The following is a 57671-nucleotide window of genomic DNA, read 5'->3' as shown; positions in this document are numbered from 1 at the left end:
TCCGGCAGGGGTCCGGCAGCAATGGTCGATCAACGCCGTGAGTTCGGCGACGTAGTCGTCGGCCAGGCGCTGGATCGTCGACACGCTGAACATGTCGCGGCTGAAGCCCCATTGCAACGACAGCTCGCCGCCATACACCTGGCCTTCCACGGTCAGCCAATTGGCCAGCGGAGCCTGGGGATCCTGGGCCTGCCCACTGCCCTCCTCAGAGGGTATAAACAAAGCGTTCTGATCGAACTGACGATCAAACTGGCCGAGGTAGTTAAAGGTGATGCGCGGCTGCGGCAGGGCCGCTAACGCAGCGCCGACCCCAGGCTCGGCAAGGTAGCGCAGCACGCCGTAGCCAATGCCTTTGTCCGGCACCGCACGCAGTTGCTCCTTGACCGCCTTGATCGTGGCCGGCAGGTTTTCGCCCGGGATCAGGTTGACCGGGAACAGGCTGGTGAACCAACCCAGGGTACGGGTCAGGTCCAGGCCTTCGAACAGGTCTTCGCGGCCGTGGCCTTCCAGCTGAACAAGGGTGCTGCCCTGCCCGCTCCAGCGGCACACCACTCGCGCCAATGCCGCCAGCAGCAGGTCGTTGACTTGGGTGCGATAGGCGGCGGGCGCCTGGGTCAGGAGCTGACGCGTCGTGTCGGCATCCAGGGTGCTACTGACTTTCTGCTCCAGGCAGTGATGCAGGGCGCCTTGAGGATTATCGCAAGGCAAGTCCCCCGACGGAGCGTGCCGAAGGCGCGCCTGCCAATCTTCAAGCTGTGGCAGGAAGCGCGGAACGGCGTCTTGCAGTCGAGCGGTCCAGGCTTGATAGGACGTGGTCTTGCCCGCCACAGCCGGCACGCTGCCGTCCCGCAAGGCGCGATACATTTGCTGCAAATCATCCAGCAACACACGCCAGGACACACCGTCCACCACCAGGTGATGGATCACCAGCAACAGGCGCTGGGTTTGATCGGGCATCTGTACCAGCAGCGCCCGCATCAACGGACCGCGGTGCAGATCGAGGCTGCGCTGGGCTTCGTCACACAGGCCGGCCAGGGCCTCATGACTGTCGGCCTGACGCTGCCATAACAGTGATGCGTCGTCAGGCCCGCTGTAATGCTGCAGCCATCCCTCGGTACCCGGCTGATACCGCAGACGCAGGCCATCATGGTGGTTGACCAATTGCTGCAACGCGGCGTCCAGGTGCGCCGCCGCTATCGGCTCGCGCGGCACCAGCAACAACGACTGGTTCCAGTGCTGACGCTGGGGGATGTCCTGGGCGAAAAACCACTGCTGCACCGGGCTGAGAAAAGCCGGACCGTGGGCAGCGCCCTGGTCGATGGCGGTGTGCGTGCGCAGGCTTGCGACTTGCGCCAGGCTACGCAGGGTCTGGTGCTGGAACACGTCCTTGGGGCTCAGGCTGATCTCGGCCTGGCGTGCCCGGCTGACCACTTGCATGGAGACGATGGAGTCGCCACCCAGTTCGAAGAAGTTGTCGTCCAGCCCCACGCGCTCAACCCCGAGCACCGTTTGCCAGATCGACGCGAGGTTTTTTTCCGTTTCGCTGCGGGGCTCGACGTGTTGCCGGGCCGGTTGTGAACTGTCGATGGCCGGCAGGGCCTTGCGGTCGAGTTTGCCGTTGGGGGTGAGTGGCAAGTGTTCCAGGAACAGCAAGTGGTTGGGCACCATGTAAGCCGGAAGCACCTGCTTGAGCGCAGCCTTGAGGGTTTCGCGCAAGGCTTCCTGAGCCTCGGCATCACCGGGCAAACGTGGGTCGGTGGGCACCAGATAAGCCGCCAGTTGCTGGCCGCTCGGGCTGTCCTGGGCCAGTACCGCCAACTCGCGTATTGCGGGCTGGCGCAACAGCTGCGCCTCGATTTCCCCCAGCTCGATACGGAAGCCGCGCACCTTGACCTGATGGTCGATGCGCCCCTGGTACTCCAGCACGCCGCCGTCCTGATAACGCACCAGGTCGCCGGTGCGGTAGAGACGTTCGCCATCGTTGGAGAACGGGTTGGGTACATAGCGCTCGGCCGTCAGCGCGGCGCGTCCGAGGTAGCCGCGGGTGATCCCCGCGCCCGCCAGGTAGAGTTCGGCGCAAACACCCTGGGGCACAGCCTGCAACTGGGCATCCAACAGGTAGCTGGCGGTATGGTTGATGGGCCGGCCAATACTCGGCTGGCGCCCGGCGGTACGCCGGGTGTAGGTGGAGTAAGTGGTGTCTTCAGAAGGCCCGTAAAGGTCGTAGACATGCTCGACGCCAGGCTGTTGATACAGCGCCTCCACCAAGGTCTGTTTCAGCGGCTCGCCGGCCAGGTTGATGATGCGCACAGAGGGAGGAATCTGCCCCGTGCGCTGGAGCGCGGCAATCGCCGATGGCACCGTGTTGATCAAGCGAACCCGGTCGCGGGCCGGCAGGTCGGGCAGCTCCAGGGCGTTGCGGGCGATGATCAGCGAGCCGCCGGCGGCCAGGGTCACAAACAGTTCCCACACCGACAGGTCGAAACATATCGACGTCGAGGCCAATACACCCTGCACATCCTCACGGCTGTAGACCCGCTGCGACCAGTCGATCAGCGCCAGCACATTACGATGGGCAATCGCCACGCCCTTGGGTTTACCCGTGGAGCCCGAGGTGTAGATCACGTAGGCCAGGTTGCCCGGGGACACTGCCGTCACCGGTTCGGTGACAGGCCACGGCGCCAACACCGACGCCAGATCGTCGAGCAAAATCACTTGGGTATCGGGGATGATCGGCAGGGTGGCCGCCACCGCCTGCTCGGTCAGCAGCAGCAAGGCGCGGCTGTCTTCGAGCATGTAGGCCACGCGCTCGGGCGGGTAGTCCGGGTCCAGCGGCACATACGCGCCACCGGCCTTGAGCACCGCCAGCAGCGCCACCAGCAACGCCTCGGAACGGACCATTGCCACGCCGACGCGCACCTCTGGCCCCACTCCGCGCTTGATCAGCAGATGGGCTAACTGATTGGATTGCTGATCAAGTTGCTCATAGGTCAGCTCACGGACGCCAAAGGTGACCGCCAGTGCCTGCGGAGTTTGCCGCGCCTGCTCGGCAATGCGCTGATGGATGCACAGCGCCTCGGGGAAGCTGTCGTGACGGGGATTCCAGTCATGCACGATGCGCTGGTATTCGTCTTCGTCCAGCAGCGGCAAATCGCCGACCGCTTGACGGGGATCGGCCACCATCCCCTGCAACAGTCGCAACCAATGGCGCGCCATGCGCTCGATGGTGGCCGGGTCGAACAGATCATCGGCGTAAGTCAGTGCGGCGTGCAGGGTGCCGGACTGCTCATAGGTGTCCAGTGTCAGGTCGAATTGCGTGGTACGGCCTTGCCCTTGCACCAGGCTCAGTTCCAGACCTGACGCGGTGCTGACCGTGGAAATATCCGCCACCTGTGGCTGGTGGTTGTACATCACCTGGAACAGCGGTGTGTGGCTCAAGCTGCGCTCGATATTCAGCGCCTCCACCAGCCGTTCGAAGGGCAGGTCCTGGTGGGCTTGGGCACCAAGGGCCGCCTCCTTGATGGCTGCCAGCAGTTCGTCGACAGGGGTTTGCCCGTTCAATTCAGTGCGCAGTACCTGGGTGTTGACGAAGAAACCGATCAGCCCTTCGATCTCGCTGCGGTTACGGTTGGCAATCGGCACGCCAACCCGAATATCGCCCTGACCGGTGTAGCGGTGCAGCAGCACGTTGAACGCGCCCAGTAGCAGCATGAACAGGGTCACTTGATGCTGCTGCGCACAGGCGCGCAATTGCTCTACCAGCCGGGCGTCGACTGCGAAGGCATGACGTGTACCGCGATAGCTGGGCATGGCTGGACGAGGGTGATCCGTGGGCAGTTCCAGCACCGGATGCTCATTACCCAGGCGCGCCTGCCAGTATTCCAACTGGCGGGCCTGCTCCCCCGCTTCCAGCCAGCGGCGCTGCCACAGGGCGTAGTCGCTGTACTGGATCGGCAGGGCCGGCAACCGCGGCTGCTCATTTCGCTCATGGGCGTCATAGCAGCGAATGAACTCGTCGATCAGCACGTTCATCGACCAGCCATCGGAAACGATGTGGTGCAAGGTCAGCAGCAGCACGTGTTCCTGCTCGGCCAGCTTGAGCAAGTGCACCCTCAGCAAAGGGCCGTTGGCCAAGTCGAAGGGCAGCAGCGACTGGCGGGTGGCGGCCTGTGTCACCGCCTGCTCGCGCTCGGCTGGCGCCAGGGCGCTGAGGTCTGATTGCTCGATGGCCAGCGGCGACTGTGCGGCCACTTGCAACAGACTATCATCCGCCTGGCGCTGGAACACCGTGCGCAAAGTCTCATGGCGGGCCACCAGGCTGGCGAACGCCTGCTCAATCGCCGGCAGGCTCAACGCCCCTTTCAGCCGCACCGCTCCCGGCAAGTTATAGGCGCCACTGGCAGGGTCCAGTTGCCACAGAAACCACATCCGCTGCTGCGCGTAGGACAGCGCCTGCCGGTCCTCGGCCTCCACTCCTGCAGGAATCGGAAACCGCGAGAACTCCACCCCTTCCCTCTGCAGCGCCTGGAGGAACATCTGGCGTTTTTCCAGGGGCAACCCGATAAACCGGCGAGCAAGTTTCAAGGAGTCTTCAGCGTTCATTTCTTGGGATCCGGGGCAATAGGCAGGAAGCACAAAGGCACGTCGTCCCTATAAAACGAATCTGGAGGGGAAAAATTAGCGGGGGATTTGGGGCGCAGGCAACGGTGTCATCAAGGGTTACATCAAACACCGAGCGGCTCGGCGAGGCTGTCCTATCATTGACTCAACCCATCAATTGCAACTACATTTAGTTACAGGCAAGGATCGCCGTGTCGAAAAATGAAAAGCTGCTGGCCAAACTGCTCAATGAACAATCGGCCTTTACCTGGCCCGAACGGGTAACGCTGCTGCGGCGACTGGGTTACACGCAAATCGAAGGGGCAGGTAGCCGGGTCAGGTTCGACATAGGCGACCCCAGTGCAATGATCACCCTGCACAAGCCTCACCCCGGCAACGAACTGAAACACTACATTCGGCGCCAAATCATCGAACAATTGAAATCAGGAGAACTGATTCAGTGAACAACCAGCTGAAACACAAAGGCTACATCGGCTCCATCGAAGCCAGCCTCGAAGACAACTGCCTGTTCGGAAAGCTGCTTTTCATCAAGGCACTGGTCAGCTACGAGGGCAAAACCGTCGCTGAACTGGACGCCGCCTTTTGCACCGCCGTGGACGACTACATCGAGACCTGCCAGGCCCTTGGGCAAACACCGGAAAAGCCCTGTAAGGGCTCGTTCAACGTCCGTGTCGGCCATGACCTCCATTTGGCCGCCGCCCTCGCGGCGACCCGGCAAAAAGTCACGTTGAACGATCTCACGCGGCAGGCGCTGAACGAATTCCTGCAACATCGTGGCGCACTGGTGACAGGGTAATCACCCCAACCGCCGATATCCCAACACCGCCGCCCCCAGCACCACCGCCCCCGCCGCCAGCGCCACCCAGAACCCGCTGGGGGCGCCGAAGTTGTCGATCATCCAGCCCGAGCTGGCGGCGCCAATGGCCACACCGATGCTCAGGCCGGTGATCAGCCAGGTCATGCCTTCAGTCAGGCGGCTCGGCGGGACGATTTGCTCCACCAACGCCATGGACACGATCAATGTCGGGGCGAAGAACAGCCCAGAGATGAAGATCGCCGCCGCCAACCCGGGAATGTTCGTCACCAGCAGCAACGGCAATGTGGTGATCGCCGTGGCCACGCCGCAGTACAGGAACTGGCGCGGCAAGGGCGCTTTCAACTTGAGTGCACCAAACGCCAGCCCGGCCAGGCACGAACCAATGGCGTACACCGACAGCACAATGCTCGCGGCGGCGGGCTGGCCTTGATGCTGGGCGAAGGCGACGCTGACCACATCCACCACCCCAACGATGACCCCCATGGCCATCAACAACACCATCAGGATCAACACCGAGGGCGAGGCGATCAGCCAACGCCCGTGTTCGGCGTGGTGTTCATGCACCGGTGGTTCGGTCTGGCGTTGCAACACAAAGGCGGTCACACCCACTGCCAAAAACAGCGCGGCAATCAACGGCCCGGCTTCGGGGAACAGCAGCACGCACAAGCCCACCGAGACCGGCGGGCCGATAATGAACACCACCTCGTCGAGCACCGACTCCAGGGCAAACGCGGTTTGCAGTTTGGGCTGGCCGCGATACAGCTCGGTCCAGCGCGCCCGCACCATGGCCGACATGTTGGGCATGCAACCGGCCAGGGCAGCGAAGATGAACAGCGTCCACGTCGGCGCCTGCAAGCGGGTGCAGAGCAACAGCAGCAACAGCGCGCCGCCGCCGATGGAAGCCGCCAACGGCAACACCCGGCCCTGGCCATAACGGTCCACCAATCGCGAGACCTGGGGCGCGCAAAACGCGGTGGCCAGGGCGAAGGTGGCGGTCACCGCCCCTGCCAATCCGTAACCGCCGTGCACTTGCGAGAGCATGGTGATCAAGCCGATCCCGGTCATGGAGATCGGCATGCGGGCGAGCATGCCCGCCAATACAAAAGCCCTGGAACCTGGCGCCTGGAACAGCTCGGCGTAGGGGTTTGCCATGTGTGTAACCTCTTCCTGAGCGCCCTGAAACTTGCTATTCGAGGTATTCGGGGCAAAATACATACGGTGCGTATGTGACAAATCATGCGTAACATACGCGCCGTATGTCAATCGCCTATTGTGAGCCTTACCCATGAGCCGAGCCCGTGCCGACATGATCGAAGACACCCGCGCCCGCCTGATCGCCAGCGCCCGCCACGCCTTCGCCACGCAAGGCTACGCCCAAACGTCGATGGATGATTTCACCGCCCGCGCCGGCCTGACCCGGGGAGCGTTGTACCATCATTTTGGCGACAAGAAGGGCTTGCTCGCGGCGGTGGTTGCGCAGCTGGACGGTGAAATGGACGCGAGCCTGCAGCGTATCTCGGAACAGGCCGATCACCCTTGGGAAGGGTTTTGCGAACGCTGCCGGGCCTATTTGCGCATGGCTCAGGATCCCGAGATCCAGCGCATCGTATTGCAAGATGCCCCGGCGGTGCTGGGCGCCACCGACCAGCAGCAATGCGTGGACTCGCTGCGCCAACTGCTCGATGACCTGATGCAAGCGGGCCTCATCGAGCATGCGGGCAGCCAGGCGTTGGCGAGGCTGATCAATGGCAGCCTGGTGAGCGCATCGCTGTGGATCGCCCAGGATGGAGACTCGGGCGAGCGACTGGAAGAGGCCTTGCAAGGGCTGGAGTTGTTGTTGCGCGGGTTAAAGCCCAATGCCGTTTGCTGAACGAGTGTGGTCGGGGTTTTCAGGATCAGATGGGGTACATATCCGTTATTCAGGTAACGGCCGCTTATGGTTTCGCTCTTACAGCGGGTCACTTTTGGCAAACGCCCGGAATGCCGGCCCAGCCAAAAGTAACCAAAAGGTCTTTGCCCCACCACTCGGTGCCTCGCCCAGGCTCGGCATGCCCGCACTCCGGCACGGCCATCGTGGTTCACGGGGCGCCTAGATCAAAATCAAAAGCAGATCAAAAGCACGCAGCCTCGCTGGCGCTCGACAGCTGCTACGGGTGGGGTGGCTCTGCTTTTCTGTGGGAGCTGGCTTGCCTGCGATGCAGACAACTCGGTACATCAGACACACCGAGGCGATGCCATCGCAGGCAAGCCAGCTCCCACATTGAACCATGCCCGCTTTTGATTTTGCTGTTGCTCTTCAACACTCAAGCCGGCCGGTAGTCCGCTGTGCTCTTGATCTGCTTTTGATCTTGATCTTGGGCGCCCCGTTATTGCGCTCACTTGAATCACCCACAGCACTGCCCCTAGATACGCCGCAACATCAACGCCGCCACCCCACACGCCGCCAACGCCACGCACGCCAGAAAGAACGCATCACTGTAAGCCATCAAAAACGCCTGATGACGAACACTCTGGTCCAGCAGGTTCAGCACCACCTGATGTTCCGGCAATTGATCCTGCAGCACTCCGCCACCGGGAAGCTGCTGTTGCAAGGCCGGGTCAAACAGCGTCACCGACTCGCCAATACGCGCCGAATGCACCCGCTCGCGCACCACCACCAATTGCGCCAGCAGCGCCGTGCCGACCGCGCCCCCCAGATTGCGCAACATCGAGAACACCGCCGACGCCGACCCCGCCTGCGCCTTGGCCAGGCCGTGCACCGCCAGCACCGACAACGCCACCATGATCAACGGCTGGCCCATGCCCCGCACCACGATCGACGGCACGATCACATTGCTGGCGCTGTCCGCCGACAGATGCGCGCCCATCCAGCAGCCCAAGGCCATGATCGCGAACCCCGAAGCCACCAGCATTTTTGCACTCACCCACTTCATCAACCGCGGCAGGAACGGCGCCATGATCAGTTGCACGAGCCCATACGCAATCAAGCTCACGCCAATTTCACTGGCGTTGTAGTGCTGCAATTGCGACAGGTAATTGGGCACCAGAAACACCAGTCCATAAGTGCTGGCGCCGAAGATAAACATCGCCACGCTGGCCACGCCAAAGTTGTAGTGCCCCAACAGCCGCAGGTTGATAAAGGCATGCTTGCCCCACAACTGACGGGCCACGAAACCGATCAACCCCACCACCGCCAACAGCGTCATCCACACGATAAAGGGCGAGCCGAACCAGTCCTTGCGCCCGCCCTCCTCCAGCACGATCTGCAACGCGCCCAGCCCCAACACCATGCAGCCGATGCCCAGCCAGTCGCCCTGGCGCAACAGGCCCAGCTTCATCGGCTGGCGGTCGATGGACCAGGCCACTGCCGCCAGCAACGCAATCCCCGGGAACAGTTGCAGGTAGAAGATCCAGCGCCAGGAATACGCGTCGGTCAACCAGCCGCCAATCGACGGCCCGGCCGCCTGGGCCACACTGTTGGCGAGGCTGAACAAGGCCATGCCCAGCGGGATCTTGCTGGCCGGCAGCTCGGTGATGATCAGCTGGAATGACAACGGAATCAGCACCGCCCCGGCCGCGCCCTGCACCACCCGGATCAGGATCATCACTTGCAGGTTGGGCGACAGCGAACACGCCACCGACGCCACCAGGAATATCCCCGAGCCCCACAACATCACCCGGCGCAGGGAAAACACCTGCACCAGCCACGCCGTGAGGGGAATCATGATGATTTCCGCCACCAGGTAGGCCGTGGAAATCCACGAGCCCTCCTCAAAGGTCGCGCCCAGTGCGCCTTCGATTTCCGGCAGCGCAGCGCTGGTGACGTGCACGTTCATCCCGGCCATGAAGCAGCCGAACAGCCCGCCGATCACCGCGACCCAGGCGCGAAACGGCACACGCCCTTCAGCCTCCATGGACAGGCTCCTGGCTCACGGCGGGACGGGTGTTGACCGTGGCGATCACCGACATGCCCGGCAGAACCCGCGACTCGCCGGGTTCCAGGCGGATCTTCACCGGGAACCGCTGGACGATCTTGGTGAAGTTGCCGGTGGCGTTGTCCGGTGGCAGCAAGGCGAACACGGCACCGGAGCCCGGGGCGATGCTTTCCACTTGGCCGTGCCAATGCGCACCGGCAAAACTGTCCACCGCGATCTCCACCGACTGCCCCGGCGCCATGCGCTGCAACTGGGTTTCCTTGTAGTTGGCAATCACATAGGCCTGTTCCACCGGCACCACCGCCAGCAGTGGCAGGCCAGGCACCACGTACTGCTGGCGACGGACCTTGCGCTGGCCCACCACGCCGTCGAAAGGCGCGCGAATCTCGGTGTCCTTCAACGCATTACCGGCCAGGGCGAGATTGGCCTGGGCCTCGCCGATGCGCGCCTGATGCTCGACAATTTGCGCCTGCGCCTGTTGCCGGCGCGCCTGCAACACCTGCAACTGCGCCTGCTGCCGCGCAACCTGGGCGCGGGCTTGTGCCAGGGCCGCCTGGGCCTTGGCCTGGCTGGCGCTGACAGTTTCCAGGTGCTGGGCGCTGGCCACCTGTTGTGCGACCAACTCACGATAACGCTGATAATCGAGTCCCGCGCGTCGGGCCTCGGCCTCACCACTGCTCAACGCCGCCTTTGCCTGGGCAATGCGTTGCTGCTGCTCACCCATTTGCGCATCGAGGGTTTGCAGCGAGGCCTGTTGCGCCGTCGCTGCCGCCTGTACTTGCTGCAACTGCGCCTGGGCGCTGTTCAGGCGCTCGGTGAAATCCCGGTCGTCGATACGTACCAGCACATCGCCGGCCTTGACCGGCTGGTTGTCTTCCACCAGCACCTGGGCCACATACCCGGCGATCCGTGGGCTGATGGCGACCCAATCAGCGCGTACATAGGCATCATCGGTTTCTTCCAGAAAACGCCCCCACTGCCACCAATACCCGGCAAAGGCTGCCAGCCCCAGCAACGTAGCGAGAGAAGCCGTGGTCACCAGGGCGCGACGATGGCGTTGCATAACGGTCAGGCGAATGGGTTCAACAGCCTGGTTCATGGTGTGGCTCCATTGACAGCGACAGATAAGGGGTCGGTTTGATCGTCACGCTGCCAGCCGCCACCGAGGGCCTGGAACAGGTCGATCTGGCGATTGATCAGGCGCAGGTCGGACTCGGCCACGCGGGCCTCAAGGCCCACCAGGCTGCGCTCGCTGTCCAGCAGTTGCAGGGCGTCCAGCGCGCCGGCGTGGTAGCCACGGGAGGCCAGGTCGAAGGCGCGGCGGTTGTTGTCCAGCGCGGCGGCCAGGGCTTGGCGACGCTGCTGTTCGCCCTGGTACAAGGCCATGGCCTGCTCGACCTGCTTCAACGCGTTGAGCACCGTGCCGTCAAACTGCGCCAGGGCCTGGCGTGCTTCGGCCTGGCTCTGCTTGACCCGCGCCTGGGCGATCTGCCGGTTGGGAAAGCGCCAGGACACCAGCGGCCCGACGGAATACACCGTCGCGTAGTTGTCCCCGAGTTTGCCCAGGCTGCTGGCGGATGAACCGAGCATCGCGCCGAAGGTAATCCTCGGGTAAAGCTCGGCCCGGGACAGGCCCACCGTCGAGGTGGCGGAGTGCAGTTGCCCCTCGGCACGGCGGATATCCGGCCGCCGCTGCACCAGCGCCCACCCCTCGCCCACCGGCAACGGCGCCTGCAACTGCGGGCTCTGGGCGCAGCTGCGTGGGGCAGCCTGCTCCGGCGGCAACCCGCTGAGCACCGCCAACTCATACAACGCACTGCTGCGCCGGGCCTTGAACATCGGCAACGGTGCACGGGTTTCTTCCAGCAGGCCTTGCAAGCGAGTCAGGTCCAGGTCCGTCGCCGCGCCGGCCTTTTGCAGTTTTTGCGTGACCGCGACGCTCTGCTCCAGCAACTGCACCGAATGGGCCTGCACCTGCTCCTGCAATCCATAAACACAGGCCTGGGCATACGCGCGGGCCGTCTGCGCGGCCACTGTCACCCGTAACTCGTCTTCCAGCGCCCGCGCCACCTGGGCATCCGCCCGTGCGGCGGCAATGCGATAACGCACCTCGCCCCACAAGTCGAGGGTGTAGCTCAGGGAAAACTCAGGCGTGTGGCTCCATTCGGCACCGGCATGACGGTGGGTCGCCTGGGCCAGGGTCTGGTCATCCCGGCTGCGACCGTAGGCCAGGCCGTAGTCCAGAGAGGTGGACGGCAGGCGCTCGCCGTCCACCTGCTCCAGCCGCGCCAGCAACGCGTCGACGTGGGCGGCAGCGGCTTCAAGGTCTTTGTTCTGGCGCAGGGCCCGCGCCACCAGGGCGTCCAGTTGCGGGTCGCGGTACAGCTGCCACCAACGGGCGGGCAACGCCTCGGCCGACTCGACGGAAAGCTGCGGCGCGGGCTGCGCCGTGACGGTCGACGGCTGGCCGGACACGCCACTGCACCCGGCCAGCACACTCAACAGGGCGATGGGTATCCATGGATGAAAGGAAGGGCTGTGCATCACAAGGCTCGCTCAAGAGAGAGCCTTGCAGATTAGGCAGATGGCCTGTCCGATTCGCCCGCGTCAGGGCCATGTATCGTCGCTAACCGGACAATAGCGTTACTCGACGCAACACTAAGCCCCCGGCCGAAAATGACTCGGCGGATACCCCAACGACTTGCGAAACATCGCACTGAACGCACTCGGGCTCTGGTACCCGTGCTCCAGCGCCACCTCCAGAATTGATACACCCTGGGCCAGCAACTTCAAGCTCAAGGCCAACCGCGCGCGCTTGCGCCATTCGCCGAAACTCATGCCCAACTCACGCTGGAACACCCGGCTCAAGGTGCGGGCGCTCATGTTCAGGCTGTCGGCCCACGACTCCAGGCTGCTGTCGTCGGACGGGTTACGGATGAAATGCGTGCACAACCTGGCTAGACGAGCCTCGCCAGGCACCGGCACGTGCATCGCCACCACCGGCGCGGCGAGCAGCTCCATGCGGATCAATTCGATCATGGCCTGCAGGCGCGGGCTGTGGTGCCCGGCAATCTGTGTAGCAGCAACGATCAGTTCCCGCAGCAGCGCCGACACTTCGATCACCTGGCAGGTACGCCCAAGCCCCGGCTCGGCGTCGGGCATCAGGAACAGCGTGCGCATGTGCACATCGCCGGCCATGCGGATTTCGTGCGGGGTGCCGGCCGGCACCCACAGCGCATGCCCGGACGGCACCAGCCAACTGCCCTGAGCAGTGCTGACCACCATCACCCCGGACACACCATGGATCAGTTGCGCCTGGGCGTGGCAATGGGGGTGCACCACGTCATCATTGCGGTAGTTGTCGGCGTAGGCTTCAAGCCATGGGCGGGGTTGGCGGGTCATTGGCTCAGGTCTCGCGTCGTTCAGGCCTTGATTCTAGCGAAAAGCCCTGTGGCGAAAACGATAGATATAGACAGCCATCGTCGCATTCCAGACAGTCGGTGAACTTGTGGCCCACGCCATCAGTCAGCTAAGTGGGCACTCTGGAAAAAGGTTGGTGGGCAATGCGCATTTCATTGGAGCAACAAGTGGCGCTGGTTACCGGCGCCAGTTCCGGGATCGGCGCGGGGGCCGCCAAGGCCCTGGCGGAGGCCGGAGCCGCCGTGGTGCTGAACTACAACGCCCAGGCGGCGCCGGCTGAAGCACTGGCGGCACAGATCAATGCCAACGGCGGGCGGGCTATTGCAATTGGCGCCGATGTGTCGAAAGAAGCGGATGTCGAGCGGCTGTTTGCACAAACTCTCGATGCCTTTGGCCACCTGGACATTCTGGTGGCCAACTCGGGCATGCAAAAAGACGCAGCGGCCGTCGACATGACGCTAGACGACTGGAACGCGGTGATCGGCGTCAACCTCACCGGCCAGTTCCTCTGCGCCCGCGCCGCCTTGCGCATCTTCAATCGCCAGGGCATCCGCGAAGGGGTGTCCCGGGCCGCCGGGAAGATTATTCACATGAGTTCGGTCCATCAGGTAATCCCCTGGGCCGGGCACGTGAACTACGCCGCCTCCAAGGGCGGCGTGGAAATGCTGATGCGCACCCTGGCCCAGGAAGTCAGCCAGCAGCGCATCCGCATCAACGGCGTTGCGCCGGGGGCGATCCGCACGGCTATCAACCGCGCCGCCACCGAAGGCGCGGCCGAGGTGGAGCTACTCAAATTGATTCCCTATGGCCGCGTGGGTGACGTCGAGGACGTGGCCAATGCGGTGGTGTGGCTGGCCAGTGATGCCTCCGACTACGTGGTGGGCAGCACCTTGTTTATTGACGGCGGCATGAGCCTTTATCCGGAGTTTCGTGGCAATGGTTGATCTGAAAAACGAACCACAAAGTGCCATTGATGCCCACGGCATCATCGGCGACATGCGCAGTGCGGCGCTGGTGAACGACAAGGGCAGCATCGATTTCTTCTGCTGGCCGGAGTTCGACAGCCCCTCGATCTTTTGCTCGTTACTCGACTCCCCCGCCGCCGGCATCTTCCAGCTCACCCCGGACCTGCCCGACGCTCGCCGCGAGCAGATCTACCTGCCGGACACCAACGTGCTGCAAACCCGCTGGTTGAGCGATGAGGCGGTGGTGGAAATCACCGACTTCCTGACCATCAGTGAAGAAGTCGACGACCTGCCCATCCTGATTCGTCGGGTGCGGGTGGTCAGCGGCAAGGCGCGCATTCATATGCGTTGCGCGGTACGCCATGACTACGCCCGCGCCCAGACCCGGGCCACTGAAGCTGACGGCGACGTGTTGTTCGAGGCCGCAGACCAACCCGGCCTGCGCCTGGCTGGCAGCCACGCCATGCAGCTGGAAGGTGATGCCGCCGTGGCGAGCTTTGACCTGGGCCAGGAAGAAGGCGCCGAATTTGTCCTCGGCAGCCTCGACGATGTAAGGGTCAAGAACGACTGCACCGACCTGTGCCTGGAGCGCACCCTGAAATTCTGGCGCGGCTGGATCGCCCAGTCCAACTACCGTGGGCGCTGGCGCGAGATGGTCAATCGTTCAGCCCTGGCCTTGAAGCTTTTGACCTCTCGCAAACACGGCGCCATCCTCGCCGCCGCCACCTTCGGTTTGCCGGAAACACCTGGCGGCGAGCGCAACTGGGACTACCGCTACACCTGGATCCGCGACGCCTCGTTCACCGTCTACGCCTTTATGCGCCTGGGGTTTATCGAAGAAGCCAACGGCTACATGCGCTGGCTGAAAGGCCGGGTGGGTGACTGCTGCGATCAGCCGATGAAAATCAACATCCTGTACGGCATCGATGGCCGCCAGGAGCTGCCGGAAACCGAGCTGAGCCACCTCAGCGGCCACGGCGGCGCGCAACCGGTGCGCATCGGCAACGAAGCCTACGACCAGGTGCAACTGGACATCTACGGCGAGCTGATGGATGCCGTATACCTGGTCAACAAATACGGTGAAGCCATCTCCCACGAGGGCTGGAAGCACACCGTGGAAGTGGCTGATCAGGTCTGCGAAACCTGGAACCACAAAGACGTCGGCATCTGGGAAATGCGCGGTGAGCAGCATCACTTCCTGCACTCAAGGTTGATGTGCTGGGTGGCCCTGGACCGGGCGATTCGCCTGGCATCCAAGCGCTCGCTGCCGGCACCGTTTGCCCGCTGGGACCAGACCCGCCAGGCGATTTACGCGGATATCTGGAGCAACTTCTGGAACGAAGAACGCGGCCACTTTGTGCAGCATATCGGCAGCACGGCACTGGACGGCTCGATGCTGTTGATGCCGCTGGTACGCTTCGTCGCGGCGACGGACCCACGTTGGTTGTCGACGCTGGAAGCGATCCAGAAAAGCCTGGTGCGTGACGGCATGGTGTACCGCTACCGCAACGACGACAGCCAGATTGACGGCTTGCAAGGCACCGAAGGCGCGTTCGCGGCGTGCTCGTTCTGGTACGTGGAATGCCTGGCCCGGGCCGGGCAAGTGGAGAAGGCGCATCTGGAGTTTGAACAGTTGCTGCGCTATGCCAACCCGCTGGGGTTGTATGCCGAAGAGTTCGATAACCAGGCACGGCATTTGGGCAATACGCCACAGGCGTTGAGCCATTTGGCATTGATCAGCGCAGCGACGTTTCTGGACCGGAAGTTGAGTGGGGTGAAGACGGTTTGGCAGCCTTGAGGCTGAGCACAATCTGAAGGCACAGGAGTAACCCTGTGGGAGCTGGCTTGCCTGCGAAAGCGGTGTTTCAGTCATTGATGTATGAGCTGATCCACCGCCATCGCAGGCAAGCCAGCTCCCACATAGACCGCGCCAGGTTCTGCTGATCATCGACGTAAAACCCGCCTTCACCCCGCCCGACTGGCGGGTGAACGCCCCGACGCCCGAGACCATCAGCCACCTCAAAAGCCTCGCGCCGGACCGGGTGCTGGTGTGTGGCATCCAAACTGACACCTGTGTGCTCGCCGCTGGATCGCTCGGGAAAACTGGGCGCGGATTTGTGGCGGCATCACTTCATCAGCCACCCAGAGATTTAAGTCAGCCCCTCACTGTGGCGAGGGAGCTTGCTCCCGCTGGGGCGCGAAGCGGCCCCAAAAAGCTCATCGCCCTCTAATTTAAAGAACACCGTCAACAAAACCTGGGGCTGCTGCGCAGCCCAACGGGAGCAAGCTCCCTCGCCACAGGTTATTTGGCAAACATCACAAGTAAAGCAATTGTCGTCATTCCCACGACGTTCAGTAATCCGCTTGGTCTACAGTTCCAACACGTTCCCTCCACCCTTGGAGCCTCCATGCCCACCCTCCAAATCCGCACGCCCATGCTCGATCTCGCCTACGAAGCCCATGGCCCGGAAGGCGGCGAGGTGGTGATCCTGCTGCACGGTTTTCCCTATGATCCTCGCGGCTACGACGAGATCGCCCCGGTGGTCGCCGCACGTGGCTACCGGGTGCTGGTGCCGTACCTGCGGGGTTATGGACCCACGCGTTTTATCAACGATCAGGTGATGCGCTCCGGCCAACAAGCGGCGCTGGCCAAGGATTTGCTGGATTTCATGGATGCCCTGTCCATCGAAAAAGCCACGCTGGTGGGCTATGACTGGGGCGGACGCGCGGCGTGTATTGTGGCGGCGCTATGGCCTGAACGGGTGCGGGGGCTGGTGACGGGCGATGGCTACAACATTCAGGATATCGCTGCGTCGATCAAGCCTCGGGCGCCGGAAACAGAGCATCGGCTGTGGTATCAGTTTTACCTTCATACCCAACGGGGTGTCGACGGACTGACCGCCAACCGGCGTGAGTTCTGCCAGTTGCTGTGGGCGCTCTGGTCACCGTCTTGGGCTGAGGGGCCAAGCCTGTATGACAAGACCGCACCCTCGTTTGATAACCCGGATTTTGTCGAGGTGGTGGTCCACTCTTACCGTCACCGCTTCATGTACGCGCTGGGTGATCCGGCCCTGGAAAGCATCGAGCAGGCGCTGGTGCAGCCACCACCGATTTCGGTGCCGAGCATCTCGTTGTGCGGCGCTGATGACGGCGTAGGTCCGGCCCCGGTTGAAGATGACGACCTGGAAAATTTCAGCGGGTTTTATCGACGCGAAGTGCTGGCCGGTGTGGGCCACAATATTCCCCAGGAAGCGCCCCAAGCGACCCTTGAGGCGATATTCGAGCTGCTGAGCCTCAGCCCCCCGCCGAGATCCTGAAGCTGAACACGCTGCCCTGCCCCAGCACGCTTTCAGCCCACAGGGTGCCGCCGTGGGCCTCGATGATGCCGTGGGAAATGTACAACCCCAGCCCGCTGCCGGTGGGGTTGCCCACGCGGGAGGTCCAGTAGCGGTCGAAGATATACGGCAGCTGCGCAGGGTCGATGCCGACGCCGTTGTCGCACACCCGAAACAGCACCTCGTCCCCCGTGGCCTCGGCAATCACCTCGATCACACCGCCCACCGGGGTGAATTTCAGGGCGTTGCCCAGCAGATTGGAAAACACCTGGAACAGCCGCTCCGGATCGGCCTGCACACACAGCCCGGGCACGGAGCGCCAAGCCAGGTCCACCCCTTTGGCGGCCGCCAGCGGCTGCCACATCGAGCAGATCTGCTCCTGAGTCGCGGCCACATCGAGTGGTTGCAGTGACACGCTGTAGCGCCCGGCCTCGATGCGCGAGATATCGATCAAGTCTTCCAGCAGCGTGTTCATGCGGGACGTGGCGTTTTGCATGGTTTCAATCGCACTGGACAGGCGTCGGCCAGCCTTGCTGTCCTCGGCGGGCACCAGGCTGCGCATCATGCCGCATTGCATCAGCAGGATCGTCAGTGGGCTGCGCAGGTCATGGGAGACCACCGCCACCAGTTCATCGCGCGCCCGTACGGCTTCATCCTGGCGCTGGACCTGGCGGGCGAGGTCATGCTCCAGGGCATTGCGCCGCAGGCTCTCCACCGCCAGCAACTCCGAGAGTGACCAGAACAGGGCCTTGCCGTCGGCCTGCTGCTTCCACAGCTCAAACGACAGGCGCGGGCTCAAGGTCGTGCTGCCCGGCCCCTGATGTTTGACCGGCTGGCCGCTCCATTCCACCGTGGACTTGACCTCCGGGCGAAACCACATCACCGCGTTGTCCACCGGCTTGGGCAGGCAGAACGCCAACAGGCCGCTGGCGTGGGCCTGATAGGCCGCCGCCGGGGGGAAATCCACAGACAGTTGATGGCTGTGCACCACGCCTTTGCCCTGCCCGCGCACCCATTGGTACAAGGCGTGGATTTCAGCACGTTTGGGGCAAACGCCGAACACATGCAGACGCTCTTCCACCAATATCGCCAGGCCACCGGCGGCCGCCAGGTTCAGCAACGTTTGCGCGTACGGCAGCAGGCTTTCCATTACATCGCACTGAACGGCCGACATGGCCGCGACCATCTCTTCGACCATGGCGGCCTTGTCGCGTTGTTGGCGGCGCTCCTGCTGCTCCTGGAGCAACGTGATCTGCATCGACAACAACTGGCCGATGCTGGTGCAGGCGGTGCGCAGTTCATGGGGCACACGCAACGGCTCACGGTGACCACAAGTGATCAGGCCCCAGAGCTGGTCGTCCTTGAGCAGCGAAATGCTCATGGAGGAACGCACGCCCATGTTCTTCAAATAATGGCAGTGCACCGGCGACACGCTGCGCAAAACGGCGAAGCTGAGGTCCAGGGGCTGGCCGTTGTCGGGGCGCAAGGCCGGCAGGATCGGCACCGGCTGGTACTCGGCGTCGGGAATCACGCGGATCCAGTTCAGCCGGTACAACTCACGAGCCTGGGGCGGGATGTCCGAAGCAGGGAAACATAATCCCAGGTACGGCTGCATGCCCTCGCTGAGGGCCTCACCGATGACCTTGCCATGGCCTTCCTGCTCGAAGCGGTACAAGGTGACCCGGTCATACCCGGTGAGGCTGCGAATCTCGGTGACGCAGGTCTGGTACAAACTTTCCAGCGTCTTGGCTGACTGCAAGCGGCGCAGCGTGCGGGCGAGTTGCCCCACGGCGCGGTGCTCAAGGGTCATGGCCCGCTCCAGCTCGAGGAACAGCAGGCCCTGATGACGATGCAGAAGGATGTCGTAGGCGTAGCCATCCAGCGTCAGTTGATGCACCTCATCTTCGTCAGCGTCCAGGTCCGCCAGGGCACGGCTCACCTGCGCTGCGGCCTTGCTACCCAGCACACTGGCCAGCGCCTGGCCCGACGCACTTTCCGCGCCCAGGCCCAGGGCGACGGTCAAGTTGCTGCTGGCTTGCAGTACCTCAAGCGCCGGTTCGCTCAGCGTCAACAACAAGCCGTGGGGCTGGATCGATCCGGGAATGTGGATGGGCTCGTTGGCGCAGTCGTCTATCAGCGTATCGACCGTGGTCATCGCAGCACTCCGCAATGGTCCAGCCACTGCTCGAAACAGGTAAAAGTCGACTCGGCGACGCTCACCGCCTCCAGGCGTTCGGTCGGAATTTGCAGGGGATAAAGGCACTCGAGGAAGCGCTGCCATAGGGCGCTGGTTTGCGCGCCGTACACATTCATGAATGCGCCGCCATTGGTGGAACCCACGCCAATCTTGATCTCGATCAGGTCACGCAACACCTGGCCGCCGAGGGTTGCGCCTTCCAGCACGTAGAGGGCGCCCAAGGCCTGGGCTACGTTGGTGATGGCGGGCAGTTCGGAGCACAACGGCAAGGCGTCGATTTGAGGGTTCTCCAGCCCAAGCGCCCGCAAATCCGCCTGCAGGTAGGGGGTTTTGCTGCGCCGTCCCCATTCCAGGTCAGGGATGATTTCACCCCACGGGGCCAGAGCCCGCTCCAGCGGTTGATAGAAGCCGTAGTAGGCGCTCATCAGCTCGCGGTACAGCGCCAGGTCCATGCGGGGAAACGGCAGACGGGTATCGAGGCGTCGGTGCAGCGCAGCGGTCGCCGCGCGTAGTTCGACAAGGACAGGAGGTAGTGAATTCATGAGCTGTGCGCACGCCGGGAAGTTTCAAAACCGCGACGTAGAGGCCTGGGATCAAGACACTGCGCAATGGACTGTTGGTAACATAGCACCTTGATACAAAAACGTACCTATTCGTTCAAGCAGGCCCTGCTTCAACCGGGGGCGCAAAACCGTTCGCGGTAGGCCTGGGGCGTGATCGACACCGCCCGCAGGAAGCTGCGGCGCATGGTTTCTTCGCAGCCAAAGCCGCAGTGCAGCGCAATGCGTTTGATCGACGCGCTGCTGTCAGCCAGTTGCCGGCGGGCGGTTTCCACGCGGATCAGCTCGACGGCCCGCGCAGGCGTCTGGCCGGTTTCGGCGCGGTAGTGGCGCACGAAACTGCGCTCGCTCATGCCCGCCTGGGCGGCCAGTGTGGCAACGTTCAAATCGAGGGTCAGGTGTTCGGCGATCCAGGCGTGCAACTCCGCAAAACGGCTGCCGCCCTTTTGCAGGGACAGCGTCACGCTGAACTGCGATTGCCCACCGGGGCGCTTGAGAAACACCACCAGGTGCCGCGCCACTTCCAGGGCCACGGCGCGGCCCAGGTCCTCCTCCACCAGCGCCAGGCACAGGTCGATGCCGGCGGTCACGCCAGCGGAGGTCCAGAGGTTGCCCTGCTGGATGAAAATCGGATTGGCTTCCACCGTCAGCTGTGGGTATTTGCGCGCGAGTTCTTCGCAGCGGGTCCAGTGGGTCGCCACGCGGCAGCCATCGAGCAAACCACTGGCGGCCAGCAGAAAGGCGCCGGTGCACACCGAGGTGATGCGTCTGGCTTGGGTGGCTTTTTGCCGAACCCAGTCCACCAGCGCCGGATCTTCGGCGGCCCCGTACACGCCCCAACCGCCTGCGATCACCAACGTGTCGCACGGCGCATCGGCGGCCGGCAACGGCTCGGCCACCAGCGCCAGGCCCGCCGAGGTCATCACCGGCTCGGCCTGGGCGGCAATCACACTGACCGCATAGGGCAATGGCAAACCCTGCTGGCGCGCCAGGTCGTTGGCCGAGGCAAACACTTGCAAGGGCCCGGTGACGTCGAGGACCTGCACATTGGGAAAAGCGAGCACGTTGATGATTCTGGGCATGTTGGCGTAATTCGTGGGCTCAATGGCGTATGCGCCAAAGCCTAGGTGACTAGAGTGAAGCCGTCCATCCCTTTATCCGGAGCATTCCCCATGACCTTGCAGATCGGCTTTTTGTTGTTCCCTGGCATCCAGCAACTGGACCTCACCGGGCCCTACGACGTGTTGGGATCGCTGCCGGATGTGAAACTGCACCTGGTGTGGAAGGACCTCGCGCCGGTCACCTCCAGCACCGGCTTGGTGTTTACCCCCAGCACCACTTATGACGAGTGCCCGATGCTGGATGTGATTTTCGTGCCCGGCGGTTCTGGCGTCGGGGCATTGATGGAGGATGAGCAGACCCTGGCGTTTCTCAAGGCACAGGCCCAGACCGCGCGCTATGTGACATCGGTGTGCACCGGCTCCCTGGTGCTGGGTGCGGCGGGCTTGCTGCGCGGGCGTCGTGCGACCACCCACTGGGCCTACCACGACCTGCTCGCCCCGCTCGGCGCGATCCCGGTGCAGGAGCGCGTAGTGCGTGACGGCAACCTGTTGACCGGGGGCGGGATCACCGCCGGGATCGACTTTGCCCTTACCCTGGCGGCCGAGCTGTACAGCGAGGCGGCAGCGCAACTGGTGCAGTTGCAGATTGAATACGCCCCGGCGCCGCCGTTCAATGCAGGCCGGCCGGAAACCGCGCCGCCGCATGTGCTGGAGGAAGCCCGCAAGCGCACCGCCGAGTCGCGCAAGACCCGGGGTGAAATCGTGGCACGGGCGGCGGCACGGTTGGGTTAAGCATTCGCATGCCCGTGGCGGTCGGCGGGCACCAGATGCCCGATCGTTCCATCCCCATAGGCCCGCTCCACTCTGGAAATCACCACGTGATAGCCGCCGTACCACCGGCGGTACAGACGCTTGGCTTCCAGGTGGGTCGGGTGGCTGGCAAAGGCGCGGATTGACGCTTCATCACGCCAGTAATAACTGGCGTTGATCAAACGCCCATCCGCCGAGCGCCACGACTCGGCCCCCACGTATCCCGGCAGCCTTGCCGCCAGTGCGTCGATCAAATCCGTGAGGCGCTGGAACTCGTCATCCCGTTCACCAGGCTTGTAGATAAAGGCTGCGATGTACATGGGTAACGTCCTTTTATAAGTGGGATTTCACGTCGGGCGAGACATCAATGCCAACCGTACGGCCAGCACCATCAGCACGGTCGCCAGGCCCCATTTCTGTAAGCCTGCGCTGCCCGACTTGCCGACAAAAAACCGGCTGAGCGCCCCGCCGAAGATCCCCAGCACGGCATGAAATACACCGCTGATCAATGTCAGGATGATCCCCAGCACCACCAGTTGCAGCACAATGGGCCCCGCCTTGGGGCTGACGAACTGCGGCAGGAACACCATGAAAAACAGCAACGCCTTGGGGTTGAGCAAACTGTTGAGCATCGCCCGCAAAAACACGCGGCCCAGCGGCACGCGGGTGACGTGGGACGTGTCCAGGGCGGGCTTTTTTTGCAGGGTCTTGAACACCAGCCACAGCAGGTACAACACCCCGGCGTAGCGAATCAGGTCGAAGGCCGGCGGCCAACTGGCGACCAGTGCAGTCACGCCGGTCGCGGTCAGCGCCGTGAGCAGCAGGTCCGCCACGCTGATGCCCAACCCCGACGCCACCCCGCCACGCCAGCCATAGGTCACGCCGTGGCTGATGACGAAAGCCATGTTCGGCCCCGGGGATAACAACAGCAGCAGGACTGCGCCAGAGAAAACAGCCAGGGTTGCGAGGTCGATCATGCTCAAGCCATCCACCGGGAAAGCCTGTAGATTAATCAGCTCACCTGATACAAACAAAAAATTGATCTAGATACGCTTTACACGGGAACGCACCATGGCTCAGGTCCGCTACAAACTGATTGTCGATGAACTGGCCACACGGATTCGCGCCGGAAAATTGCCGCCGGGCACCCAGTTGCCGACCGTGCGCAGCCTGATGAACAGCCATCGCATTGCTCTGGCGACGGCGTTGCGGGTGTACAGCGAGCTGGAGGCCAGTGGTCTGGTAGTGGGCGAGCCAGGGCGCGGCACGTTTGTGCGCGATACCACCCTGCTGCGAGGCATGGGCCTGGTTCAACAACCGCTGCAACCGGGCACCGTGGACCTGAGCCTGAACTACCCTTCGCTGCCCGGCCAGGCCGAAATGCTGCGAGACGGTTTGCGCGCCATCGCCGCCTCGGGCGACCTCGATGCCCTGCTGCATTCGGCCCCTCAGGGTGGCCGCGCCCATGAGCGGCAGACGGCGGCGCGGCACCTGCGTAATCGGCAGATTCGCGTGGGTGGCGAGCAGGTGCTGATCGTCAACGGGGCGCAGCAAGGTCTCTCTGTCAGCCTGATGGCGTTGCTGCAACCGGGGGATGTGCTGGCGGTTGATGCACTGACGTATCCCGGGTTGAAAACCCTGGCCCAGTCCCAGCGCATAGACCTGGAGCCTCTGCCGCAACCGGCTGGCCATACTGATCTGGATGCACTGGAGGCCTTGTGCAAACGGCGCCCGGTACGGGCGTTTTACTGCATGCCCACCCTGCACAATCCGCTGGGCACGGTGATGAGCGAAACCGACCGCCAACGCCTTGCAGTGTTGGCTGAGCGCTACGATTTTCTACTGATCGAAGACGGCGCCTACGCCTTTCTCGCCGAGCCCGCCCCCAAGCCGTTGTTCACCTATGCGCCGTTGCGCACGGTATACGTGTCCGGCCTGTCGAAGAGCGTAGCGTCGGGGTTGCGGGTAGGGTTTATCGTGGCGCCCCAAGCGTGGGTACCGGCGCTGGAGCAAGCGATTCGCGTCTCGACCTGGAGCACACCGACGCTCACGGTGAACCTGGCCTGCCGTTGGATCGAGTCCGGCGCGGTGGATACGCTGGAGGAACAGAAGCGTCAGGATGCGCGCCAACGCCAGGCGCTGGCCCGGGAGGTATTGCGAGGGTGTGAGGTGATTGCGCATCCGGCGTCGTATTACCTGTGGCTGGTGTTGCCCGAAGGTCTGCGGGCGGATGCCGTGGTGGCCGCGCTGGAGGGCCTGGGTGTACGCGTCACCAGTGCAGAGCCGTTCGCCTGTACGGCCCATGTGCCGCATGCGTTGCGGGTGGCGTTGGGGTCGATTGATTTGGCGACGTTGAGATTAGCCTTGGGGAAAATTCGCGAGGCCATTCGGATATGAATAAAGGGCCAGCAGGCTAAATCCCTTTGATTTGCGGGACGTTTCCGAGACAATCTTTCGGCCTTGTGCCTGTCGGAACCGGTGGCTAGTCTTCGCCCCTTCACTGCTCATCAGTGAACGGGTTTAGTCGCCCGAACCTTCACAAGGCGCATGGTTTCATCATGAGGTTTTATGGTGGCTGTGCGCAGGGCACCTTCGGGTGCGCCGGATTTTCCTTGTGGCCGGTCGACTAACCTGCGTACAGCCGCCACCCATCGTTTAGTCGCGATGGGGGCCGGCTCCTGGTCTCATAAGGAGTTACACCATGAATAAAGCCGTCCCCGACCCACCTAGCGACCTGCTGAAAAACCGCGCCGCGTTCAATCGCGCACTCGAACACTACCTGCCTTCCCAGGGCTTCCACACCGTCAACGAAGACCTGAGTTTCGAAGACGCCCTGCTCTACACCGCGAGCCTGCTCAGCAGCGCCTCGGCCACCGCCCTCGACTGCGGCGAACTGCTGCAAAGCCCCGAGCGGGCGAAGTTGTTGGCGGTGTGGCATTTGCTGGAAATTGCCAAGACCACCGTCGACCGCTCGATCGAGTGTTTGCACCTGCGCAAGGCTTAGCCGCAACCCCGTCAAGCCTGTGTGGGTTTGTGCATCCCGCCAAATCCACACGGCAATGATTGCCCAATCCTCTGGCCAACGCATAGAATGCGAACCGTTATCAATTAAGACGCCCACGCCAGGATGCCCATGTCGAGCGACCACCCACTGGATCATGCCGCCATCGGCCAGCTCTACCATGCCCATCATTCCTGGCTGCGCGGCTGGTTGAGCCGGCGTACGGGCTGCCGTGAGCACGCCGCCGACCTGGCGCAGGAAACCTTCGTGCGCCTGCTCAATGCGCGCAAGCAGCAAGCCTTGCTGCAACCCCGGGCCTACCTGAGCAGCATCGCCCGCAGCCTGATGATCGACCAGTATCGCCGCCGCGAACTGGAGCGTGCCTATCTGGAGAGTCTCGCACATTTCCCGGAAGTCGAGGTGCCGTCGGCAGAAACCCGCCTGCTGATCCTCGACAGCCTGGAGCGCATCGACCGCCTGCTGGACCAACTCAAGCCACGGGTGCGCGAAGCGTTTTTGCTGGCGCAACTGGACGGCCTGACCTGCCAACAGATCGCCCTGCGCCTGGGGGTGTCCAAGGCCACCGTGGAGCGCGACCTGGCCAAGGCACTGCACGCCTGTTATCGGTTGCGTTATGCCGAAGGCTAATCCGCCATTGGTGGACCAGGCGATCCAGTGGATGATCAAGCTGCGGTTCAATATTGCCGATGACGCCACCACGGCCGCCTTCGAACGCTGGCTTGAAACCAGTGGCGATCACCAGCAGGCCTGGCAACGGGTCTCGTCGATGAGTGACGAGTTTGCGCAGTTGCCGGCACAGATCGGCCGTCATGCCTTGCAAGGTGCCCGCCAACGCATCAGCCGCCGTGAAGGGTTGAAGTTGCTCGGGCTGTTCGCCGGTGCCGCAGGGCTGACATGGTTCGGCCGCGACTACACGCCATTGCCCGGCCTGCTGGCCGACTACCGCACCGCCACCGGAGAGCGGCGTTGGGTAGCCCTCGACGATGGCAGCCGTATCCAGCTCAACAGTGCCAGCGCCATCGACACAGCCTTCAACACCGACAGGCGTCTGGTGCAGTTGCGCCAGGGTGAAATCCTGATCGACATGGGCGCCGACGGTAGCGCGCCACGGCCCTTCTGGGTGCAAACCCGCGACGGTTATCTGCGCGCCTTGGGCACCCGGTTCATGGTGCGCGAGGAGCCCCACGGCACCTTGCTCGCCGTGCAAAAAGGCACCGTCGCGGTATTCGCCGACAGCCATCAGGCCAGCGCACGAGGGGTGATACAGCCCGGCGAGCAGGTGCTGTTTGATCGAAACGGCTTGCGTCCACCCGCCACCACAGGCCTGGATCCCTGGGCCTGGAGCGACGGTGTGATCAGCGCTCACAACATGCGTCTGGACGATTTCCTCGCGGAGCTGAGCCGTTACCGCAATGGGCTGGTGCGCTGCAGCGAAGCGGTCGCCGGCCTGCGTGTGTCCGGGACTTACCAGTTGGACGATACCGATCAGGTCCTGACCCTGGTGGCACAGGCATTGTCGGTGAACATCACCTATCGCAGCCGTTATTGGGTGACCGTCGCAGCTCGTGCATGACCTTCCGAAAATAAATGAGGTAAATTCTCATCTTCGCTCGACCTGTAAGGAAAGGCCGATCAACAGGCCGATTCTGTCCACTTCCTTCAGGAGCATTCCGCGGCCATGCAAGCGTTCCCCTCCAAGCGTTCTCCCCTCAAGCATGCGGTGCACGCCGCCCTGCTCGGTGCCTGCCTGAACGGCAGCGTCCTGCCCCTGGCCGTCATGGCGCAAACGCCTGCCAGCGACACCCAGGCCCGTGACTGGAACATCGCACCCGGCCCATTGGCCACGGTGCTCGACCAGTTTGCGCGCCAGGCGAGTATCAGCCTGTCCTATGACGCCACCAGCGTCGCCGGCAAGACCAGCCCCGGCATCAACGGCGCCCTGGACAGCCAACAGGCCTTGAGCCAATTGATCCAGGGCCAGGGCTTGCAAGCCCAACGCCAGAGCAACAACACCTGGCTGCTGTTGCCGCAAGTCGCAGACACCGGCGCGCTGAACCTGGGTGCCACCACCGTGACCGGCGAACACCTCGGTGTCACCACTGACGGCAGCGGTTCCTACACCACCGGCGCGGTGACCATCGGCAAGGGCGCCCACAGCCTGCGGGAAACACCGCAATCGGTCAGCGTCATGACCCGCAAGCTGATCGACGACCAGAACATCACCACCATCGATCAATTGCTGGAACACACTCCGGGCATCACCACCTACGACTCACCTATGGGTGGCAAGTATTTCTATTCCCGTGGTTTCAAGATGCTCGGCCAATACCAGTTCGACGGTGTGCCGTTGGACATCGGCAAAGACTACGTACAGGCCGACAGCTTCACCGCCAACATGGCGATCTATGACCGGGTGGAAGTGCTCAAGGGCGCAGCCGGCATGCTCAAGGGCGCCGGCACCGCCAGTGGTGCGGTGAACTTCGTGCGCAAGCGGCCACAAGACAAACCCACCACCAGCCTGTCGCTGTCTGCCGGCACCTGGGACAACTACCGCGCCGACGTCGATACCGGCGGCCCGCTCAATGACAGCGGCACCGTACGCGGCCGCGCCGTGGTCAGCCAACAGAACCGTGGCTCGTACATGGACGTCTCCAAGCGCCAGGACCAAGCTGTCTACCTCGCACTGGATGTTGACCTCTCGCCCGACACCACCCTGGGCATCGGTGCCAGCTACGAAGATGTCGATGCAACGCCCTGCTGGGGCGGTGTGCCGCGCTACAGCGACGGCAAGAGCATCGGCCTGAGCCGTTCCACCTGCCTGGGCCAGGCCTGGAACGACTGGCAGAGCCAACGCACTACGCTGTTTGCCGACCTCACCCACCACTTCAACGACGACTGGCAACTCAAGGTCACGGCGGTGAACAGCCGCAACCTGCAAGACATCAAATACGCCGCCAGCCAAGGCACCGTGAAGTACGGTGATCCGGCGCCAACCGCTGAGATGTACGCTGCGCTGTTTGACTACGACCACCGGGATTTCGGACTGGATGCCTACCTGGACGGTAAGTTCGAAGCGTTCGGTTTGCAGCATGAACTCATCATCGGCGCCAATGGCAGCCGTGGCACCCAGGACGATGTCTACGCGATCCGGAGCCTGCCCGACCGGCAAAGTATCTTCCTGCCCAATCACCACTTCCCGCAGCCCGCCAACGATACCTTCTGGCCCAACATGTACCGGGGCGGCACCGTCAAGGAAACCGCCACCCAGTACGGTACCTACGCCACTTTGCGCCTGAGGCTGGCCGAGCCATTGATGGTGGTGCTCGGCAGTCGCGTCAGCTGGTTCGAAAACCGCCGCCAGTCGAATAACCTCGCCTGGGGCGAATGGGCCCTGCAGGACGCACGCACCAAGGAAACCGGTGAAGTCACGCCGTTCGCCGCAGTGATCTATGACCTCGACGACAACCTTTCGGTGTACGCCAGCTACGCCGATATCTTCCAGCCACAAAGCTCCAACGCCACGGTGACCGGCGCCGCCCTCAAGCCCAAAATCGGCGAAAACTACGAGCTGGGCATCAAGGGCGAATGGTTTGAGGGGCGCCTCAACAGCTCGCTGGCATTGTTCCGCGCTATCGAGAAAAACGCCGCCGAAACCGACTACACCACCCAATGCGGTACCTCGGCAGACGGCTATTGCTACACCGACACTGGCAAGGTTCGCGCACAAGGTGTCGAAGCCGAGTTGAGTGGCGAGTTGCTGGAACGCTTGCAAGTGGCGGGCGGCTACACCTACACCCAGACCAAGAATCTCAACAACATCAACAGCGCCGCAATTGGCGCGGTCGCAAACAGCTACGTGCCGCGACACATGCTGCGCTTGTGGGGCGATTATCAGCTGGACGGCACGCTGTCGAAATGGAGCGTCGGCACCGGCGTCAACGCCCAGAGCAGCAACTACCGAATTCAAGGCATCAAACTGGAACAAGCCGGTTATGCGGTATGGAATGCGCGGTTGGCGTACCGGGTTGATGACACATGGACGGTGGCGCTGAACGGTAACAATCTCTTCGACAAAAATTACTATCAGACGGTGGGAACGGCCGACTGGGGTAATTTCTACGGCGAACCGCGCAACTTTACCGTCAGTTTGAAAGGCAATTTTTAAGGTTAGTACCGCCTCAATGTGGTGATGGACTCACGTCCTCACCACTCGTCAATTGTCCCCAAAAAACCCCGCATCCGACCTCCGTCAAAAAAAGGTTTTCCTCAGCCGCAGGAAATTTCCTAAATTTGTTCCTACACTCCAAAACGCCAGCATTTTGTTCTCGAAGAACCCGAGAACCCGACCTAGATAGTCAACAATTTGTCACATAGATGATTAAATAATGTGTCTAGATCGATACCTTTATAAAAAAGTCAAAACCTTGACGAGCAAGGAAAAGAGAACCATCATTTAGCCATTACCCCGCAAATTCCCTGCAAATAGATAGGTAATTGCGTATTACCCAGCGAAGCAAGCCGTTCGTCTGGCGCCACTTATAAAGCAAGCCCTGCCTTTATGGATGAGCAGCCGAACAAGGAAGCCCTGGTGTGCAATGAGGGATGTTTTTATGCGCGAGAAGTCGTCCGTCGACAGCCTGTTTTTGACCCGGGCCGGTTTTATTGAGTTTTTTGTTGTTTTCGTAAAGTTGATGCACGGTCTCACCGCTGTTTTTCCGGCACTGATCCTGCTGTTTTATCCGGAACCGATGGCCACTGAACTGCGCGCGCACTTTCTCGGCTTGCTGCTGTTCTTCGCGATCATGACGATTATTTTGTTCCAGGCCATGGGGGTTTACTCCGAGGAGTTGTTCAGCAACCGCCTGCGGTTTCGCACCATGCTGGTGGCCTGGTCTTCGGCGTTTTGCATCCTGCTGTTCATGTACCAGATTCTGCTGATGTTCCCGCAGTTGAGCCCGCGCAACCTGGCGTTCTGGTTTGTCACCAGCCTCGCGTTGTTCGGGCTGGAGCGGATGGTGATGCTGCGTCTGTTTCGCAACCTGATGGCGAACGGCAAATACCTGCAACGCACGGTGATCCTCGGCTTCACCGACACCGCCGTGCACGTGGCCGACCACTTGCAACGCAACGGCGATATCCGCTCCGGCCTGATCGGTTTTATCGACGACCGCACCGAGCGTATTCCCAAGGAATTGAGCAACCTGCCGCTGCTGGGAAACACCCGCGACCTGGAAAAACTGATCCGCTCCGAGCAGGTCAACCAGGTGATGATCACCCTGCCCTGGGCCGCCGAACAGCGGATCAACGGGCTGGTGAAGCGCCTGCGGCAGATGTCGGTCAACGTCATGCTGGTGCCCGACATGGCCGCCCTGCGTTACGGCCACAGCCGCATCACCGATGTGGGCGGCATCCTGATGTTCAACACCTCCCATGTGCCGCTGCGGGGTTGGTCGCCGTTTATCAAGCGCTGCGAAGACCTGATCCTGGCGACCCTGGGGCTGGTGGCGTTGTCGCCGATCATGCTGATCACGGCGATAGCCATCAAGCTCGACTCCAAAGGCCCTGTGCTGTTTCGCCAGAACCGTTTTGGCTACAACGACAACGTGATCCGGGTGTTCAAGTTCCGCTCGATGTACGCCGAGATGAGTGACTTCAACGCCGACCGCCAGACCACTCGCGGCGACCCGCGCATCACCCGCGTGGGCCGGTTTATTCGCAAGACCAGCATTGATGAGCTGCCGCAGTTGTTCAACGTGCTGCTGGGCAACATGTCGATGGTCGGCCCGCGGCCCCATGCCACCGCGACCAAGGCGGCCGGGGTGCCCTACGAAGTCGCCGTCAGCGAGTACAGCTCGCGGCACCGGGTGAAACCGGGCATCACTGGCTGGGCGCAAATCAACGGCTATCGTGGTGAGACCGACACCCTGTTCAAGATTCAGAAACGCGTTGAGTACGACCTGGAGTACATCTCGAAGTGGTCGGTGTGGTTCGACTTGTACATCGTTTTCATGACGGTCCCGGCCGTCCTTTCGACCAAGGAAGTCTATTGATGAGCACCCTCAACGGCTTGATTCCCTGCATCATTTCCGGTGGCTCGGGCACCCGGCTGTGGCCAGTGTCGCGGCAGAACATGCCCAAGCCCTTCATGCGCATGCGTGACGACCAAAGCCTGTTGCAGAAGACCTTCCTGCGGGCCAGTCACTTGCCGGGCGTGGAAAGCGTGCTGACGGTGACCAACCGCGAGATGCTGTTTCGCACCCTCGATGACTACCGCGTGGTCAACAAGACCCACCTGGCCCTCGACCTGCTGCTGGAGCCGTTTGGCCGCAACACTGCCGCCGCGATCGCCGTGGCCGCCCTGCATGTGCAGGAGAATTTCGGCGGCGAGGCGCAGTTGCTGGTGATGCCCGCCGACCACCTGATCCGCGATGAAAGCGCCTTCGCCGATGCCGTCACCCAGGCCCGCGAGCTGGCGGAAGCCGGCTACCTGGTGACGTTCGGCATCCAGCCCGACCACCCGGAAACCGGCTTCGGCTATATCGAACAAGGCGAAGCACTGGGCCAGGGTTTCCGGGTCAAGCGCTTCGTCGAGAAGCCCGACCTGGCCACCGCCCAAGGTTATCTGGACGGCGGCAAGCACCTGTGGAATGCAGGAATGTTCTGCTTCAAGGCAAGCACATTGCTCGACGAGCTTGCGCTGCATGCCCCCGCCGTCCTCGACGCCGCCAAAGCCGCCCTCGACCACAGCCACAGCCTGAATAACAACAACTGCCGCCAGCGCGAATTGAGCGCCGAAGGCTTCGGGTCTGCGCCCGATATCTCGATCGACGTGGCGCTGATGGAAAAATCCGCGAAAGTGGCCGTGGTGCCCTGCGACATCGGCTGGAGTGATATCGGTTCCTGGGACGCGGTGCGCCAGCTCACCCCAAGCGACGCCAACGGTAACCAGGTCAACGGTGAAGCCATCCTGCACGACGTGCACAACTGCTTCATCGACTCGCCCAAGCGCGTATTGGGCGCGGTGGGCGTGAGCGACCTGATCATCGTCGACACCCCGGACGCGATCCTGATTGCCGACGCCAACCGCAGCCAGGACGTGCGCTACATCGTCGCCGAGCTCAAGCGCCAGGACCATCCGGCGTTCAGCCTGCACCGCACCGTGACCCGGCCGTGGGGCACCTACACCGTGCTGGAAGAAAGCAGCCGCTTCAAGATCAAGCGCATCGTGGTCAAGCCGCGTGCCTCGCTGTCGTTGCAGATGCACCACCACCGCAGCGAGCACTGGGTGGTGGTCAGCGGCGCGGCGATGATTACCAACGGCGACCGTGAATTCCTGATCAACGCCAACGAGTCCACCTACATCCCGGCCGGGCACAAACACCGTCTGACCAACCCCGGCATCATCGACCTGGTGATGATCGAGGTGCAGAGCGGCGAGTACCTGGGGGAAGACGACATTGTGCGTTTTGACGACATCTACGGCCGGGCTCCGGCCGAAGTGAAGCAGTGATGCGTACCGCCCTGATCATCCCGACCCGCAACGCAGCCAGCCACCTCGACCGGCTGCTGCCGGCGCTGCGCATGCAAACCCTGCAACCGGACGAAACCCTGGTGGTCGACAGCGCCTCCAGCGACGACACCGTGGCGCGTTTTCGCGAGTTCGGCGTACGGGTCGAAGTGATCGATGCCAAGGACTTCAACCATGGCGGCACCCGCCGCTGGGCCAGCGAACAAGTCGACGGTGACGCGCTGATCGTGATGACCCAGGACGCGATCCCCGCCGAACCCGAGACCTTCGCCAACCTGGTGGGCGAGCTGGAACTGGACCCGCTCAACGGCGTCGCCTATGGCCGCCAACTGCCGCACCCGGATGCCGGTGTGCTGGGGGCCCAGTCACGCCACTTTAACTACCCGCCGCAGAGCCGCAGCAAAAGCCTGGCGGATGCGCCGGAGCTGGGGATCAAGACCTGCTTCAGCTCGGATTCTTTTTCGGTGTACCGGCGCAGCGCCCTGCAAGCCGTCGGTGGTTTCCCCGAGGATGTGATCGGCAGCGAGGACGCCTACGTCGCCGCCCGCATGCTGCTGGAAGGCTACAAGGTGCGCTATGCCGCCACCGCCCTGGTCTATCACTCCCACGATTACCGTCTCATGGATGAGTTTCACCGCTACTTCGACATTGGCGTGTTCTACGGCCGCGAGCCGTGGATTCGCCAGGCTTTTGGCGATGCCGGCGGTGAAGGTAAACGCTATGTACTGGCTGAGCTTCGAGCTTTACGCGAAGCCGGTGCATTGCACCGCGTACCCGAAGTACTGGTGCGCAGCGCGTTCAAATTGCTCGGCTACCGGCTGGGCCATCTGGAGCGCCAGCTCCCCCTCGCCCTCAAGCGGCGCATCAGCATGTTCCCCGGTTATTGGAGGTGAGCATCATGACCTACAGGAAGACCCCTTTGATGAAACGAACCTTGCTCGTCCTGGCCATGATGGCATTGGCCGCCTGCAATACGCCCGCGCGGATCGTCGCGCCCGATGGCAAGACGGTGAACGAGGGCAAGCAGGCCCTCGATCGCATGGCCCAGTTGCCGCCGGCCGTGGAGCGGATCCGCATCGGCGACCAGCTGCGGATCGTCCGCGATGCCGGGGAAATGCCGACCCTGTCGGCGTTCAACGTCAGCACGATTTACGAGCTGACGCTGTACACCGTGCAGAACGACGGCAAGATCAACTACCCCTTCCTGGGGCCGATCCAGGTGGCGCGGCGCACGCCGGCGGAAGTCGCCGCCGAGCTGAGCCAGAAACTCGCACCGGTGTATCGCGAGCCTCGGGTGACGGTGAACATCAACCAGGCGCCGGGTAACACGGTGATCGTCGGCGGCGCGGTGTTAAACCCGTCGGCTATTTCCATCGCCACGGCCCCGACCATGGAGCAGGCGATTCTTGGTGCCGGCGGCGTGAGTTCGGTGGGCAACGCGAGCATGGTCGCCCTGTTGCGTGAAGACGGACAAGGCGTTTACCACGCCTACTTCCTCGATTTCAGCCAGTACCTGAAGAACGGCGCTCTGGGCCGCAAGCCCGTGGCGCTGCAACGCGGTGACGTGGTGTTTGTACCCAAGTCCAACGTCGGCGAACGGATCCAAGGCGTGGACACTTACCTGAACCAGCTGATTCCCTTCACCAAATCCATTGGTGTGGGCTACAGCTACACCACGAACCACTAAAGGAGCGACATCCCATGATCGAGATCCGTTCTTTTCGTGATCTTCTGCGTCTGTTCTTCATCTTCAAGCACGAGTTCAAACTCGCGGCGCTTGCCGCGCTGGTGATCATTTTGCTGGGGGCGTTCCTGCTGCCGGCCAAGTATGAATCCACCGCGCGGTTGCTGGTAAAACCGGGGCGTGACTCGACAATGCCGATCGAGGTCGACAACCGCCAGCCGATCGTCATGCCGAGTACCCAACGCGACCCGATTGTCGACGAAGAACGCCTGCTGACCGGGCGCCCCATCGTGCGTGCCGTGGCCGAGCATTACCTGGACGTGATGGACAAGATGCAACCGCCGCAAGGCGTGTGGAAGCGCACCAAGTGGTACGTCAAAAAAGGCATCAGCTCAGTATTCGACGGTGTGCGAGTCGTGCTGGAAACCGTTGGCATCGTCGAAGAAACCACCCCGGTGGAGCGCCTGGCGAAAAGCCTGGAGAAAAACTTCGACGTGACCCACGCCATTGGCTCCACGGTGATGGACATCAGCTTCACCTGGGATGATCCGGAAATCGCCCAGGCGGTGGTCAAGGACTGGGTGGAAACCTACATCGAAGAACGCACCCAGGCGTTGGGCCGCAAGAGCCTGTACGCGTTCTACGAAGGCCAGGTGTCTTCCAGCGCTGCCCAGATCAAGAGCTACAAGGAGCAGATCCTTACACACTTGAACGAGATCGGCGCGTCGAGCATCACCGATCGCCTGGAAGACTTGTCCGAGCGGATCAACGTACTGCGTGGCGAAGTGTTCAACTCCACTCGGCTGATCGCCTCCTCCGACGTGGCGTTGCAGAGCACCCGTGACCAACTCAAGGGCCAGCCCAAAGAGGTGACCACGGTTCGCCAGATCGCGTTGAACCCGCAACAACAAGACTTGCGTCGCCTGCTGAACCAGAAGCTCCTGGAAAAAGCCGACATGATGCGTACCTATACGGATAACGCGCCGCCGGTCAAAGCCCTGGACGCTTCGATCCGTGCCATGCAGGCCCAGGTCGCCGGTGAAAGCGACACGGTGCAAAGTTCCGAGAACCGCGCGCCGAACACCCTGGAAATCCACCTGCAACGGGTACTGCTGGATGAGACCAGCCGCAACCAGTCGCTGCGGACGCAGTTGGTGCAACAGCAAAAACAACTGACGGAACTGGAAGCCCAACGCAAGGATGCCCTGGCCATTGAGCCGGAACTGGCGCGCCTGGCCCGTGAGCTGAACGGCACCGAGAAAAACTACGCGCTGTATGTCGACAGCCTGGAAAAATCGCGGATCGACCGTGAACTGGACAAGAGCCAGATCAGTAACATCGCAGTGATCGAAGAAGCCACCCTCAACCCTGGGCGCGTCTTCCCGAAAACCCTGCTGATGCTGTTACTGGCGATTCCGTTCTCCATCGTGGTCGGGCTGCTGGTGATCTACCTGTGCTACCTGCTGGATCAGCGGATCCACGACGGCGGTCTGGTGGAAGGCAAATTCGGCCTGCCGCTGTGGACCACGCTGCCGGAGCTGGACACCAGTACCGCGCAAAGCACCAACGCCTTCAACGCGAGTATTTATCGCCTGTATGGCTTGCTGCCGCTGGAGCGTATTGCCGAACAGGGCCTGACCCTGGGGCTGACCTCGGCGCGACACGGTGAAGGCGTGAGTTTTGTGGTCGAGCAGTTGCGCCAGTTGCTGGAAGAGAACGGCGTGCGGGTACGGGTCGGCGGGATTGAGCCGGCGGTTCCGGGCCAGGTGGTCTTGCTGGATGCCTCGGCGCTGCTGGACAACCGTGATGCGTTCATCAACCTGCGCCGTGCCGACCTGATTGCGCTGGTGGTGGAAGCGCAAAAAAGCACGGTACCGGTGGTGGAACACGCCCTGTCGATCCTCACCACGGCGTTCGGCAAGGTCGATGGCATCATCATCAACCGCCGCAAGTTCGAGGTACCGGTCAAGGTGCTGAAAACCATCGCCAAATACCGGGGTTCGTTCTGATGCGCATCGCCCTGCTCGCTCCCCTGCCGCCGGAAAAGAACGGGATCGCCGATTACGCGAACCACTTCAAGACGGCACTGGAGCAACTGGGCGTCGAGGTGGCTACGCCCTTGACGGGCGTGGTCGGCAGCACGGCGTCGATCAAGCAAGCCATTGCCGGTTTCAACTGGCAGGGGGTTGATCTGGTCCACGCCGAGCTGGGCGGTGGACGGCTGGGGGAGTTCCTGGCCCTGCGCGAGTTGCGCAAGGCCTACCCTGCCCTGCCGTTGACCGCTACGGTGCATGACCCGGAACGTATGGTCTGGCGGCGCGAGCAACTGCCCTTTCCGCTGATCCTGCTGGAATCCTTGCCCAGCCCATTGCCCCAGGCGGCGGTGGTGCTGGCCGATCCCTTGACCCTGCGCGAAGAACGTCACGTCGCCCAGGGCCTGACCCGGCTGGTGACCCTCACCCGCCTGGGCGCCGACTGCCTGACGGCGCGCATGCAATTGCCCGCCGGCAAGGTGGCGGTGATCAACCACGCCAACCTGGATATCCCGCCCGTGGCCTTGCCGCCACTGGACACGCTGCACCTGCTGTATTTTGGTTTTATCTACCGTGGCAAAGGCATCGAAGACCTGTTGCAGGCACTGGCCGCCGTCTTCGAAAAAGCCCCCGAATTGCGTGACCGTGTGCGCCTGACCCTGGCCGGTGGCACTGCCGCCGAAATGGCGTTTGGCGCAGGCGGCAATTATCTGGAGCAGTTGAACAGCCAGATCGCCGAACTTGGCCTGGCCGGCTCCATCGACTGGCGGCTGAATTTGCCGGCCAGCGAAATCCCGCAGACGATCCAGGCGCACCATGTGATGGTGCTGCCGTATCGCGAATCGAAAAAACTCGGCCTGCTGGGCCGCCAGCGTGGCACCAGCGGTGCATTGTCGTGGGCCGCCGCCTGCGGGCGCGGCGCAATCACCTCCGATGCCCGGGCGTTCGCCGAGGAAGTCGCCAGCGGCAATGGCGCCATCTATCCACAAGGCGATGTCGCCGCCTTGAGCGAGCAACTGATGCTGCTCGCACGCAACCCGCAAATGGCCAGGGACTGGGCCGCACGCGCCGCCGCGATTGGCCGTGAACGGCTGTGGCCGTTGACGGCGCAGAAGTTCGCGACACTGTTTAGTGAAGCCATTGCAGGAGGCAACCATGGCACGTAAACGGACTTACCTGGCGACCCTCGTGGTCGTCGCCGCACTGGGCCTGACCGCCTTTCTCTGGGGCCGCCCGGCCGATGCCGAGAGCCATGTGCTCAAGGGCAACAAAGAGATCGTGTGGAAAGATTTTCTGGGGGTGAACGCGCAGTTCCTGTGGTTCAGTCCCGAGCGTTATCAGAAGCAGATCGACCGCCTCAAGGCCCTGGGCCTGGAATGGGTGCGCCTGGACCTGCATTGGGACCAACTGGAAACCGCCGAGAACCAGTACAACGTCGCGCCCCTGGATGAACTGGTGAACAAGCTGCAGCAGAACCAGATCAAGTCGGTGTTCTACCTGGTGGGTTCGGCGAAGTTCGCCACCACCGCGCCGGCCTCCTCGCCGTATCAGGACCAGTTCCCGCCCAAGGACCCGAGTATCTTCGCCAACCGCATGGCGTTGCTGGCCCAACGTTACCCCAGCGTGGATGCATGGCAGGTGTGGAACGAGCCGAACCTGCTGGGTTTCTGGCGCCCCGTCGCCGACCCGGCCGGCTATGCGAACCTCTTGCAAGTCACCGCAGCCGCGCTGCGGGTGGTGAACCCGAACAAGCCAGTGGTGGCTGCCGGCATGGCGTTTTTCAGCGAAATGCCCAACGGCCAGAACATGCTCGACGGGCTGCTGCAACTGGGCGTGCCGAGCCTCAATACCGTCATGTCCTATCACCCCTACACCCAATTGCCCGAAGGCAACACCCCGTCGAACCTCGACTTTGTCGAAAAGACCAGCGCCCTCAACCAGAAACTGCGGGCGGCCGGGGTGAGTACCCTGTGGAGCACCGAGTGGGGCTGGTCGAACTATAAAGGCCCGAAAGAGGTGCAGGACTTCATCACCACCCAAGGCCAGGCCGACTACATCGTGCGCCGCGTTGCGCTGATGAGCGCGCTGGATTTCGACAAGATCTTCCTGTTTACCCTGAGCGACCTGGACCAGCGCGCCAGCGTGCGTGACCAGAGTTATGGCTTGCTCGACATCGACGCCAACCCCAAGCCGTCGTATACCGCGTTGCAGAATTTCCTGCAGGTGAGCGGGCCCAAGTTGACCCCCGGCGATCCACCCACCGCTGACCAGTTGCCCGATGGCCTGTTCAGCATCGGCTGGACCCGTGCAGACGGGCGCAAGGTGTGGTTTTTCTGGTCGGCCCGTGGCGGCAGCGCGCACTTACCGGGCATGACCACCGCCACCTTGTATGACCCCTTGCGCGGCACCGAAACACCCTTGAGTGGCACCAGTGGACTGGACGTACCGGTCAAGCCGAACCTGCAAATTCTGTTATGGGATTGAAGCCACCCATGCGCATCCTCTGGATCCTGCCCTACTCGCCTTGGCCCGCTACCAGCGGTGGCAAGACGCGCCAGTTTCATTTGCTGCGCAGCCTGGCTGCGCGCGGGCACCGGATCACCTTGCTGTTGCATGACAAACACGCGGTTTCGCTGACGGATCGCCAGGTGCTGGAAGCCTTTCTGGAACAGGTGATCATCCTGCCGCGCCGCCCCCTGCGCAGCCTGAAGACCCTGCTGGCCGGGCTGTTTGCGCCGTACCCGTTGCTGGCCAGTGTGAATGGCCTCTCGGGTGAACTGCAGGACACCTTCGAGCAATTGCTGACCGAGCATTGGGACGTGGTGCAGATCGAACACACCTACGCCTTCCAGCCTTACGAAGCTGCGTTGGCCCGTCGCTCCCAGCCGTTTGTGCTGACCGAACACAATGTCGAATCGTCCCTCGGCGCCGCGACTTACGACCGCCTGCCGGGCTGGGCGCTGCCGTTCATTCGCTACGATCAATGGCGCTATGGCCGCTGGGAACGTCGAGTGATGCGCCAGGCCGCGCAAGTCGTGGCGGTGACTGACGCCGACGCCCAGACCCTGGCGCAGATCGCCGGCAAACCTGTGCCGGTGGTGGTCAACGGCGTGGATTGCACGCACTTCGCCGCCGCCCGACCCGACCCGACGACCCGCCGCGTGCTGTTTCTCGGCAACTACGAATACGCGCCCAATGTCGACGCCATCGAATGGGCATTGGATGAAATCCTGCCGAAAGTCTGGGCCCGCTGCCCCGACGCTCGCATGAGCGTCTGCGGCTTCGGCATGCCGGAAAGCTGGCGCGAGCGCTGGAAGGACGGGCGCATCGAATGGCAAGGCTTTGTGCCTGACCTGCTGGCCCTGCAATCGAGCTGCTCGGTGTTTTTGGCGCCGTTGCGCCATGGTGGCGGTTCCAAGCTCAAGGTGCTTGAAGCCCTGGCCGCCGGCCTGCCGCTGGCGAGCACCGACCAGGGCGTGTCTGGCCTGGACCTGGTCGAAGGCCTGGACTACCTCGGCGGCCAGACCGCCGACAGCCTGGCCGACGCCGTGGTGCGCCTGCTGCAACAGCCTGAAGTCGCAGCCCCGATGGGCGAAGCCGGACGCGCCTATGTGCGCCGCGCCCATGACTGGAGCGTCGCTGCCAGCCAGTTGGAGCAGGTGTACGCCCAACTGTCGCCCCTGAACCAAAAGGAGCCGGCATGCGCGTAGGCCTCGATTACCGTACCGTCGGCACCTCGCCGCAATCAGGCATCAGTCGCCAGGTGTACGCCCTGGAAGATGCCCTGCGCGCCATGCCCGGCATCGAGCTTGAGCGCTTCAGCGTCGCACCGCTGGGGGATGAGCTGCGCCTGAATGCCCATTGCCCGGACTGGGGCTGCGCCAAGACGGCCATGCACCAGCCCCATCAGCGCCTGCGTTTCGAGGCAGGCTTCTTGCCCAAGGCCCTGCGCGATGAGCACATTGATGTGTATATCAGCACCTTCAATATGGGCCTGCCGCTGCCGCCCAAACCCAAAGGCCTGCGTACCGTGGTGCTGCTGCATGACCTGTTTCAGATCACCCTGGACAACTACCACGCCAATCGCCTGAAGGCGATGATCTACAAGGCCAGTGATCGCCTGTCCATCACCTATGCGGTGCACACGGCAGACCGGGTGTGGACGCCTTCGCAGTACAGTGCCGATGAAACCGCGCGGCTGTTTCCCAAGGCGGCAAGCAAGATTCGAGTGTTGCCGAATCAGGTGGTGGGCTTTGCCGGACTGCCGGCGGACCTCTCGGGCCGACAATTGCCTGAAGGTTTCTGGCTGCTGGTGGGCACCCGGGAATTGCGCAAGAACGTGCCATTCCTGGTGGACGCCTGGCAGCAGGCGCGCCGCCAATCCCCCAGCGTGCCGGAACTGGTGTTGGTGGGCAGCCTGGAGCATTTGCCCGAAGCGCAACGCACCTACCCGGGAATACGCGCGCTGAGCGGCGTCTCCGACGCCGAATTGCACGGGCTCTACCGCAAGGCCTCGCGCCTGTGGCAGCCTTCCTACGCGGAAGGCTTTGGCTTGCCGGTGATCGAGGCCCTGAGCGTCGGCACCCCGGTGGCGGTGGCCAGCGGAACCTCGCTGGATGAAATCACCCCGCCGCTGGCACCACGTTTTTCACCCACCGACGGCGCGGCGCTGGTGCAATTGATGCTGCACCTGGCCGACCAACCCGTCGAACAACCACCTGAACAGTTACGCAGCTGGGCCGAACGTTTCAACCACCAGGCCTACCGTCGGCGCCTGGCCGAACTGATCGAGGAATTGAATTGAGAATCTCACTGGGTAGCCTCGTCGCCATCGTCTTCGGCCTGCTGTTTGGTGGGTTGATCCTGTTCCTTTCTCCGGCCAAGGCCGTACTGGCGGTGATCGGCCTGGCCGCTGCCGTGACGATTCTGCGGTTCCCGTTCTGGGGACTGCTGCTGTTCGCCCTGGTGGCGACGTTCATGCCCTACTCCACCCTCAACCTGGGGATTCGCAGTACGGTCAGTGAGGCACTGATCGCCCTGACCTGGGCGGCGGTGATCTGGCACGGCTTCCTGTCGCGCATGCCCGCCGTGCCATCGCTCTCACGGCGCCCCACCGACCGGATGTTGATGTGGCTGATGATCTTCACCGTGGTGCCGTTTATCGTCGGCCAGGTGAGCATTACCGCCGAGGCCAGCGGCCTGGCGAACTGGTTGCGCTGGTTGCTGAACCTGTCGGTGCTGTTCCTTGCCGCCAAGCTGCTGGTTGAGCAGAAAAACCGCGAAGCCCTGGTGATCGCGCTATTGCTGGGCACCCTGGCGATGCTGGTGTTGTCCATCGGCGTGTTTATCCGCTCGCGCTCGGCCTCGGGCATGTTGCCGATCCTGACCCTGATGAACTACGGCAGCCTCGACACCCTGTCCCTGGGCCTGGGGGCGATGGCCTCGCGGATGGGCTCGCCGTGGATGCACCCCAACGCCACCGGCGGGATCATGGCCTTGCTGCTGCCGTTGGCGTTTTGCTACGGCATCACCAATACCGGCTGGAAACGCGGGCTCGGCCTGGGCGTTGCCTGCCTGGGCGCGGCGGCCTTGCTGTTGGCCAGTAGCCGGGGCGCGATGGTCAGCCTGGCGCTGGTACTGATCTGGATGGCGTCGCGTCGGGTCCCGTATACCGGGCGCTTACTGATGATCGGCCTGGCATTGGCGGCGGCGCTGGTGGTGTCGTATCCACCGCTGCAGGAACGCCTGGCGACGATCTTTTCGGCCCAGAACGCGAGTACCGAAGTGCGCTTTGACGAATACCGGATGTTCCCTCAGGCCGTGGCCAGCTACCCGCTGGGCATTGGCTTCAAGGTTGACCCTCCAGTGCCGGGCACGCACCTGCTGGGGATTTCCAATCTGTGGCTGAACTTTGTCTACAAGACCGGCGTGATCAGCATGCTGCTGTTTATCGCCGTGACCTGGCGCTGGTGGCGCGAGTCCCGGCCGGAGCTCGGCCCGATCCGCCTGACCAAGGACAACGCGATCTGGCTGGGCAGCACGGCGGGGATCCTGTCGGCGCTGGTCAGCGGCTTTTTTGACCACTACTTCAGCTTCGCCCTGGTGATGATTGCGTTGTTCTGGCTGATGGTGGGGATCAACGTGCTGGAGGCGCGGCGGTTGTTTCCGGCGCGTCTGCCAAAGGTCAAGACCGTGACGCATCGCAAGCCTGTGCTCGATAGCGTCGGGCCCTAGGCATGCTCGGATCGGCGTTTTGGTTGACCCTGGCGACCCTGCTGGGGCTGTGCCTCGGCTTTGCCCGTGAGTGGTTGCTGGTGGCGGCCTGGGGTGCTGGCGAACGCAGCGATGCGTTTCTGATCGCGCTGTTTTTGCCGGAAGCGTTGCGCATGTCCCTGGCCGGTGGCGTGCTGAGCGCCGCCGCCCTGCCGCTGTACCTGCAACGCAAGGACGGCGAGCGCCTGGACTGGCTGGCGGTGCTGTTCCCCGCGCTGCTGCTGATTGCCCTGCTGACCAGCCTGCTGTTGACGCTGCTGGCGCCGTGGCTGGTGCAACTGCTCGGCCCGGGTCTGGCGGCAACGGCCACCAGCCTCGCCAGCAGCAACCTGCAGATCCTTGCCTGGAGCGTGCCGGGGCTGATGCTGCATGCGCTGTTCAGTATTCCGTTACAGGCCAACGAGCGCTTTGTGGTCGCGGGGCTCGGCTCGTTGCTGTTCAACCTGCCGCCCGTGACCTACCTCGCCCTCGCCGGCACCGCCACGCAACCGCACTCGCTGGCGTTGGCCTGCCTCACGGGTAGTTTGCTGATGCCCCTGGCGCTGTTGCCGTCGATGTTGCGCCTGGGCTGGCGGCCGTGGCGGCTGCGGGCTTCGACCCTGGAACTGCGGGAGCTGGGCGGGCGCATCGGGCCTCTGTTGCTGAGCAATGGCGCCAGCCAGGGCCTGGCATTGATTGAACGGTTGGTGGCGTCCTTGCTGGGTGAAGGCGCGGTGACCTGGGTCAACCTGGCCCGCAAGTTGATGAACTTGCCACTGATTGCGTTGATGAGCCTCAACCAGGTGCTGCTGGGCATGATGAGCCGGCGCCAGGGCAACGAGCGCCTGGCCCTGCTCAAGCGCGGCCTGGAAACCGCCAGCCTGCTGACCCTGCCCGCCGGCGTCGGCCTGGTGGCGGCGGCGCCGAGCCTGGTGGCGTTGCTGCTGCCCAAGCAGTCAGTGGATTCGCCGTTGCCACTGCTGTTGGCCTGGTTTGCCGTGCCGCTGGTGTTCGGCGCCTGGAATGCCCTGTTGGCCCGTTATGCCTATGCCGCCGGCGACACACGCCAGCCGCTGCGTTGCGAGTTGCTGGGCAGCCTGGTGAACGTGTTGCTGCTGGGTGTGCTGCCGTTTGTGTTTGGCCTGGCGGGCATTCCGCTGGCCGCCCTCGCCGGGGTGCTGTGCACCGCATTGCTGCTGATGCAGCGCCAGGGCTTGCTCGGCACCCTGCCCTGGAAGCGGCACTGGTTGCTGAGTGGACTGGTGATGGGCGTGGCGGCGCTGGTGTTGTTTCGGGTTCAAGGTATTTGGCTGCAGTTGGGGTTGAGCACCCTGGCTGGGGCCGTGGTGTTGCTGGGCATGGGCCTGTGGCTCAAGCCGTGGCGCAAGGCAGATTTATAGAGTGGGAGCAGTCAGGTGAAAAAACGCTGGATTCAAATGGATATTGCCAAGGGCATTGGCATCCTGATCATTGTGTTCGGGCACAGCTGGTTTGTCGCCAGTTCCCTGGACTTGCTGTACCCGCTGCTGGCGGTGTTTATCCTGCCGTTGTTCTTCTTTCTCTCCGGGGTGTTCTTCAAGCCTGAACAACCCTTTGTCGAGATGGCGGTGCGCAAGGCCGATGCACTGCTCAAACCGTTCTTCTTCACCATGCTGGTGTACATCCTGATCCGCGACCTGCTGCGCGGTCAGGCACTGCTGCCGGACATCGGCGGCGTGCTGTATGCCTCGGTGGACACCATTCCATGGCAGGCGCTGTGGTTCCTGCCGCACTTTTGGGTGGCGATCCTGTTCGGCTGGGTGATGCTGCGGCTGATGCAGCGCCTGGGCCTGTCGCTGGCCATGAGCTGTGTGGTGATCACCTTGCAACTGATGCTCGGGATCTGGACCCTGCCGTGGTTCTGGCAGGTGCCGGTGACCGTCGGCGGACAGACCTGGACGATGCCGGGGCTGCCGTTCAGCATTGATGTGACGTTGATCAGCAGCACCTATTTCATCTTTGGTTATCTGCTGCGGGACGTGCTGCGCCGCCACCAGAGCTCGTTGTTGACGCTACTGGGGGCCATGGCGTTGTTTGCGGTGGTGTTCATCTACAGCTGGGACACCATGGACCTGGCACAGCGGCGTTATGACCACTGGCTATGGACCAGTTTGTTGGCGGTGATCGGCGTGTATGTGTGCTGGGCGCTGGCCGGGGTGATGATGGTTTCGGGGCTGCTGACGCGGGCGATGACGTACATCGGGCAGTCGACGCTGATTCTGTTGATCTTCCACGGGGAGATTCAGCACAAGACCGTGGACTTGATGGAGCGGCTGGGGTTGCACCCGCTGTTGTCGGCGAGCATCGGGCTGGTGATCGCGGTGGTGGTGCCGTTGATGATCGGCGAGGTAATCAAGCGGGTGGCGTTCTTGCGCTTCTTCTACTTCCCGTTCCCGGTGCGCAAGAAGGCGGTGGTGGCTGGGGAGAAGCCTGGGGCGTAAACCCCAGGCCTGCTGGCCGGCTCCTGCGGGGGTTCAATCATCCAGTGCCGGTTGAGGTGCTGGATGCTTGGTGTTCTTGCCAGCCTTGGCGCCAGGTTTGCCAGGCGCCGGGGCCGCGGGCTCAGGCTCGGCCGGGGCGGCAAGGTCCTTCTCAGCCTGGGGCATCTGGTCAATCGCGGTGAAGAAGTCTGCAAGGTTGAGGGTATCCGGCGGCACGGTCTTCTCAAGTTTTTTCTCGCCGTCCTTGCCCATCAGAATCACTTTGGTGCCACTGCCGGCGCCCAACTTGAGTGCCCGGATCAGCGCGTTGGTTTCAGGCGGTGCGAGCTTCTTGTTGTCCTTCGCGTCCTTGGCGAACTTCTCGCCTTCAGCACCGATGCTGCCGAAGGACACGGTGTAGAGCACCATATTGCGCTCTTCAAAGGACTGCTTGTTGGCAGGCTCTTCCAACTGTTTCTTGAGGGTGGCCAACGTCGGGTTGCCGGAGTCGAGTTCCACCACCACCAACGGGCGTGACTTGCCCAGGTCCTGCTTGAGCGGATTGAGATCATCCGCGGCCAGCAGCGGCCCCGTAAAAGCCATCAAGGTAGCCAGGGTCAGCGACCGGATGAGCATGCACACCTCCTTTGAATTCCATGCAGGGATCTTGAGTTTCATGTCTGCGACAGTCAAATTCAAGGATGATTCCTACGCCGGCTTCAGAAAGCGTAGGTCAGGACGCCCGCGACGCAAGGCGTTTAGCCACCTCAGGGCTCATTGTTTCTTCTGATTGCGAAGGCTTACAGCGGCCAATGCCGGGCAAATACCGACGCCACGGTGGGGTCGACATCCACCTGCGCCAGCCCCCGGGAAAACTCTGGCCGAGACTGTTGTATCGCCTCACGTCCTCCCGCCCATCGCGACACCGCCGCAGCCATGATGCCCAGCGCATTGGGAACCTGTTGCGAGGTAACCAACTGGTCGGCAAATTGATCGGCAAACATCTCCCAGGCCCCATGCAGGCGGCGACGGGTGCCACTGATCAACTGTTCATGCTGCTGCGCATCGGCGCTGTCAGTCCAGCGTTCCGGATAGTCGATGATGCCAATCGCCGAATAACAGTTCGCGGCGATGTACACCAGGCCGCGAATGACCTGGGCGGGCTCCTCGGGTAGCAACCCTGAGGCGGGAAATTGCAGGCCCAGGTGAATCAGGATCGCCGCGCTTTCGGTCAACACGCTGCCGTCCGGCCGTTGCAGGGTGGGGATTTGTTTGAGCGGATTGATCTGCACCAGGGCCTCGCTGCCCGCGCTGTCTTCCCAAGAGCAGGCGTCGACCTGGCGCCATTCGACACCGCAACGCTGCAGGGCGATTTCGATGATGCACGAGCCGGTGCCTTGGGTTCCGTAAAGGGTGTACACAGTGCTGAGCCTCCTGGCAGTGGGTTGAGGTGTTAGGCTAGGCCGTTCAATCGTTCAACGGGAAACTATCATGCACAGTAAACGCGTCACGATCGAAGACTGGGACGGCGACGGCGCCATTCGCCTGCCAGACGAAGCCTTGCAGGAATTGGGACTGGATGTGGGCGACACGCTGTATATCGTCGAGACCTATGTGGGCACGCAGAAAGGGTTCGTGTTGTCGACCACACCGAAAATTGCCGACCGGATGGATGAGCTGGTGGAAGAGCTGAGCCACAAGCCCTAGCGGACCAGCCTGGCCAGCAACTCCGCCTTCACCTGCGGCCATTCCGGATCAATGATGCTGAAGCGCACCGAGTTGCGCTTGCGGCCATCGGGCATGATGCGCTCGTGGCGCACGATCCCTTCCTGTACCGCGCCGAGGCGCAGGATCGCGGCCCGGGACTTTTCATTCAGTTCATCCGTCGTGAATTGCACCCGCACACAGTCCATGACTTCAAACGCATGGGTGAGCAGCAGCAGCTTGGCCTCGGTGTTAACTCCGGATTTCTGCACCGACTGGCTGATAAACGTGTGGCCGATCTCCAGCTTGCGGTTGACCCGGTCAACCTTCCAGAACCGTGTGCTGCCAACGATCTCGCCAGTGTCGCGGCGCACGATGACAAACGGGATCATGGTGCCCGCCTCACGCCCGGCCAGGGCGATGTCCACGTACTTTTCGACGGTGTCGGGACCCGGCACGTTGGTCACCTTGAGATTCCACAGTTGCCCGTCGGCGGCGGCCTGTACCAAGGCGGCCGAGTGTTCGCGTTGCAGGGGGCGGAGTTCGACCGTGGTGCCGGTCAGGGTGATTTCAGTCATGGGAGCGCTGCGCCGTCTGGTGGTCGTCAGTGGCCAAGATTGCAGGCTCTCGCCACTGCAAGGCAAGCCGTTTTAGAACAAGCCCATCTGACCACCCACCAAGGTGCCGAAGTCGTCATTTACAAACGGCAGGATTGCATCAGCCACCGGTTGCAGCTGCCGAGTGACGTAGTGGTCATAGTCGATTGGTGCCTGGCGCACTTCCAGTGGTTCGGGGCCGTTGACGCTGATCACGTAGCTGATCCAGCCACCGTTCTGGTACTGGCGCGGGCGACCCTGGTGGTCGTTGTATTCGTCGGCCAGCCGCGCGGCACGCACGTGGGGCGGCACGTTGCGTTCGTAGTCACCCAATTGCCGGCGCAGGCGTTTGCGGTAGATCAGCAATTCGTCGAATTCGCCACTCAGGGTGCGGCGCACATAGTCGCGCACGTAATCCTGGTGAGGCTGGCGATGGAAGATCCGCCGGTAGAGCTCCTGCTGGAATTGCCGGGCCAGGGGCGACCAGTCGCTGCGCACGGTTTCCAGACCTTTGTAGATCATTTCTTCGCTGCCGTCGGCACGGGTGACCAGACCGGCGTAGCGCTTCTTGCTGCCCTCTTCCGCGCCGCGAATGGTTGGCATCAGGAAGCGGCTGAAGTGGGTTTCGTATTGCAGTTCCAGGGCGCTTTGCAGGCCGAACTCACTCTGCAGGCGTTCGCGCCACCAAGTGTTGACGTGCTGCACCAGGTCCAGGCCAATGCGCGTGGCGTCTTCCTGGGAGTGGGCGCTGCCGAGCCAGACGAAGGTGGAGTCGGTGTCGCCGTAGATCACGTCATAACCCCGGGCTTCGACCAGTTCGCGGGTCTGGCGCATGATCTGGTGGCCGCGCAAGGTGATGGACGATGCCAGTCGCGTGTCGAAGAAGCGGCAACCGCTGGAACCGAGTACGCCGTAGAAGGCGTTCATGATGATCTTCAGTGCCTGTGACAGCGGCGCATTGTGTTCGCGCTTGGCCACTTCGCGGCCTTCGGAAACCCGCGCGACAATCGACGGCAGGCAATGCCGGGTGCGGGAAAACCGCGCCCCGCGAAAGCCTTCCACTGACTCGCTGTCTTCGGGGTGACGCAGGCCTTCGATCAGACCCACCGGGTCGATCAGAAAGCTGCGGATGATCGACGGGTAGAGGCTTTTGTAGTCGAGCACCAGCACCGATTCGTAGAGGCCCGGGCGTGAATCCATGACAAACCCGCCGGGGCTGGCCTGGGGTGGTTTGTCCCCCAGGTTCGGCGCGACGAAACCCTGGCGGTGCATCAGCGGCATGTACAGGTGGGTGAACGCCGCCACCGAACCACCGTTGCGGTCCGCCGGCAAGCCAGTGACGCTGGCTCGTTCGAGGAGGAATTTCAGCAACTCGGTCTTCTCGAAAATCCGCGTCACCAGCTCGCAGTCCTTGAGGTTGTAGCGCGCCAGTGCGGGCTTGTCCTCGGCGAACATGCGGTTGATTTCGTCCATGCGCTGGTACGGGGTGGAGATCGATTTACCTTCGCCGAGCAGGGTCTGGGCGACGTTTTCCAGGCTGAAGGATTCGAAACTCCAGGTGGCCGAGCGCAAGGCTTCGATGCCGTCGATGATCAACCGCCCGGCCGCCGCCGCGAAGTAGTGATTGCGGCTGCCGTGTTCGCGCCAGCCCATGGCATCGCCACCACGGCCCAGCAGCAGCGGCACGTTCAGGCGCTGCGCATGTTCGTGCAGCACGCGCAGGTCGAACTGCACCAGGTTCCAGCCGATGATCGCGTCGGGGTCATGGGTGGCGAGCCACAGGTTCAGGCGTTCGAGGAGTTCGGCGCGGGTGTCGCAGTACTCGAGCTTGAAGTCCACCGCATCGGTCTTGTTGGGCGGGCCGAGCATGTATACCTGGCGCTCGCCGCAACCCTCCAGGGCGATGGAATACAGATCGCCCTGGGCGGTGGTCTCGATGTCCAGCGACACCAACTTGAGGGGCGGGCGATAATCCGGCGCGGGTTTCATCTGCGCCTCCACCAGCATGCTGCCCTCGCCCGCCGTACCGCCAAACCACACCGGCGCGGTGATGAAGCGTTCCATCATGTAGCGATCGGGTGGGCGCACATCACCTTCGTAGACGTCGATGCCGGCTTTGCGCAGGCGCTTTTCCAGGTCCATCAATTGGCGATGTTGTTGGGTGTAGAGACCCAGCACCGGCCGATGGTGAAAGTCGCACAGCGCCAGGTCGCGCAACTCGATACCGCGCTCGCCCTTGAGCTGCAACTCGGCGGGCTTGCGATGGGCCTGGGGGATGAACATCACGGAAGTCTGCACCGGCAAGCGGACACACCTTGGGCCCTGATCGGTGGCCAGCCAGAAACTGACCTCCGTGCCCGCCGGGGTGTCGCGCCAATGCCGGGTCAAGACAAACCCCTGCTGTAAATCCACCTTGCCGCACCTCAAGAATCGCATTCAGGGCGCGATTCTACTCGGCCTGTGACAAGGCGCGGCGATTTAACCGAAATCGCCTACGAACACGCAGACAACAATCTCACAAACTTGTTGCAGAACATTAATGACAATTACTATCATTCGCACCGGAGTCGTATTCGCGCAGTGAGGACGCGCAACGTTGTTGCCCTTTTCCTCACAGTGACGGTTCGCCGTCAGGATCGATCATGCCCACCTCCGCCCGTTTTGCAGTGCCGTTTCGTCCTACCCTGCTCGCCCTTTGCTGCTCCCTGAGCCTCACCGCTCACGCCGCCACTCCAGAAACCACGCAGGATGCGAACACCAGTCAGGACGGCAAGGCTCTGGAATTGGGTGCTACCACCATCAGCGCCGACGCACCGACGCGCAATGCCCTGCCCCCGGTATACACTGGCGGCCAGGTCGCCCGTGGCGGGCAACTGGGCGTGCTGGGCAACCAGGACATCATGGACGTGCCCTTCAGCATGTCGTCCTATACCGAAAAATTGATTCGTGACCAGCAGGCCGAAAACGTCGGTGATGTGCTGCTCAACGATTCGTCCGTACGCCAGGCATCGGGTTATGCCAACCAGGCCCAGGCCTTTGTGATTCGTGGCCTGCCGCTGAATGGCGACGACATTTCGTTCAACGGTTTGTACGGCATCCTGCCGCGCCAGATCATGTCCACCGACGCTTTGGAACGGGTTGAAGTGTTCAAGGGCCCCAACGCCTTTATCAACGGCGTGACGCCCGGCGGCTCCGGGATTGGCGGCGGTGTGAACCTGCAACCCAAGCGCGCCGATGATGTGCCGTTGCGCCGCTTCAGCACCGATATCAGCAGCGATGGCCGGGTCGGCGAGCACCTGGATATCGGCCAGCGCTTTGGTGAAGACAATCGTTTTGGCGCGCGGGTAAACATCTCCCAGCGTGAGGGTGATACCGGGATCGACGACGAGAGCCAGCGCTCGAAGCTGTTTGCGGTTGGCCTGGATTATCGCGGCGATGCACTGCGTTTGTCGGGGGATTTTGTCTACTCGAAACAGCAGATCAATGGCGGTCGCAACACCGTGCTGCTGGGCAAGAACCTGACCCATATCCCCGACGCGCCTTCGGCCGACACCAACTACGCGCCGAGCTGGGGCACCAGCAGCCTGGAAGACACCTTCGGCATGTTGCGCGCTGAGTATGACCTCAACGACAACTGGACTGCTTATGTCGCCGGCGGCGCCAAGCACACCAACGAGATTGGCCGTTACTCCTCGGTCACGTTGAATGACACCCTGGGCAATGCCACCGTCAGCGGCTCACGCATCGCCCACCAGGAAGACAACACCAGCCTGATGGCAGGCTTGAACGGCAAATTCCAGACCGGCGCTGTCAGCCACAAGCTGAACGTCGGGTTGACCGGGATCTGGGCCCAGACGCGCAACGCCTATGACTTCGACCTCAACGGCCACGCCAGCAATATCTATAACCCGGTGGACGTTGCCGAACCGGTCAAGGGCAGTTTCGTGGGCGGCGACCTGAACGACCCAGGCATCACCGCCAAGACCTTCGCTCGCAGTGCAGCGGTCTCGGACACCCTGGGTTTCATGGATGATCGCTTGCTGGTGACCGCCGGTTTGCGCCGCCAGGAACTGGTGGTTCAGGGCTTTGCCTACGGTACGGGCACTCGCACCGCCGATTACGACAAGTCGATCACCACACCGGTGTACGGCCTGGTGTTCAAGCCGTGGGACCATGTGTCGTTCTATGCCAACCATATTGAAGGCTTGGCCCAGGGCCCGACCGCACCTCAGACCGCCGGCAATGCCCCCATCACCAACGCCGGCCAAGCCTATGCCCCGGCGCGCTCGAAACAGACCGAAGCCGGGGTCAAGGTCGACATGGGCACCTACGGTGCAACCCTGGGTGTGTATCGCATTGAGCAACCCACCGATGGCTACTCACAACTCAGCGCCGACGGTTTAAGCGCCACCTATGTTCGCCAGGGCGAGCAAGTCAACAAAGGCGTGGAGCTTAACGTGTTCGGCGAGCCTATCGCAGGGCTGCGCCTGTTGGGCGGTGCGACCATCATCCACACCGAAGTCAACGGCACCCAGAACGGCGCGAACGACGGCAACCGCGCCATCGGCGTACCCACCTTCCAGCTGAATGCCGGCGTGGACTGGGATGTAGCGGGCCTGCAAGGCGTGACGGTGAACGGTCGGATGCTGCGCACCGGCGGCCAATATGCCGACGCGGCCAACAACCTCAGCCTGCCCGCCTGGAACCGCTTTGACGTGGGCGCCCGCTACACCTTCAAGGTGAACCAGCGTGACGTCACCCTCGGCGCCACCGTGGAAAACGTCGCCAATACCAAGTACTGGGAATCGGCCCTCGGCGGTTACCTGACTCAAGGCGACCCGCGCGTGGCCAAGTTGTCGGCCAGCATCGACTTCTGATCCGGGTTGGACACCGGGGTCACAACTGCGTAGTTTTTCACCCACTGCGCACAAGGACCCCGGCATGTCGCCCGACCTCACTTCCATCGAGCTGTTCCTCAAGGCGGTCAAGCTGGGCAACCTGTCCCGGGCGGCCGAGCAGTCCCATCTCTCCCTCTCTACCGCCAGCCGACGCCTGTCGCTGCTGGAGCAGCACTTCAAGGTCGCCCTGCTGCCGCCCCTTTGAAGAGTGTCGGGGGCAGTGGCGCGCCGGTGAATCCGGTGGTAATCAAGTAGCCGTTCAGTCGCCGTGGCGAATGTGCGAATCGCGGACTCGCCACTGGACTCAAGGCTGATGGGATTTCGCCAGGTACTCTTCGATATTGTTCATCTGATCGTCCCAGCCTCGGGAGTTCTTCTTGTAGGCCTTCTGGCGGCGAGCGCCCGGGATTGCGTCAAAACCTGACTCCATCACCCGCAACAAGATGCCTTCGGCGTGATCCTCGAGGGTGAACTCCACCAGGGTTGGGGTTTCCGTGTCGTAATCCACATCCTTGTCTACGGCGTAAGGATGCCAGCTGAATGAGAACCGCGCTTGTGGCTCAAGGCGCTCTATTTTCGCCTTCCACACCACGTGCTCGTAACCTGGATAAGTGATCGGGGCCTCAATGACCCGCCCTGCGGCAAACTGCTTGCCCTTGAGGGCGATGCCAAACCAGTTGCCGAATTGCTCGGCGTCGGTCAGTGCATCCCAGACCCGTTGACGTGGCGCGTTGAGCAGGACTTTACGTTTGATTTCATTTGATTCGTGCATGAGACACCTCCTGCATTGACAGTAGGCGACATCGACCAATGCGCAACCTTTGAGAAGGTATAAGGCATGAACAGCGTCATGCCCTGAAGACCTCAGACGTGGGGATCACCCGGCGCCTTGCTTGGCGTCGCGTATTGCGGCTTCAAGTGGCCATCCTGGTCAAGCAGCCAGGCATCCATGATCTGCCGCACCACCGGCCCCGCCACTCGGCCACCGGCCTCACCGTTCTCGATCATTACCGAAATCACGATCCGCGGGTGCTCCGCCGGGGCGAATCCGACGAACAAAGCGTTGTCGCGGTTGCGTTCCAGGGTCTTGAGACGGTTGTAACGCTCGCCCTGCTTAATCGCCACCACCTGCGCGGTACCACTCTTGCCGGCAATCCGGTATTGCGCACCGGCTGCAGCCGCCCGGGCGATACCTCGTGGGTCATGCATGACCAGTTGCATACCGTGGTTGACCTGCTCCCAGTCGCGCGGGTCTTTGAGCACGACGTTGGGCATCGGGTTTTCATCCACTGGCGGCACGCCGTTGATGGTCTTGGCCAGGTGCGGTCGGTTCCACACGCCTTTGTTGGCGATCAGCGCAGTGGCCTGGGCCAGTTGCAGCGGGGTGACCTGCATGTAGCCCTGGCCGATGCCGAGGATCACGGTTTCACCCGGGAACCACGGTTGGCGCCGGGTAGCGCGCTTCCAGGCCTGGGAAGGCATCAAGCCGGCCGACTCTTCGAACATGTCGAGGGAGACTTTCTGGCCAAGGCCGAATTCAGCCAGGTAGTCGTGCAGGCGGTCGATACCCAGCTTGTGGGCCAGGTCGTAGAAGTAGGTGTCGTTGGAGCGCATGATCGCTGCGTCCATGTCCACCCAGCCATCGCCACTGTGGTTCCAGTTGCGGTATTTGTGGTCGAAATCCGGGAGTTGGTAGTAACCGGGGTCGAACACGCGGGTCTGGGCGGTGACCACACCACTGTCGAGGCCGGCGATGGCCACTTCCGGCTTGATCGTCGAGCCCGGTGCGTAGAGCCCGCGCAGCACGCGGTTGAACAGCGGGCGATCGAGGGAATCGTGAAGCGCTGCGTACTCCTTGAAGCTGATACCGGTGACGAACAGGTTCGGGTCAAAGCTTGGCTTGCTGACCATCGCCAGGACTTCACCGGTTGCCGGGTCGAGAGCGACCACAGAACCGCGACGGTCGCCGAGGGCTTCTTCGGCAGCTTCCTGAAGTTTGACGTCCAGGCTCAGAACGATGTTTTTGCCGGGGATCGGATCGGTGTGCTTGAGCACCCGCAGTACGCGGCCCTGAGCGTTGGTTTCAACTTCTTCATAGCCGACGTGGCCATGCAGCTCGGACTCGTAGAAACGTTCGATCCCGGTTTTACCGATGGACTGCGTGCCCCGGTATTCCACCGAGTCGAGGGCCTTGGATTCTTTTTCGTTGATCCGGCCTACGTAGCCAATGGAGTGAGCAAAGTGCGCCCCCAACGGGTAATGGCGAACAAATTGCGGCTCGACATCCACGCCAGGCAGACGGAATTCGTTGACGGCCAGCACGGCGATCTGTTCTTCGGTCAGCTCGTAGAACAGCGTGACGGGTACGAAGGGATGACGCGCTTGCTTGAGCGCTTTATCAAATACGCCACGGTCCTCGGCAGGCAAATGCAGGAGGCTGACGATGGCGTCCAGCTCACCCTTGAGATCGGTCGTGCGTTCGCGGGTGATGGTCAGGTTATAGCTGGGCCGGTTGTCGGCAAGTACTACACCATTGCGGTCATAGATCAGGCCGCGCGTCGGTGTAATCGGTAGGACGTGGACGCGATTGTTTTCGGAAATGGTGGAGTGGTAGTCGTACTGCACCACCTGCAGGAAGTACATCCGGCCTACCAGGGCACAGGTGATGCCGATGACCAGCAGCGCACAGGCCAGCAGCCGCTTGTTGACCAGGCGGTTTTCTTTTTCGTGGTCCTTGATCGGTATCGGTTCAGGCATTTCTACAGCATCTCGTTGAAATAAGGTCGACGCCGCTTCCTGCGGAGAATAATCAGTCCCTGTGAAAATGTGCTGCACCATACCAAAAATGCGGAAACACTTTGCATCGAATTCCCTGAACGGTGTGCTTATAGGGGCTGTTCATGCACTTTGGTTTGGGACGTTGACTTTATTCATACGTTTTCATGCTGAGCAATCAGCTTAGGATGGACTTAGGCTCCAGGAAGGCTTCCAGGCCAAATGTGCCGTACTCGCGGCCAATACCCGATTGTTTGAAACCGCCAAACGGTGCAAGTGGCTCATGGGCGAGGGTATTGATCAGGACTCGGCCGGCATCGATATGGCTGGCCAGCCTGCGGGCGCGTTCGGGATTTGAGGACAGGATGTACGCCTGAAGGCCGTAGGGGGTGTCGTTGGCTATGGTCAGTGCCTCCTCCTCGGTCGCGTAGGTAATGATCGATAGCACCGGGCCGAAAATCTCTTCGCGGGCGATGGTCATTCGATTGGTCACGCGGCTGAATACGGTGGGTCTTACGAACCAGCCAGCCGTGATGCCTTCAGGCAAACCGGGGCCTCCTGCCAATAAATGAGCGCCCTCCTCAATCCCTATCTGAATGTAGCGCTGCACCCGCTCCCACTGTTTATGGCTGACCATGGGGCCGACGGTGGTGGCTGGATCACTAGGGTTGCCCGCTTGTACTTTGGCAACCTCCTCGACCATCAGCGTTTCGATTTCAGCCAGGCAGCTTTCAGGTACCAGGATTCGTGTGCCGGCGATGCACGCCTGGCCACTGTTCATGAAGCCGGCCTGGAGAGCCATGGGCACGGCGGTCTTGAGATCCGCATCATCGAGAATCAGCACCGGTGATTTGCCGCCCAGTTCCAGAGTGACGCGCTTCAAGGTCTCAGAGCCGGTACGCAGGATCATTTTGCCGACAGCCGTTGAGCCGGTGAAGGAGACTTTTGCGATGTCGGGATGGGCGCTCAACACGGCGCCTACGGTTTCGCCACGGCCGGTGACGATATTGAAAACGCCCGCGGGCAGCCCCGCTTCATGGAGTGCACGGGTGACGATGGAGGTCTGGATTGCGCTCATTTCACTGGGTTTGATCACAGCGGTACAGCCGGCGGCCAGCGCTGCAGCGAGCTTGCCGCAGATAAAACCGGCGTTGCTGTTCCAGGGCGTGATCAAGCCGGCCACACCCAACGGCTGCATGACCACCTCGGCAATGCCGATACGTCGGGAGAAGTTATAGTTCTCCAGTACCGAAGCGGCATCCTGCAGGACGCTGGCCGCGTGCTTGGCCATCCATCGCGCACGAGAAACCGGGGCTCCGTACTCTTCGATAATCCCGCTGATGAGTTCGTCCTCAATGGCTTCAACGGCGGCGTGCATGCGTTTGAGATAGTCGATGCGTATACCTTTCGAGCTGTGGGAGAACTCGGTAAAAGCTCGCTTGGCGGCTGCGATGGCATCCAGAGCATCTTGTTCATTTGCCAATCGAACCTGGCCAATACTCTGGCCTGTAGCCGGATTGAACAGATCAAAACGCTCTTCGCCATGAGGTGTCACAAAGGCGCCGTTGATGTAAATCCGATTGATGTATTGCATAGGTCCTCCGGGACACTGAGCTAGTGCGTCCTACGGTAAGTCACTATGATTGAGCTGATAAGCCGTGCAAATCTGCATGAGTTGATGAGTGATTCAGGACAATGAATACATCCGGACTGAATGAACTGGAAGCCGTATTGGCAGTGGCGCGACATCGAAGTTTTCGTGCCGCGGCGACTGAATTAAATGTATCGACCTCGGCGCTGAGCCACTCTATTGCAGGGCTCGAAGCGCGGATGGGGGTGAGGCTGTTCAATCGCACAACCCGCAGTGTGTCGTTATCTGAAGTGGGTGCAGAGTTTGTCGAGACGATTACTCCGGCACTGTTGAGCATTCGCACTGCGCTGGAACAGGCGGGAAATCGCAGTGCGGAGCCGAGCGGCACCTTGCGCCTGAATACCTCAGCGGGTGCCGCAAAGCAGGTGATGCCGCTGCTGCTGGAGTATCTGCGGCGTTATCCGCGGATGAAACTGGATATCGTCACTGAAGGGCGATTGGTAGACATCGTTGCCCAGGGATTTGATGCAGGAATTCGTCTAGGTGACACCGTTCCTCAAGACATGATCGCGGTCGATATCAGCCCAGTCCAGCGTTTTGCGGTATTGGGCAGCCCGGACTATTTTGTCAGCAACCCCGTCCCCGTCAGCCCAATGGATCTGAAGGTCCATCAATGTATTCGTAGCCGAATGCCTGGCGGTGCGATCTATCACTGGGAGTTTGAGCGTCATGGCGAAGCGCTTGCTATTGAGGTACAGGGGGCTTTGACCTTGGATAATCCTAGCCTGATGCTTGAGGCTGCCAGGGCGGGGCTGGGCCTAACCTACCTTACGGAATGGAATGCCGCGGCTGATTTAGCGAAGGGGACGTTAGTGCGTGTGCTGGAGGAGTGGACGCCATCTTTTGACCGTCTGCGCCTCTATTATCCAGGAAGACGTCATGTGCCAGCGGGATTAAGGGCGCTGATCGGGTTGATCAGGGAGAAAGGATTTTAAACAGCATCGCTGTGAGTTTTCGACCGCCCAAAACAAAACCCCTGATTGCGTTAGCAATCAGGGGTTCTGGAATTTAATCTTGACGATGACCTACTCTCACATGGGGAAACCCCACACTACCATCGGCGATGCATCGTTTCACTGCTGAGTTCGGGATGGGATCAGGTGGTTCCAATGCTCTATGGTCGTCAAGAAATTCGGGTACTGAGTCGTGACCAGATGGCCTCGCTTCAGCAAATTGGGTATGTGATAGCTTTCGGTGTTTGTGAGATTCGAACTTTCGGTTCGTTTCGTCTTCACACACCGCAATCTGGTGCTCTTTCGCTTTTCAGCTCGAAGCATACAAATTGCTTGGGTGTTATATGGTCAAGCCTCACGGGCAATTAGTATTGGTTAGCTCAACGCCTCACAGCG

At 62.2% G+C, this 57671-nt stretch carries 46 protein-coding genes, 1 rRNA gene and 1 pseudogene (1 of these 48 running past the window's edge); 29 read left to right on the top strand and 19 right to left on the bottom strand.

What is annotated here, in order from left to right; all coding sequences use genetic code 11:
* Positions 1-4602: the 5' portion of a non-ribosomal peptide synthetase gene (locus D109_RS0110640; RefSeq protein ID WP_017476871.1), read on the bottom strand. 5700 nt of this gene lie to the left of the window's left edge; 4602 of the gene's 10302 nt are visible here — the first part of the coding sequence; the start codon lies at positions 4600-4602; its stop codon lies beyond the left edge, outside the window.
* 209 nt (positions 4603-4811) lie between these two features.
* On the opposite strand from D109_RS0110640, the gene D109_RS0110635 reads away from it, so the two are divergent.
* The gene (locus D109_RS0110635) at positions 4812-5063 is read left to right on the top strand and encodes a type II toxin-antitoxin system HicA family toxin (protein WP_017476870.1); all 252 of its coding nucleotides are present in this window, start codon (positions 4812-4814) and stop codon (positions 5061-5063) included.
* Positions 5060-5416: a type II toxin-antitoxin system HicB family antitoxin gene (locus D109_RS0110630; RefSeq protein WP_017476869.1), complete on the top strand. Its 357-nt coding sequence runs from the start codon at positions 5060-5062 to the stop codon at positions 5414-5416. Before D109_RS0110635 ends, D109_RS0110630 begins: the two co-directional genes overlap by 4 nt.
* On the opposite strand, the gene D109_RS0110625 is transcribed toward D109_RS0110630, so the two are convergent.
* Positions 5417-6589, bottom strand: a complete 1173-nt coding sequence (locus tag D109_RS0110625; protein WP_017476868.1) for an MFS transporter — start codon at positions 6587-6589, stop codon at positions 5417-5419.
* Between the two features lie 133 nt (positions 6590-6722).
* On the opposite strand from D109_RS0110625, the gene D109_RS0110620 reads away from it, so the two are divergent.
* Positions 6723-7307, top strand: a complete 585-nt coding sequence (locus D109_RS0110620) for a TetR/AcrR family transcriptional regulator (RefSeq protein WP_026077878.1) — start codon at positions 6723-6725, stop codon at positions 7305-7307.
* A 532-nt stretch (positions 7308-7839) separates the two neighbouring features.
* Here the strand turns inward: D109_RS0110620 and D109_RS0110615 are convergent.
* The 4 genes from D109_RS0110615 to D109_RS0110600 form a co-directional block, all read right to left on the bottom strand.
* On the bottom strand, positions 7840-9351 hold the full coding sequence (locus D109_RS0110615; protein WP_017476866.1) for an MDR family MFS transporter: 1512 nt from the start codon (positions 9349-9351) through the stop codon (positions 7840-7842).
* The gene (locus D109_RS0110610; RefSeq protein WP_017476865.1) at positions 9341-10471 is read right to left on the bottom strand and encodes an HlyD family secretion protein; all 1131 of its coding nucleotides are present in this window, start codon (positions 10469-10471) and stop codon (positions 9341-9343) included. The genes D109_RS0110615 and D109_RS0110610 overlap by 11 nt, the downstream gene beginning before the upstream one ends.
* The gene (locus tag D109_RS0110605; protein WP_017476864.1) at positions 10468-11916 is read right to left on the bottom strand and encodes an efflux transporter outer membrane subunit; all 1449 of its coding nucleotides are present in this window, start codon (positions 11914-11916) and stop codon (positions 10468-10470) included. Before D109_RS0110605 ends, D109_RS0110610 begins: the two co-directional genes overlap by 4 nt.
* Positions 11917-12030: 114 nt before the next feature.
* Entirely contained in the window at positions 12031-12774 is a 744-nt protein-coding gene (locus tag D109_RS0110600; protein ID WP_017476863.1) for a helix-turn-helix domain-containing protein, read from the bottom strand.
* A 161-nt stretch (positions 12775-12935) separates the two neighbouring features.
* On the opposite strand from D109_RS0110600, the gene D109_RS0110595 reads away from it, so the two are divergent.
* The 4 genes and pseudogenes from D109_RS0110595 to D109_RS0110585 all read left to right on the top strand — a co-directional run bounded on the left by D109_RS0110595 (position 12936) and on the right by D109_RS0110585 (position 17074).
* Complete coding sequence (locus D109_RS0110595; protein ID WP_017476862.1) at positions 12936-13736, top strand: SDR family oxidoreductase; 801 nt, start codon at positions 12936-12938, stop codon at positions 13734-13736.
* On the top strand, positions 13729-15555 hold the full coding sequence (locus D109_RS0110590; RefSeq protein ID WP_017476861.1) for a glycoside hydrolase family 15 protein: 1827 nt from the start codon (positions 13729-13731) through the stop codon (positions 15553-15555). Before D109_RS0110595 ends, D109_RS0110590 begins: the two co-directional genes overlap by 8 nt.
* Positions 15556-15694: 139 nt before the next feature.
* A pseudogene (locus D109_RS1000000134895) lies at positions 15695-15911 on the top strand (hypothetical protein).
* 254 nt (positions 15912-16165) lie between these two features.
* Positions 16166-17074 carry an alpha/beta fold hydrolase gene (locus tag D109_RS0110585; protein WP_017476860.1) on the top strand — a complete coding sequence of 303 codons (909 nt, stop codon included), beginning with the start codon at positions 16166-16168 and terminating at the stop codon, positions 17072-17074.
* Here D109_RS0110585 and D109_RS0110580 read toward each other — a convergent pair.
* The 3 genes from D109_RS0110580 to D109_RS0110570 all read right to left on the bottom strand — a co-directional run bounded on the left by D109_RS0110580 (position 17052) and on the right by D109_RS0110570 (position 20931).
* The gene (locus D109_RS0110580) at positions 17052-19247 is read right to left on the bottom strand and encodes an ATP-binding protein (RefSeq protein ID WP_017476859.1); all 2196 of its coding nucleotides are present in this window, start codon (positions 19245-19247) and stop codon (positions 17052-17054) included. The genes D109_RS0110585 and D109_RS0110580 overlap by 23 nt on opposite strands.
* Positions 19244-19831, bottom strand: a complete 588-nt coding sequence (locus D109_RS0110575; RefSeq protein ID WP_026077877.1) for a biliverdin-producing heme oxygenase — start codon at positions 19829-19831, stop codon at positions 19244-19246. The genes D109_RS0110580 and D109_RS0110575 overlap by 4 nt, the downstream gene beginning before the upstream one ends.
* Before the next feature lie 131 nt (positions 19832-19962).
* Complete coding sequence (locus D109_RS0110570) at positions 19963-20931, bottom strand: GlxA family transcriptional regulator (RefSeq protein ID WP_017476857.1); 969 nt, start codon at positions 20929-20931, stop codon at positions 19963-19965.
* A 90-nt stretch (positions 20932-21021) separates the two neighbouring features.
* On the opposite strand from D109_RS0110570, the gene inhA reads away from it, so the two are divergent.
* On the top strand, positions 21022-21702 hold the full coding sequence (gene inhA, locus D109_RS0110565) for an isonitrile hydratase (protein WP_017476856.1): 681 nt from the start codon (positions 21022-21024) through the stop codon (positions 21700-21702).
* Here inhA and D109_RS0110560 read toward each other — a convergent pair.
* The gene (locus tag D109_RS0110560) at positions 21699-22040 is read right to left on the bottom strand and encodes an antibiotic biosynthesis monooxygenase (protein WP_017476855.1); all 342 of its coding nucleotides are present in this window, start codon (positions 22038-22040) and stop codon (positions 21699-21701) included. The two genes, inhA and D109_RS0110560, sit on opposite strands and share 4 nt — an antisense overlap.
* Positions 22041-22067: 27 nt before the next feature.
* Positions 22068-22697, bottom strand: a complete 630-nt coding sequence (locus D109_RS0110555; RefSeq protein WP_017476854.1) for a LysE family translocator — start codon at positions 22695-22697, stop codon at positions 22068-22070.
* A gap of 94 nt (positions 22698-22791) precedes the next feature.
* On the opposite strand from D109_RS0110555, the gene D109_RS0110550 reads away from it, so the two are divergent.
* From D109_RS0110550 to D109_RS0110470, 17 genes are all read left to right on the top strand, one after another.
* Complete coding sequence (locus D109_RS0110550) at positions 22792-24117, top strand: PLP-dependent aminotransferase family protein (RefSeq protein WP_017476853.1); 1326 nt, start codon at positions 22792-22794, stop codon at positions 24115-24117.
* A 304-nt stretch (positions 24118-24421) separates the two neighbouring features.
* Positions 24422-24724, top strand: a complete 303-nt coding sequence (locus tag D109_RS0110545; RefSeq protein ID WP_017476852.1) for a DUF6124 family protein — start codon at positions 24422-24424, stop codon at positions 24722-24724.
* Between the two features lie 129 nt (positions 24725-24853).
* A complete protein-coding gene (locus D109_RS0110540) occupies positions 24854-25369 on the top strand; it encodes a sigma-70 family RNA polymerase sigma factor (RefSeq protein ID WP_017476851.1) in 516 nt (171 codons plus the stop codon).
* Positions 25356-26315 (top strand): FecR domain-containing protein, encoded by a 960-nt coding sequence (locus tag D109_RS0110535; protein ID WP_017476850.1) that lies wholly within the window; start codon positions 25356-25358, stop codon positions 26313-26315. The genes D109_RS0110540 and D109_RS0110535 overlap by 14 nt, the downstream gene beginning before the upstream one ends.
* A gap of 105 nt (positions 26316-26420) precedes the next feature.
* Positions 26421-28907 carry a TonB-dependent receptor gene (locus D109_RS0110530; protein WP_017476849.1) on the top strand — a complete coding sequence of 829 codons (2487 nt, stop codon included), beginning with the start codon at positions 26421-26423 and terminating at the stop codon, positions 28905-28907.
* 445 nt (positions 28908-29352) lie between these two features.
* Positions 29353-30792, top strand: a complete 1440-nt coding sequence (locus D109_RS0110525; protein WP_017476848.1) for an undecaprenyl-phosphate glucose phosphotransferase — start codon at positions 29353-29355, stop codon at positions 30790-30792.
* Positions 30792-32252 carry a mannose-1-phosphate guanylyltransferase/mannose-6-phosphate isomerase gene (locus D109_RS0110520; RefSeq protein ID WP_017476847.1) on the top strand — a complete coding sequence of 487 codons (1461 nt, stop codon included), beginning with the start codon at positions 30792-30794 and terminating at the stop codon, positions 32250-32252. Before D109_RS0110525 ends, D109_RS0110520 begins: the two co-directional genes overlap by 1 nt.
* Positions 32252-33163, top strand: a complete 912-nt coding sequence (locus tag D109_RS0110515) for a glycosyltransferase family 2 protein (RefSeq protein WP_017476846.1) — start codon at positions 32252-32254, stop codon at positions 33161-33163. The genes D109_RS0110520 and D109_RS0110515 overlap by 1 nt, the downstream gene beginning before the upstream one ends.
* Positions 33164-33192: 29 nt before the next feature.
* A complete protein-coding gene (locus D109_RS0110510; RefSeq protein WP_017476845.1) occupies positions 33193-33957 on the top strand; it encodes a polysaccharide biosynthesis/export family protein in 765 nt (254 codons plus the stop codon).
* Between the two features lie 14 nt (positions 33958-33971).
* On the top strand, positions 33972-35963 hold the full coding sequence (locus tag D109_RS0110505; RefSeq protein WP_017476844.1) for an exopolysaccharide transport family protein: 1992 nt from the start codon (positions 33972-33974) through the stop codon (positions 35961-35963).
* The gene (locus tag D109_RS0110500) at positions 35963-37153 is read left to right on the top strand and encodes a glycosyltransferase (protein ID WP_017476843.1); all 1191 of its coding nucleotides are present in this window, start codon (positions 35963-35965) and stop codon (positions 37151-37153) included. Before D109_RS0110505 ends, D109_RS0110500 begins: the two co-directional genes overlap by 1 nt.
* The gene (locus D109_RS0110495) at positions 37143-38471 is read left to right on the top strand and encodes a cellulase family glycosylhydrolase (protein WP_017476842.1); all 1329 of its coding nucleotides are present in this window, start codon (positions 37143-37145) and stop codon (positions 38469-38471) included. The genes D109_RS0110500 and D109_RS0110495 overlap by 11 nt, the downstream gene beginning before the upstream one ends.
* 8 nt (positions 38472-38479) lie before the next feature.
* Complete coding sequence (locus D109_RS0110490; RefSeq protein WP_017476841.1) at positions 38480-39697, top strand: glycosyltransferase family 4 protein; 1218 nt, start codon at positions 38480-38482, stop codon at positions 39695-39697.
* A complete protein-coding gene (locus D109_RS0110485; RefSeq protein WP_017476840.1) occupies positions 39688-40791 on the top strand; it encodes a glycosyltransferase family 1 protein in 1104 nt (367 codons plus the stop codon). Before D109_RS0110490 ends, D109_RS0110485 begins: the two co-directional genes overlap by 10 nt.
* 2 nt (positions 40792-40793) lie before the next feature.
* Complete coding sequence (locus tag D109_RS0110480) at positions 40794-42221, top strand: O-antigen ligase (protein ID WP_026077876.1); 1428 nt, start codon at positions 40794-40796, stop codon at positions 42219-42221.
* 2 nt (positions 42222-42223) lie between these two features.
* Positions 42224-43639 (top strand): murein biosynthesis integral membrane protein MurJ, encoded by a 1416-nt coding sequence (gene murJ, locus D109_RS0110475; RefSeq protein WP_017476838.1) that lies wholly within the window; start codon positions 42224-42226, stop codon positions 43637-43639.
* Between the two features lie 15 nt (positions 43640-43654).
* Positions 43655-44719, top strand: a complete 1065-nt coding sequence (locus D109_RS0110470) for an acyltransferase family protein (protein WP_026077875.1) — start codon at positions 43655-43657, stop codon at positions 44717-44719.
* A gap of 33 nt (positions 44720-44752) precedes the next feature.
* Here the strand turns inward: D109_RS0110470 and D109_RS0110465 are convergent, their stop codons facing one another.
* Both D109_RS0110465 and D109_RS0110460 read right to left on the bottom strand, forming a co-directional pair.
* The gene (locus tag D109_RS0110465) at positions 44753-45334 is read right to left on the bottom strand and encodes a DUF4174 domain-containing protein (RefSeq protein WP_017476836.1); all 582 of its coding nucleotides are present in this window, start codon (positions 45332-45334) and stop codon (positions 44753-44755) included.
* A 164-nt stretch (positions 45335-45498) separates the two neighbouring features.
* The gene (locus D109_RS0110460) at positions 45499-46119 is read right to left on the bottom strand and encodes a glutathione S-transferase N-terminal domain-containing protein (RefSeq protein ID WP_017476835.1); all 621 of its coding nucleotides are present in this window, start codon (positions 46117-46119) and stop codon (positions 45499-45501) included.
* Between the two features lie 70 nt (positions 46120-46189).
* Here D109_RS0110460 and D109_RS0110455 point away from each other — a divergent pair, with 70 nt between their 5' ends.
* Entirely contained in the window at positions 46190-46405 is a 216-nt protein-coding gene (locus D109_RS0110455) for an AbrB/MazE/SpoVT family DNA-binding domain-containing protein (RefSeq protein WP_003208231.1), read from the top strand.
* On the opposite strand, the gene D109_RS0110450 is transcribed toward D109_RS0110455, so the two are convergent.
* Together D109_RS0110450 and D109_RS0110445 are read right to left on the bottom strand one after the other, a co-directional pair.
* Positions 46402-46980 (bottom strand): GNAT family N-acetyltransferase, encoded by a 579-nt coding sequence (locus D109_RS0110450; RefSeq protein WP_017476834.1) that lies wholly within the window; start codon positions 46978-46980, stop codon positions 46402-46404. The genes D109_RS0110455 and D109_RS0110450 overlap by 4 nt on opposite strands.
* Positions 46981-47052: 72 nt before the next feature.
* Positions 47053-49410 carry a DNA polymerase II gene (locus tag D109_RS0110445; RefSeq protein ID WP_017476833.1) on the bottom strand — a complete coding sequence of 786 codons (2358 nt, stop codon included), beginning with the start codon at positions 49408-49410 and terminating at the stop codon, positions 47053-47055.
* Between the two features lie 230 nt (positions 49411-49640).
* Here D109_RS0110445 and D109_RS0110440 point away from each other — a divergent pair, with 230 nt between their 5' ends.
* Together D109_RS0110440 and D109_RS1000000132740 are read left to right on the top strand one after the other, a co-directional pair.
* Positions 49641-51875: a TonB-dependent siderophore receptor gene (locus tag D109_RS0110440; RefSeq protein WP_017476832.1), complete on the top strand. Its 2235-nt coding sequence runs from the start codon at positions 49641-49643 to the stop codon at positions 51873-51875.
* A 64-nt stretch (positions 51876-51939) separates the two neighbouring features.
* Positions 51940-52101, top strand: coding sequence for a LysR family transcriptional regulator (locus tag D109_RS1000000132740; protein WP_017476831.1), 162 nt, complete (start codon positions 51940-51942; stop codon positions 52099-52101).
* Positions 52102-52200: 99 nt separating this feature from the next.
* Here D109_RS1000000132740 and D109_RS0110430 read toward each other — a convergent pair whose 3' ends face one another.
* The 3 genes from D109_RS0110430 to D109_RS0110420 all read right to left on the bottom strand — a co-directional run bounded on the left by D109_RS0110430 (position 52201) and on the right by D109_RS0110420 (position 56265).
* Entirely contained in the window at positions 52201-52668 is a 468-nt protein-coding gene (locus D109_RS0110430) for an SRPBCC family protein (protein WP_017476830.1), read from the bottom strand.
* A gap of 92 nt (positions 52669-52760) precedes the next feature.
* Positions 52761-54653, bottom strand: a complete 1893-nt coding sequence (gene mrdA / locus D109_RS0110425; RefSeq protein WP_017476829.1) for a penicillin-binding protein 2 — start codon at positions 54651-54653, stop codon at positions 52761-52763.
* A 196-nt stretch (positions 54654-54849) separates the two neighbouring features.
* Positions 54850-56265 (bottom strand): aldehyde dehydrogenase family protein, encoded by a 1416-nt coding sequence (locus D109_RS0110420; protein WP_017476828.1) that lies wholly within the window; start codon positions 56263-56265, stop codon positions 54850-54852.
* A gap of 101 nt (positions 56266-56366) precedes the next feature.
* On the opposite strand from D109_RS0110420, the gene D109_RS0110415 reads away from it, so the two are divergent.
* Entirely contained in the window at positions 56367-57257 is an 891-nt protein-coding gene (locus D109_RS0110415; protein ID WP_026077874.1) for a LysR family transcriptional regulator, read from the top strand.
* Positions 57258-57334: 77 nt separating this feature from the next.
* Here D109_RS0110415 and rrf read toward each other — a convergent pair.
* Positions 57335-57450 (bottom strand): 5S ribosomal RNA (gene rrf, locus D109_RS0110410).
* Positions 57451-57671 lie beyond the last annotated feature (221 nt).

Source organism: Pseudomonas sp. PAMC 26793, from assembly GCF_000313235.1.
GTDB lineage: Bacteria > Pseudomonadota > Gammaproteobacteria > Pseudomonadales > Pseudomonadaceae > Aquipseudomonas > Aquipseudomonas yamanorum.
The sequence above is the reverse complement of the archived record's forward strand: the minus strand, read 5'-3'. Positions and strand labels throughout refer to the sequence as shown.

Excerpts from the sequence above, each read along its gene's own strand:
- D109_RS0110580 (WP_017476859.1), bottom strand. The coding sequence starts at position 19,247 with ATGACCACGGTCGATACGCTGATAGACGACTGCGCCAACGAGCCCATC.
- D109_RS0110440 (WP_017476832.1), top strand. The coding sequence starts at position 49,641 with ATGCCCACCTCCGCCCGTTTTGCAGTGCCGTTTCGTCCTACCCTGCTC.
- D109_RS0110505 (WP_017476844.1), top strand. The coding sequence starts at position 33,972 with ATGATCGAGATCCGTTCTTTTCGTGATCTTCTGCGTCTGTTCTTCATC.
- murJ (WP_017476838.1), top strand. The coding sequence starts at position 42,224 with ATGCTCGGATCGGCGTTTTGGTTGACCCTGGCGACCCTGCTGGGGCTG.
- D109_RS0110510 (WP_017476845.1), top strand. The coding sequence starts at position 33,193 with ATGAAACGAACCTTGCTCGTCCTGGCCATGATGGCATTGGCCGCCTGC.
- D109_RS0110560 (WP_017476855.1), bottom strand. The coding sequence starts at position 22,040 with ATGTACATCGCAGCCTTTATCTACAAGCCTGGTGAACGGGATGACGAG.
- D109_RS1000000132740 (WP_017476831.1), top strand. The coding sequence starts at position 51,940 with ATGTCGCCCGACCTCACTTCCATCGAGCTGTTCCTCAAGGCGGTCAAG.
- D109_RS0110535 (WP_017476850.1), top strand. The coding sequence starts at position 25,356 with ATGCCGAAGGCTAATCCGCCATTGGTGGACCAGGCGATCCAGTGGATG.
- D109_RS0110520 (WP_017476847.1), top strand. The coding sequence starts at position 30,792 with ATGAGCACCCTCAACGGCTTGATTCCCTGCATCATTTCCGGTGGCTCG.
- D109_RS0110600 (WP_017476863.1), bottom strand. The coding sequence starts at position 12,774 with ATGACCCGCCAACCCCGCCCATGGCTTGAAGCCTACGCCGACAACTAC.
- D109_RS0110455 (WP_003208231.1), top strand. The coding sequence starts at position 46,190 with ATGCACAGTAAACGCGTCACGATCGAAGACTGGGACGGCGACGGCGCC.
- D109_RS0110555 (WP_017476854.1), bottom strand. The coding sequence starts at position 22,697 with ATGATCGACCTCGCAACCCTGGCTGTTTTCTCTGGCGCAGTCCTGCTG.
- D109_RS0110625 (WP_017476868.1), bottom strand. The coding sequence starts at position 6,589 with ATGGCAAACCCCTACGCCGAGCTGTTCCAGGCGCCAGGTTCCAGGGCT.
- D109_RS0110450 (WP_017476834.1), bottom strand. The coding sequence starts at position 46,980 with ATGACTGAAATCACCCTGACCGGCACCACGGTCGAACTCCGCCCCCTG.
- D109_RS0110595 (WP_017476862.1), top strand. The coding sequence starts at position 12,936 with ATGCGCATTTCATTGGAGCAACAAGTGGCGCTGGTTACCGGCGCCAGT.
- D109_RS0110590 (WP_017476861.1), top strand. The coding sequence starts at position 13,729 with ATGGTTGATCTGAAAAACGAACCACAAAGTGCCATTGATGCCCACGGC.
- D109_RS0110420 (WP_017476828.1), bottom strand. The coding sequence starts at position 56,265 with ATGCAATACATCAATCGGATTTACATCAACGGCGCCTTTGTGACACCT.
- D109_RS0110540 (WP_017476851.1), top strand. The coding sequence starts at position 24,854 with ATGTCGAGCGACCACCCACTGGATCATGCCGCCATCGGCCAGCTCTAC.
- D109_RS0110610 (WP_017476865.1), bottom strand. The coding sequence starts at position 10,471 with ATGAACCAGGCTGTTGAACCCATTCGCCTGACCGTTATGCAACGCCAT.
- D109_RS0110415 (WP_026077874.1), top strand. The coding sequence starts at position 56,367 with ATGAATACATCCGGACTGAATGAACTGGAAGCCGTATTGGCAGTGGCG.
- D109_RS0110550 (WP_017476853.1), top strand. The coding sequence starts at position 22,792 with ATGGCTCAGGTCCGCTACAAACTGATTGTCGATGAACTGGCCACACGG.
- D109_RS0110490 (WP_017476841.1), top strand. The coding sequence starts at position 38,480 with ATGCGCATCCTCTGGATCCTGCCCTACTCGCCTTGGCCCGCTACCAGC.
- inhA (WP_017476856.1), top strand. The coding sequence starts at position 21,022 with ATGACCTTGCAGATCGGCTTTTTGTTGTTCCCTGGCATCCAGCAACTG.
- D109_RS0110605 (WP_017476864.1), bottom strand. The coding sequence starts at position 11,916 with ATGCACAGCCCTTCCTTTCATCCATGGATACCCATCGCCCTGTTGAGT.
- D109_RS0110570 (WP_017476857.1), bottom strand. The coding sequence starts at position 20,931 with ATGCCCAGAATCATCAACGTGCTCGCTTTTCCCAATGTGCAGGTCCTC.
- D109_RS0110530 (WP_017476849.1), top strand. The coding sequence starts at position 26,421 with ATGCAAGCGTTCCCCTCCAAGCGTTCTCCCCTCAAGCATGCGGTGCAC.
- D109_RS0110585 (WP_017476860.1), top strand. The coding sequence starts at position 16,166 with ATGCCCACCCTCCAAATCCGCACGCCCATGCTCGATCTCGCCTACGAA.
- D109_RS0110515 (WP_017476846.1), top strand. The coding sequence starts at position 32,252 with ATGCGTACCGCCCTGATCATCCCGACCCGCAACGCAGCCAGCCACCTC.
- D109_RS0110430 (WP_017476830.1), bottom strand. The coding sequence starts at position 52,668 with ATGCACGAATCAAATGAAATCAAACGTAAAGTCCTGCTCAACGCGCCA.
- D109_RS0110575 (WP_026077877.1), bottom strand. The coding sequence starts at position 19,831 with ATGAATTCACTACCTCCTGTCCTTGTCGAACTACGCGCGGCGACCGCT.
- D109_RS0110615 (WP_017476866.1), bottom strand. The coding sequence starts at position 9,351 with ATGGAGGCTGAAGGGCGTGTGCCGTTTCGCGCCTGGGTCGCGGTGATC.
- D109_RS0110485 (WP_017476840.1), top strand. The coding sequence starts at position 39,688 with ATGCGCGTAGGCCTCGATTACCGTACCGTCGGCACCTCGCCGCAATCA.
- D109_RS0110495 (WP_017476842.1), top strand. The coding sequence starts at position 37,143 with ATGGCACGTAAACGGACTTACCTGGCGACCCTCGTGGTCGTCGCCGCA.
- D109_RS0110525 (WP_017476848.1), top strand. The coding sequence starts at position 29,353 with ATGCGCGAGAAGTCGTCCGTCGACAGCCTGTTTTTGACCCGGGCCGGT.
- D109_RS0110545 (WP_017476852.1), top strand. The coding sequence starts at position 24,422 with ATGAATAAAGCCGTCCCCGACCCACCTAGCGACCTGCTGAAAAACCGC.
- D109_RS0110500 (WP_017476843.1), top strand. The coding sequence starts at position 35,963 with ATGCGCATCGCCCTGCTCGCTCCCCTGCCGCCGGAAAAGAACGGGATC.
- mrdA (WP_017476829.1), bottom strand. The coding sequence starts at position 54,653 with ATGCCTGAACCGATACCGATCAAGGACCACGAAAAAGAAAACCGCCTG.
- D109_RS0110620 (WP_026077878.1), top strand. The coding sequence starts at position 6,723 with ATGAGCCGAGCCCGTGCCGACATGATCGAAGACACCCGCGCCCGCCTG.
- D109_RS0110465 (WP_017476836.1), bottom strand. The coding sequence starts at position 45,334 with ATGCTCATCCGGTCGCTGACCCTGGCTACCTTGATGGCTTTTACGGGG.